This window comes from Bradyrhizobium sp. CCBAU 11430, from assembly GCF_028128855.1.
GTDB classification, from domain to species: Bacteria; Pseudomonadota; Alphaproteobacteria; order Rhizobiales; family Xanthobacteraceae; genus Bradyrhizobium; species Bradyrhizobium ottawaense.
In genome coordinates this window covers 486,451-543,867 of record NZ_LBJV01000007.1, presented here as the reverse complement: position 1 = coordinate 543,867, position 57,417 = coordinate 486,451, and the positions used below count along the sequence as shown (strand labels likewise).

Below are 57,417 nucleotides of genomic sequence, written 5' to 3'. Positions count from 1 at the left end.
CATCGGGGAACGGCGCGCCGAACACCGCGATCGAGGACGTGAACACCACGCGAGGCTTGTAGCCGCCGCCGACCAGCCTGACAGCATCGAGCAGCATCCGCGTGCCGTCGAGATTGATGCGGTAACCCTTGTCGAAGTCGAGCTCGGCTTCGCCGGAGACGATCGCGGCGAGATGGAAGATCACGTCCGGGCGGCCGGCGATGAGCTTCTCGGCCGCGCCTGGGACTGCGAAATCGCCCGACACGGTCTCGACCGGGAAACCGGCCTTTTCCGGCCTCTTCGGTTCGACCACGTCATGCATGGTCAGCTTGGTGATGTCGCTCTTGCCGAGCCGGCCGTCACGCAACAGCCGTTCGCACAATTTGCGGCCGACCATGCCGGCGGCGCCGAGAACCAGAATGTGCAAGAGCTTAACTCCTTCTTATTGGCCGGAGCGCGCAGCCTCCGGCGCGCTCCCGTGGCAGACCCCGCGATTATTCCTTCACGGCGCCGGTCATCGCGGACACATAATGCTCCACGAAGAAGGCGTAAAGGATGACGAGCGGCAGCGAGCCGGCCAGGGCTCCGGCCATCAGCGAACCCCAGCGGTAGATGTCACCGTCCACGAACTCGTTGACGATCGCGACCGGCACCGTCTTGTTGCTGGTCGACTGCAGGAAGGTCAACGCGTAGATGAACTCGTTCCAGCACAGCGTGAAGCAGAAGATGAAGGCCGAGATCAGCCCGGGGATTGCGAGCGGCAGAACGATCTTGATCAGGATCTGCCAGCGGCTCGCCCCGTCGATCAGCGCGCATTCCTCGAGCTCGAACGGGATGGTCTTGAAATAGCCCATCAAGAGCCAGGTCGAGAACGGGATCAGGATGGTCGGATAGGTCAGGATCAACGCCAGCGGCGAGTCGAACAGCCCGTACTGGAACACGACGGTGGCGAGCGGGATGAACAGGATCGATGGCGGCACCAGATAAGCGAGGAAGATCAGCCCGCCGACGAGATTGGCGCCCTTGTAGCGCAAGCGCACGATGGCGTAGGCAGCTAGCACCGACGCGATGATCGAAAGCACCGTCGCGCAGACGGCCACGTACATCGTGTTCCAGAGCCAGTACGGGTAGTAGCTCTCGAACAGCAGCTTGTGGAAATGCTTGAAGGTCGGATTCCAGGTCCAGAACGGGTTGTACCTGTCGAGATCGAGCAATTGCTCGTCCGGCTTCACCGAGGTCAGCGCCATCCAGTAGAACGGGAACAGCAGAACGATGACGATGATCGCGAGCGGCAGGTACAGCGTCACCATCCGGCGCGGCACCGACTGCAGATAGCTCATGCCCTCGCTGTGATCGTCCTTCGCCACCGTCGGAGAGGATCCCGATAGCACGGCCTTGAGATCAACGGACCTGGTGGGCAGATCAGTCATTGTTCTCTCCCTGCTGCCATTTCCTGCGCTGGAGGCCGAACCACGACACCATGATTGCGGCGAGCAGGAACGGGATCATGGCGCTCGAGATCGCGGCACCCTCGCCCAGCTGCCCGGCGATGATCGCGCGCTGGTAGGACAGCGTCGCCATCAAATGGGTGGCGTTGACCGGGCCTCCGCGCGTCATAGCCCAGATCAGCTGGAAGTCGGTGAAGGTGAACAGCACCGAGAAGGTCATCACGACGGCGATGATCGGCGTCAGCAGCGGATAGGTGATGAAGCGGAAATTCTGCCAGCGCGTGGCGCCGTCGAGCGTTGCGGCTTCATAGAGCGAGGGCGACACCGTCTGCAGGCCCGCCAGCAGCGTGATCGCCACGAACGGCACGCCGCGCCAGATATTGGCGAAGATCACGCAAATCCGCGCCCAGGTCGTGTCGCCGAGGAAGTTGATGTTTTGGTCGATCAGGCCGAGATGCCTCAGCGACCAGGAGATGATGGAGAATTGCGAATCGAAGATCCACCAGAACGCCAGTGCCGAGAGCACCGTCGGCACGATGAAGGGGATCAGGACCATCGCGCGCAACATCGCCTTGAACGGCATGTTCTCGTTCAGCAGCAGCGCGAGATAAAGCCCGATCGCGAATTTGAGGGCGCTGGCGACGAAGGTGTAGAGCAGCGTGTTGAACACCGACAGCCAGAAGATGGAGTCGTCCCACAACCACTCATAGTTCTCGGTAGCGACAAAGTGCCCGACCCTGCCGATGCGGGTGTCGGTGAAGGACAGCCAGATGCCGAGCCCCAGCGGGTAGGCCAGGAAGAAGATCAGGAAGGCCATGGCCGGCACCATGAACCAGAAGCCGAGCCAGTTGCGATTGTGTTTGAGCTGGGTCCAGGCGCCGTCCTCTCTCATCTGAGGCTTGGCCCGGGGAATTGCGACATCAGCCATGCCCGATATCCCTGATCGAAATGTTGACGGGCGGGCGGCCGAATGGCCGCCCGCCCCGTGACCCTCAGCGATAGATGCGCTTCAGCTGGCGCTCGGCTTCCGCCATCGCGCCCTTCGCATCCTTGGTGCCGGTGCAGTAATTGGCGAACATGTCGACGACGATGAAGTCGGCGATTGCGGTTGCCGCCTTTTCGCCGACGGTGCCGATACCGGCCGCCGGGAGAGTGCGCTTGGACGCCTGCGAGAACACGGCATTCTTGGGATCCGCCGTCCAGATCGGCGCCGATTCATAGCCGTTCAAGGTCTGCGTCAGATAGCCCTGCGCGCCGTCCAGCCACTTCTCGTAGTTCTCCTTCTCCAGCATGAAGGCGACGAAAGCCTTCGCCGCGTTCGGATATTTGGTGAAGTTGAAGGCGAGGATCGGCAGCGCAAGCTGCAGCTCGGTCGGCTTGCCGACCGGTCCGACCGGCCAGAGCGCGTGATAGGTGTCCTCGGCGAGCTCCTTCTTGCTCGCATCGGTCTTGGCGGCGACGTAGATCGAGATGCCGTTCGCCGTGCAATAGAGCTCGCCGGCGAGGAACGCCTTGTTGTTGGAGGAATCGTTCCAGGACGCGGTGCCCGGGATGAAGGCATCGTACAGCGACTTGCAATATTCAAGCGCCTTCGCGGTCTCCGGCGAATTGATGATGATCTTGTCGCTCTGGTCGACCGTGTAGGCGCCGTGGCCCCACAGCACCCAGTGCAGCCACGAATTGCCGTCGCCTGAGGCGTGCCCGAGCGCGAAGCCGGCCGGCGTGTTGTTCGCCTTCAGCGCCTTGCACATCTCAAGGAAGCTGGGGAAGTCCTTCGGGAATTCCTTGAACCCCGCCTTGTCGAGCGCCGACTTGCGGTACGTCATGTAACCGCCGTTGGTCGCGACGGGAATACCGAGCCAGTCGTTGCCTTGCTTGCAGGTCTTGGCGGCCGCATCGGTCCAGCCGCCGTACTTCTTGCCGAGATAATCGGCGACGTCGTTCATCTTCAGCACTTTGGTGGGGAACAGCTGCGGCAACGTGTGCAGGCCCCAGGCGAGATCGAGCCCGGAGCCGGTATTGGCCGCAACAGAGGCCTTCGGCTGCACGTCCTCGAAGGATTCGCTGAACACGTTCATCTCGGTGCCGGTGGCAGCCTTGAACGCCGCGACCATTGCGTTGAACGCGTCGTCCTCAGCCGGCACGAAGCGCTTCCATCGCATCACGGTCAGCTTGGCACCGGGCTCCGCCTTCCAGGGCGCGCTCTGCGCCCAGGCCTTGGCGAAATCGAACAGTGCCGGCCCGGTGAGCATGCCGGTCGCAGCCAGTGCCGTTCCGCCTTGAAGCAGAGTCCGGCGGGTAAAGTCTTGCATGTCGTCCTCCCTGTGATGCTTTTTTATTGTCTTAACTTGAACTTACGCTACGCGTTCAGGCGCTTTCCCGTCGCCTCGTCGAACAGATGCACCAGCGACGGATCGGGCTTCAGCCGGATCTTGTCGCCCGGGTTGAACTGATGGCGTTCGCGGAAGACCGCGACGACCTGCTCGCCGCCGATCTTGGCGAACACCTGCGTCTCCGAGCCGGTCGGCTCGACCACGATGATCTCGGCTTCGGCGCCGTCGTCGGCAATGGTGAAATGCTCGGGCCGCACGCCATAGACCGCGGGACGGCCGTCGGACGCCGCGGGAGCGGTCTTGAGCGGCAGCTTGACGCCGTTCGGTCCCTCGAAGGTCGCAACGCCGTTGACGCGCACATGCCCCTTCAGGAAGTTCATCGCGGGCGAGCCGATGAAGCCGGCGACGAACTGGTTATCGGGCTTGTCATAGAGCTCGAGCGGCGTGCCCATCTGCTCGACGATGCCGTCATGCATGACGACGATCTTGTCGGCCATGGTCATGGCTTCGATCTGGTCGTGGGTGACGTAGACGGTCGTCGTCTTCAGCCGCTGATGCAGCTCCTTGATCTCGGTGCGCATGGCGACGCGCAGCTTGGCGTCGAGGTTGGACAAGGGCTCGTCGAACAGGAAGACTTGCGGATCGCGCACGATGGCGCGGCCCATCGCGACGCGTTGGCGCTGGCCGCCGGAGAGCTGGCGCGGATAGCGATCGAGCAGCGGCGACAGCGCGAGGATCTCGGCGGCGCGCTTGACGCGCTTGTTGATCTCGTCGGCGCCCGCATTCCGCAGCTTCAGCGAGAAGCCCATGTTGTCGGCGACCGTCATGTGCGGATAGAGCGCGTAGTTCTGGAATACCATCGCAATGTCCCGCTCCTTGGGCTGGACATTGTTGACGACGCGGTCGCCGATCGAGATCGTGCCGGAGGTGATGTTCTCGAGACCGGCGAGCATGCGCAGAAGCGTCGACTTGCCGCAGCCGGAAGGGCCGACCAGAACGACGAACTGGCCGTCCTCGATCGGTACAGTCACGCCGTGCAGGACTTCAAAATTGCCGAACGATTTCCGCACGTCGCGGATTTGCACAGACGACATCTAGCTCCCTCCTCGAAAGTCCACGGCGCCTCTAGCGCCGCGACCGTCTTGTTTTTTCAGACTTCACCGAACTCGGCCCGATCTTAGCGGGCAACATTGTCGGCAGTTTGTGCGGTTTTGGCAATTTGTCTTTGGTTAGTCGTTGCTGGTAGCGCTGTCAACGTTCCTTTGTTTGCGGGACTGACTGTGTTAAGAGCAGCAAATGGGTCGAAAACGCACCAAGTCAGGCAAGATCCGGCTGGCGGAAGTCGCCGAGCTTGCCGGCGTCAGCCCGATTACGGCGTCCCGCTTCTTCCGCAATCCGGAGGCCCTGTCGATCGGCAAGCGGACGCGGGTCGAGAGCGCCGCCAAGGAGCTCGGCTATGTGCCGAACCTTGCGGCCCGCGCGCTGGCCTCGCAACGCACCGAGGTCATCGGTGTCTTGATCCCGTCCCTCACCAACAACGTGTTCTCGGACGTGCTGCGCGGCATCTACGACGCGTCCGAAGGTAGCCGTTACTCGATCCAGTTGTCCAACACGCGCTACAGCATTCTCCAGGAAGAAAAGCTGCTGCGACTGTTTCTCGCGCAGAAGCCGGCCGGGCTGATCGTCACCGGCATCGACCAGACCACGGAATCGCGTGCCATGCTGGAGGCCGCGGATTGCCCGATCGTGCAGATCATGGAGATCGGCCCCGATCCGGTCGACATGATGATCGGCTTTTCGCACTATGATGCAGCCCGCGCAGCGGTTGCGCACCTGTTCGAGCAGGGCCGCCGCAAGATCGGCTTCGTCGGTGCGCGCATGGACCCGCGGGTGCAGCGGCGGCTGGACGGATATGTCTCGGCGATGAAGGATGCCGCACTGTTCGAGCAGCGCCTCGTCGTCACCACGGCGACACCGACCTCGGTGACGCTGGGCGGCGCCCTGTTCACCGATCTCCTGGCGCGCGAGCCCAATCTCGATGCGGTGTTCTGCGCCAATGACGACCTTGCGCTCGGCGTACTGTTCGAATGCCGGCGCCGGGAGATCGCTGTCCCCGAGCAGATCGCGATCGTCGGCTTCAACGACCTCGAGTTCATGGCCTCCGCCGTCCCCACCCTTACCAGCGTGCGCACCAACCGCTACGAGATGGGCAAAACGGCCGCCACCATGCTGATCGAGGCGATCGACGGACGGCGCCCGGAGCAGCCGGTGCTCGATCTCGGCTTCAGGGTGATCGAGCGGCAAAGCTCATCGCCGCGCCATTCGGACGGCAGGCCGACCGTTTCAGTCGCAGGCGCGGCGAACAAAATGGTAGCGTTACCAAGTAGCCATGACTAGTATCGCATTTGTGAGGAAACGACCCGCCAGCGGGCCAGCGATCCGTCATTGGCGTCATTGGGCATCGCACAAGCCGACACCCCAAGACTGATGTAAATGGACGGACGCCAGTGCGTTTGCATTGCAGGAGAAACCAATGACAAAAAAGCCAACCAATGGGCATGCGCCCGCCGGCAACGGCTCCCGCCGCCACCTTCGCTCGCAGGAATGGTTCAACAACCCGCATAATCCGGGCATGACGGCGCTCTACATGGAGCGCTACCTCAATTACGGCCTCACCCGTGCGGAGCTGCAGTCCGGCAAGCCGATCATCGGCATCGCCCAGACCGGCAACGACCTCTCTCCCTGCAACCGCCACCATATCGAGCTTGCCCATCGCGTCCGCGAGGGCATCCGCGAGGCCGGCGGCATTGCGATGGAATTCCCGACCCATCCGATCCAGGAGACCGGCAAGCGCCCGACCGCCGCGCTCGACCGCAACCTCGCCTATCTCGGCCTGGTCGAGATCCTCTACGGCTATCCGCTCGACGGCGTCGTGCTCACCACCGGCTGCGACAAGACCACGCCGGCCTGCATGATGGCGGCGGCGACCGTCAATCTGCCCGCGATCGTGCTGTCGGGCGGCCCGATGCTGAACGGCTGGCATGCCGGCGAGCGCACCGGCTCCGGCACCATCGTCTGGAAGTCACGCGAGCGGCTCGCCGCGGGCGAGATCGACTATGAAGAGTTCATGGAGATCGTGGCTTCGTCGGCGCCCTCGGTCGGCCATTGCAACACCATGGGCACCGCCTCGACCATGAACGGTCTTGCCGAAGCGCTCGGCTTCTCGCTGCCGGGCTGCGCGGCGATCCCCGCGCCCTATCGCGAGCGCGGCCAGATCGCCTACGAGACCGGCAAGCGCGCCGTCGAGATGGTCTGGGAAGATCTCAAGCCCTCGGACATCCTGACCCGCAAGGCGTTCGAGAACTGCATCGTGATCAATTCGGCGATCGGCGGCTCGACCAACGCGCCGATCCACATCAACGCGCTGGCCCGCCACATCGGCGTCGAGCTCACCATCGAGGACTGGCAGAAGGTCGGGCACGACGTGCCGCTGCTGGTCAACATGCAGCCGGCCGGCTTCTATCTCGGCGAGGAATTCCACCGCGCCGGCGGCGTGCCTGCGGTGGTGCGCGAGTTGATGAAGCACAAGCGCATCCATGAGGATGCCGTCACCGTCAACGGCCGCGGCATCGGCGAGAACTGCAAGGACGCGCCTGTCCCCGACAACGACGTGATCTGGGCTTACGACAAGCCGCTGGTGAAGGACGCCGGCTTCCTGGTGCTGAAGGGCAATCTGTTCGATTCCGCGATCATGAAGACCTCGGTGATCTCCAAGGAATTCCGCGACCGCTATCTCAGCAATCCGAAAGATCCCAACGCATTCGAGGGCCGCGCCATCGTGTTCGAGGGTCCGGAGGACTATCACGAGCGGATCGACGATGCCTCGCTCGACATCGACGAGCGCTGCGTGCTGTTCATCCGCGGCACCGGACCGATCGGCTACCCTGGTGGAGCCGAGGTCGTGAACATGCAGCCGCCGGCAGCGCTGATCAAACGCGGCATCCTGTCCCTGCCCTGCATCGGCGACGGCCGCCAGTCCGGCACCTCGGGCTCGCCCTCGATCCTGAACGCTTCGCCGGAAGCTGCCGCCAATGGCGGGCTTGCGATCCTCAAGACTGGCGACAAGGTCCGGGTCGACCTCAACAAGGGCAGCGCCAACATCCTGATCTCGGACGAGGAGCTGAAGAAGCGTCACGCCGAGCTCAAGGCCAATGGCGGCTTCAAGCATCCCGAAAACCAGACGCCGTGGCAGGAGATCTATCGCAACACCGTCGGCCAGCAATCGACCGGCGCCTGCATGGAGCTCGCCACGCGCTATCAGAACGTCGCCGGCACGTTTGGCGTGGCGCGGGATAATCACTAACCAAGATTGTCATTCCGGGATGCGCCGCAAGGCGCAGGCCCGGAATCCATACTCCCGATCGTGGTTATGGATTCTCAGATGCGCAATTGCGCATCGTAGCTCGCGCCTTCGCCGCGCCCCGGAATGACGGCACCAATTCAAAGGAGAAAACAACATGGCAGACCGCCTCAAGGGCAAACGCGCCGTCGTCACGGCTGCGGCAGCAGGCATCGGGCGCGCTTGCGCCATCGCATTTGCGCGTGAAGGCGCAACCGTCATCGCCACCGACATCAACGAGACCGGTATCGCTGATCTGACCAAGGAAGGCATTGCCGAGGTCGCAAAGCTCGACGTGCGCAACACCGCCGACGTCAACGCCTTTGCCAAGCGTATCGGCAAGATCGACATCCTGCTCAACGCGGCCGGCTTCGTGCACCACGGCACCATCCTGGAGTGCTCGGAAGAGGATTTTGATTTCTCGTTCGACCTCAACGTCAAGTCGATGCACCGGACCATCAGGGCGTTCCTGCCCGACATGATCGCGGGCGGCGGGGGCAGCATCGTCAACATCTCCTCCTGCGCAGCGCTGCGGCCGCCGGCGAACCGCTACGTCTACAGCTCGTCGAAGGCGGCAGTGTCGCTGCTGTCGCGTGCGGTCGCGCTCGACTTCATCACCAAGGGCATCCGCTGCAACTCGATCTGCCCCGGCACCGTCGAGACGCCGTCGATGCTCGACCGCGCCGCCGCACAGGGACCGCAAGGCAAGGAGATGTTCATCTCCCGCCAGAAGATGGGCCGGCTCGGCACCGCCGAGGAGATTGCCAACATGGCGGTCTATCTCGGCAGCGACGAGAGCGCCTTCACCACCGGCGTCGACCTCGTCGTCGACGGCGGCTACATGCTCTGACCCCAGGGGCACCCGGCATGAACAAGATCGATCTCGACGGCCGCGTCGCCATCGTCACCGGTGGCGCGCAGGGCTTTGGCCGCGCCATCACCGAGCGCCTTGCCGCCTCCGGCGCCAAGGTCGCGATCTGGGATTTCGACGCCGCGCTCGCTGAGAAGACGGCGAAGGAGATCGGCGACAACGTCCGCGTCTTCAAGGTCGACGTCACCGACACCGCGGCCGTCGAGCAGGCGCGCGATGCGACGCTCGCCGCATTCGGCAAGATCGACATCCTCGTCAACAATGCCGGCATCGCCGGCGTGAACAAGCCGGTCTGGGAGACCGACCTCGAGGAATGGCGGAAGGTCCTACGCATCAACCTCGATGGTCCCTTCATCGTCTGCAAGGCCATCGTGCCCGCGATGCTCAAGCAGAAATACGGGCGGATCGTGAACATCGCCTCGATCGCCGGCAAGGAAGGCAACCCGAACGCCTCGCACTATTCGGCGTCCAAGGCCGGCCTGATCGCGCTGACGAAGTCGCTCGGCAAGGAGCTCGCCGCGCATGACATCCTCGTCAATGCGGTGACGCCGGCCGCGGCCAAGACCGCGATCTTCGACCAGATGACGCAGCAGCACATCGACTTCATGCTGTCGAAGATCCCGAAGGGGCGCTTCGTGCTGGTCGAAGAGCTCGCCGCGATGGTGGCCTGGCTCGCATCCGAGGACTGCGCGTTCTCGACCGGCGCGGTGTTCGACATCTCGGGCGGACGCGCAACCTATTGAGGACAGCATGATCCGGGAAGGTGGATGCCTGTGCGGCGCGGTGCGGTTCAAGGCGGAAGGCGAGCCGCTCAACGTTCGCGTCTGCCATTGCCGCCTCTGTCAGAAGGCGATGGGCTCGCCCTTCTTCGCCCGCGCGCAGTTCGACCAGCGCGCGCTGAGCGTCGAAGGCGAGACGGAGCGCTATGCGTCGTCCGAGGCGATCGACCGCGTGTTCTGCAAGCGCTGCGGCACGCGCCTGTTCGCCTGGCGCCGTAACGGCACGCTCGCGGGCGTGTCCCTCTCCGTTTTCGACGATCGCAATGCCTTCGCGCCGACCGAGCACATCTGGGTCTCGGAAAAGCCCGCCTGGCTGAAGCTCGACGACGGCCTGGTGCAATATCCGGGGACGATTCCGGCCTAATTGCACGATGGCACGGCGGCGTGCTGCCGGCGCCCCCTTTGCAGCGTGGCATTTCGGGACCGCCCCTCCTATGTTGAGCCGAAGCGTTGCTGTACCGCCGGTTGGCCGGGACGGCCGCAAGGCCGCAGGCAAACCGGGACGGACGAGCCGTGAACACTTCCCTTTATGATCTGTCGGTATGGGTGCTTCCCCTCGTGCTCGCCATCACCTTCCACGAGGCTGCGCACGCTTTCGTCGCGGACCGGCTCGGGGACGACACGGCCTCGCAGCTCGGCCGCGTCAGCTTCAACCCGCTGCGCCACATTGACCCGTTCGGCACCGTGATCCTGCCGGCGATGCTGCTGTTCGCGCACTCGCCGTTCCTGTTCGGCTACGCCAAGCCGGTACCGGTCAACTTCCGCAAGCTGAACAACCCCAAACTGGACATGGTCTGGGTGGCATTGGCCGGGCCTGTCACCAACATCCTGCTGGCGCTTGCAGTGGCCCTCGCCTTCCACGCCCTGCCCCTTGTCCCCGCAAGCTCGGCGAAATGGGTCGCCGACAACCTCAAGAATGCGCTCATCATCAACGCCATCCTCGCGGTCTTCAACATGATGCCGATCCCGCCGCTCGATGGCGGGCGCGTCGCGGTCGGGCTGTTGCCCCGCCCGCTCGCCATGCCGCTGGCCCGGCTCGAGCCGTTCGGGATGCTGATCCTGATCGGCCTGTTGATCCTGCTGCCCCTTGCAGGTTCCCAGTTCGGTCTAAATCTTGATGTTATTTCAGCAATACTGCGAACGTTGACCGGTTATGTGATTCAGGCTGTTCTCCTCCTGACCGGCAATGCGTAGTTGAACAGCCACCCGAACTTTAAGCCGAAGGGCCAGAGGCCGACTTGGTCAAAGCTGCCGATATGCTGATCGCGCGACGCGCGGACACCCGCGCCCGCGCCGATTTTGCCACCTGGAAGATGATGGCCAAGCTCAATGGGGCGTCCGCGCTCCCGCCGGAGGCCCAGGAGTTTCTGGCGAGCTACCAGAACCTGCTGGCGCAGATGAGCGAGGGCGAGGCCACCGAGGCGACCATCGGTGCGATCTACAAGGCCTATTATGCCGAGATGGGCGGCGCGGGAGCCGCACCCGACGTCCGCCCTCGCCCGCCTGAAGCAGCGGCGGACAATGTTACCGCTTTCCGCCGTCCGGCGCCGAAGCCAAAGACGACCAGCTTTTTCGGGGCTGGTGCGACAGCTGGAACCCAGAAACGGCCGCTCCCGGTGGCGCTGATCTTCGCCTGCCTGGTCGTCGTCTATGTCGGCATCCGGCTCTACTGGCGCTGAGCGGTCTTCTTCTTTTTCGCGTCGGCCGGCGTGAAGATGATATCGACGGTCCGCTCGAACCGGTCCTCGGTCAGCCCGGCAGGCGGCTGCGGGATCGGATCCGACTTGCGGACGATCGAGACCGCGGCCGCGTCGTAGGCTGAATCCCCGGATGACTCCACCACATCCACCGACAGCACGTTGCCCTTCCGGTTGATCGCGAAGCTCACCTTGACCTTCTGGTTATTGGGCTGCTTGCCTTCCGGATTGATCTTGTGCAGCGACAAATGCGCGCTGATCTTGCGGTTCCAGTCGGCGGTCAGCTTCAGGATGTCCTTGCCGATGCCGATGACGGGCGCCAGCGCCTTCTCGGCCTCGCGCGCGTCCTCCTCGAGCGTCTGCCGTGCCGTCGCAACCGATTTCGGCGAGGCTTCGGCGGCCGGCGTTTCGACCGCCTGAATTTTCGGATCGTCTTCGGTCGGCTTCTTCGCGTTGTTCTCGGTCACGACGCGGTCGGGATCCTCGACCTGCTGCGACTGGTCCTTTGGAAGCTCCGTCTCCTTGGTCTCGGCCTTTTGCTCGGGAAGCGCCTGCTGCTCCTGCATCGCTTCGCTGTCGGGCCCGGGCGGCAGATCGGTTTCGGGCGCCTTGGGCGATGCCATCTCCACGGCGAACTCCGCACCGTTCGCACCCAGGCCGTCGCCGTCGTCGTCAGCGCGCAAATGAGCCAGCGCGAGCGCAGCGCCACCCAAATGGAGCACGAGCGCGGCCACCGCCGCCAGGATCCAGAGCTTCCGGGATGGTCTGTGTTCGTCCGACATAGCGGGCCTCTAAGGCTGAGCGGCGCCTGCCGCAGGCGCTCCCGGCGCGCCTTCCAGCGCCACCAGCTTCACCCGCGTATAGCCGCCCGAACGCAGGAGCTCCATGACGCCCATCAACTCCCCGTACGGCACCGACTTGTCGGCACGCAGGAAGACGTACTTGTCCTTGCTCATGTCGGACAGTCCGTCGAGCGTCCCGATCAGCTCGGCCCGGTGGACCGGATTCTCCCCGAGGGCGAGCGTCAGATCGGGCTTGATGCTGAGATAGGTCGGCTTGTCCGGTTTCTTCTGCGGCGTCGCGCTCGACGTCGGCAGATCGATCGGCAGGTCGACCGTGGAGAGCGGAGCTGCGACCATGAAGATGATCAGCAGCACCAGGATGACGTCGATGAACGGCGTGACGTTGATGTCATGCGTTTCCGAGAAATCGTCGTCGTCATCGTTGTCTGCGAGCGAAACGCCCATGGCTCACTCCGCTGCGCGCGAATGCACGCTGCCGTGGCTGCGGTCGAGATCGCGCGAGAGCAGCCGCCCCGCGGCACCCGAGGCGCGGCTGACGAGCTCGAGATAGCCCTTCGTCACGCGTGAGAAGTGGTTGTAGATGATGACCGCCGGGATCGCGGCGACGAGGCCGATCGCAGTGGCGAGCAGCGCCTCGGCGATGCCGGGCGCGACGACCGCGAGGTTCGTGGTCTGCGACTTCGAGATGCCGATGAAGCTGTTCATGATGCCCCAGACCGTGCCAAACAGGCCGACGAAGGGCGAGGTCGAGCCGATGGTCGCGAGCACGCCCATGCCGATGCGGATCCGCCGCGCCTCGGCGCGCACGATCTCGGAAAAGCTGGAGGCTGCGCGCTCCTTGATGCCGGCGTCGCTGGACAGGCCGGCCGACATCCGCGCCTCGCGCAGCGCCGCCGCCAGGAACGACGGCAGGATGCCCTCCTTGGCTCCGAGCGCCATCTGCGCTTCGGCGAGGGAGCGCGTCTCCGCAACCTTCTTCAGCGCCGAACGAAGCTTGGAGGATGCGACCGACAGCTCGATCGACTTGGCGATGAAGACGGTCCAGGTCATCAGCGATGCGAAGGCGAGCCCGATCATCACCGCCTTCACGATGACGTCCGCCGACATGAACATCACCCAGGGTGACAATTCCTTCATCGCCGGCGCGATGCCAGCCGCCGCATCGGACTTGGCATCAGGCTTGGCGGTGGTCGAAACGGCGGCCGCGGAGGGCACCGTCGGAGCAACCGGGGTGGCTGCCGTCGAAGCCGAAGGCGCCGGGACCGCAGGCGTGGTGGCCGCGGGCGCCGCCGGAGCGACCGGGACCGGCTGAGCCGTCGACTGCGCCGGTGCCGAGGGGGGTTGTGTCTGGGCCGAAACGGGGGATGCGAGCCAGGCGGCCGCAAGCATCAAGGCTGCGGCAAGGCTTGCTCTAGAGGTCATGGTCTTCATACTTCGGCCCAGTAGCGAATGAGGTTGTGATAGATACCCGTCAATTTGACCGTTTCGGGATCGTCACGCCCGAGCCGGTCCACCAGCGCCTGAATCGCGGTATCGAGGTCGAAGATCATGCTCCGGGCTTGATCGTCCCGTATCATGCTCTGCAGCCAGAAGAAAGACGCAACCCGTGTTCCCCTGGTCACCGGCGTGACGAGGTGGAGGCTGGTCGAGGGATAGAGCACGCAGTCGCCGGCTGGCAACTTGACTTCGTGCGAGCCGTAACTGTCCTCGATCACAAGTTCGCCACCGTCGTACTCTTCCGGCTCGGCGAGAAACAGCGTCACCGACAGGTCCGTGCGGATGCGAAGGCCAGTCAGACGGTCGCCGCGGATCGCATTGTCGACATGCAGGCCGAAATGGTGGCCGCTATCCGCCGCATAGCGGTTGAACAGCGGCGGGAAGATCTGGAGCGGAATTGCCGCCGCGATGAAGCGCGGGTTCGACGTCAGCGCCGAGATGATGCGGTTGCCGAGTTTTCGCGCGACTTCGCTGTCCGGTGGCAATTGCTCGTTGCGCTTGACCATGGCCGACTGCGCGCCGGCGGTGGACCGGCCGTCCTCCCATGCGCTGGCGTCCATGATGCGGCGGAAATCCGCCACATCATCCTTGCTGAGAACGCCAGGCAGGCACGTCAACATGATCAGAACTTCGCCGTCGTCACGAGGTAGAACGCCCGGCCCGGCGCGACTGCGACGAACGGCACGGCGCTACGATAGAACGAGTCGTAATACAGCTTGTTGGTCAGGTTCTGGGCGTAGAACTTCATCGTCCAGTTCTTGTCGATCTTCTTCTCGACGAACGCATCGAAGCGCCAATAGCTCGGCAGCTCGTTGGTGTTGGCCGCGAACGTGCCGCCATAGACCTTCGAGCGATACACCGCCTGTCCGCCAAGCTCCCAGCCGTCGTCGAACTTGTATTTGGTCAGCATGCTGAACGACTGGTGGGCGATATTGGCAAGCTGCAGGCCGATGTTCGAGGCAACGCCGCTCTGCGTGACCTTGGACTGCATCAACACCAGGCCGCCGAAGATGCTCCAGCGATCCGTGATCTTACCCTCGGCTTCGATGTCGATGCCTTGGATCCTGTAGGCGGCGCCCGAGGTAAGCAGGCCGTTGACGGTTTCGCGCGCGTTGTCCTTGGTGGTCTGGAACAGCGCGCCGGTCACCAGCAGATGGCGATCGGCAAGCTCCCATTTGGTACCGACCTCGATCGCCTTGTTGCGCTCGGGTCCGAGCAGGATGGTCGAGTTGGCGGGAACGCCGCCGTAGTCGGTGCCGGTCGCGTCAAGCTCCGAGCCGAACGGATTGGCCGAGGTCGCGTAGGCTGCGTAGACGCTGCCGATCGACATCGGCTTGTAGACCGCGCCAACGTTGTAATTGACGAGATCGTTGTTCTGCTTGAGGTAGGCCGAGTTCGTCGACGCGCTCTGGCTGTAGCCGTCGTAGCGGATACCGCCGTTGACGATGATCGTGTCCTGCCAGTTCGCGGTGTCCATGACGTACACGCTGCTGGTGTTGACGCCATAGCGCGTCGGATTTCCGACGAGCCCCGGAATGCCGAAGGGAATGTTGGTGTATTGCGGGGAGTAGAGATTGACCCCCGTGACCGCACCGGTGCTCGTGAAGGGGCTTCCCGCCAGTTCCGAGGCGAGGCCGGCGTAGCGGTCGATCGAGATGTTCTCGTTCGAATATTCGACGCCGAACACCGCGGTGTGCTTGACCCCGCCGGTGTCGAGCTTGAACGTCGCCTCGTTCTGATTGGTCCACACGTCCACGTTCTGATAGCGGCTCTGCGCGCTCGCCGTCGTGGTCCAGAGCATCGGATTGGGGCTGGTCGTAATCGGGTTCTGCGGCAGCGTGCCGATATAGTTGAGCACCGAATGCTCGCCGCGCACCTTGCTGGTCAGCGTGATGGCCTCGTTGACCTTGTACTCGATCGTGCCGGTGCCGAAATCCTGCCGCGCCGTCTGGAAGTCGCGATTGAGGAAGCCGTACCAGTTGCCGCGCGGAATGCCGGCCGAGGTCACCGGCACATTGCCCTGCCTGTAATAGGGCACGCCGAAATCCGGCAGACCGCTGAGGTCGGTGTGGACGTAGTTCGTGGTGATCTTGATGTCGTTCGTCGGGGTGTACTTGGTCGAGATGAAGGAGCCCCAGCGATTGTCGGTCACATAATTGCGGCCGGCGACGTTGGCGTCCTGGAACAGGCCGCCCGTGCGTACCGAGAAGGTGGGATCGATGACCTGGTTGACGTCGAGCGTGACGCGCTTTGTGTAGTCGGTCCCGAACTCGGTATCCATGCGCTGGAAATTGCGATCGCCCGCCTGCTTGGTGACGATGTTGATGGCGCCGCCGGCGGTGCCGCGGCCGGCATAGGAGGATGCGGGACCGCGCAGAATCTCGATCTGCTCGGTGAAGAAGTTCTCGCGGATGGACACGGCGGGATCGCGGATGCCGTCGATGAACACGTCGTTGCGCGCATCGAAGCCGCGGATGAAGAAACGGTCGCCGAACGCGTTGCCGCCCTCGCCCGAGCCCAGCGTCACGCCCGCGGTCGAGCGCCCGATCTCCTTCAGCGTCGTCGCGTTCTTGTCCTCGAGCACTTCCTTGCTGAGCACCGTGATCGACTTGGGCGTGTTCAGCATCTTCTCGGGAAACTTGCCGCTGGCCTGGACGTGGTCGACCTTGTAGGGCGCGGCCGGATCCGCATAGGGATTGCCGTCGGGAGCGCCTGACGGCGTGGTCGGCGCCGTCTGCTGTGCCGCCTGCTCGCGCTGCGCGGCCCGACGAATCGCGTTGCGGGCGCGGACCTGCTCCGGCGAGGGCTTCGATGCGGTTGGACGCGGACGTTCGACGGGAGCATCGACCGTCACCGGCGGCAGGTTCGACTGCTGCGCCTGCGCGCCGCTCGACACCGACGCCACCGCGATCAAACTCGCAACTGCCGACGCCTTCTTGCCGGAAACGCTCGCGAACTTTTCATCCACCGGATCGAATGCTGCGACCGAACGCAACGATTTCGGTGCGACCACCTGCCCCATTACCAAACGCCCCATCTTCCTGTTCGCTCATTCACTTCGACGAACGATGCGTGTTGGTATCGGCCGCAAAATAGCGGGTCAATGCGAGCGGCTCGCAAGAACCCTTGAATCAATCCAGATCAAAACGATTCTAAACTAGAGTTTGAAATCGTTCTAAACTGAGATTGGACTCGTTCTAAGAAACAGCGCCGCATGCTGTGCAATCGGCGGTTTCGCTCACAGCATCAATCGCGGCTCGGTGGCTTCATCAGCGAAAACAATTCGTCGACGGTTTTCAGCGCGACGGCGCGCACGCGATCGGTGCTCTCCATGCCGACGATGTTGACTCCGTTCACGACGGCTTTGATCTCGTCCCGGAAGTCGGTGAGGAAGCGCAAGGGATCGCGCTGCTCATTGGCGACACGCGCGATCAATCCCGTGATCAGAATCTGACACGCGATCAGCTTGCCGTTCAGCTCGTCCATCCTGCGCTCCCTTTGTGGCGGCGCCGATATGGACGATGCCGAAATTCCTGACAACCAAAACGGCTTCCGCCCGACTTAGAACCATTCTTGTTACCGATACCGACTGGCGGCTCGGCCCGCACCATTCGGCCCGAGCACACCGTCTGGGAGTGCTGCTTGAGGTTTGCCCGCCGATCGCGTCTGCCGGGAAAATGCAGCACTGCACGCCGCCGTGCCAGACCACTGCCCAGACGGTGCAAAGCTTTCCAATTGTTTAGGATTCTCAACTGATAGTGCTGTTTACACTGGAACTTGGCGTGTATTATACAAACGCTTATGGAACCCTACGATTGCCCCATAATTCGTAGCTGAGGGCACAAGAGCCGACACGAGACGATATGAAAAAGTCCCGGCCGATCCTCTGGATTCTGATCATCGCGGCCGTGGCCTCCGCGGGTTACTATGGTTGGCAGAAATTCGGCGCCTCCCAGGCTGGAAAAACCCAGACCGCCCAGAAGGGTCCGCCCCGCCCGCCCGCCGTCCCCGTCAGCGTTGCCCCGGTTCAGAAGGTCGATTTCCCGGTCTATCTGACCGGTCTCGGCACGGTTCAGGGGTTCAACACCGTGCAAGTCCGCACCCGCGTGGATGGCCAGATCGACAAGCTCGCCTTCCGCGAAGGCCAGATCGTCCAGCAGGGCGAGCTTCTGGTCTCGATCGATCCCCGTCCCTATCAAGCCACGCTCGACCAGGCCAAGGCCAAGAAGGCGCAGGACGAGGCTAGTCTGGCCAACGCCAATCTCGAGCTTCAGCGCGCCATGAAGCTCGGCGAATTCGCCACCGCCCAGCGGGTCGACACCCAGCGCTCGACCGTCGCCCAGCTCACCGCCCAGATCGCCGCCGACGAAGCCGCGATCGCCAACGCCCAGACCCAGCTCGACTACACCCAGGTCAAGGCGCCGATCACCGGCGTCGCCGGCCTGCGCCAAGTCGACATCGGCAACATCGTCAACGCCTCGACGCAGACGGGCATCGTCACGATCTCGCAGGTCGAGCCGATCTCCGTGATCTTCACCGCGCCGGAAGACCAGCTGCCCTATATCACCGAAGGCCAGAAGAGCGGCGCGCTCAAGGTGATCGCCTTCACCACCGACGGCAAGAAGACGCTGGCCGAGGGCAAGCTTGCGGTCATCAACAACCAGGTCGACACCAGCAGCGGAACGATCCGGCTCAAGGCGGTGTTCGACAACAAGGACCACACGCTGTGGCCGGGCCAGTCGGTCTCGACGCGGCTTCTGGTGCGGACGCTGAAGGATGCGACCGTGGTTCCGGATGACGCGGTCCAGCATTCGACCAACGGCCTCTACGCCTATACCGTCAATCAGGACAACAAGGCCGAGGTGCACAAGGTCAAGGTCAGCTACGCCATCGACGGACATTCGGTCATCGAAGAAGGGCTGAGCGCCGGTCAGCAGGTGATCACCGGCGGCCAGTTCAAGGTGCAGCCCGGAAGCCTCGTCTCGACGACGGTGGCGAGTTCGAACCCGGCCCAGAACAAGGTACGACAGGAATGACCGAGGGCGGGATTTCGGCACCTTTCATCCGTTATCCCATCGGCACCTCGCTGCTGATGGCCGGCATCCTCTTCGTCGGTCTCGTCGCCTATCCCCTGCTCCCGGTCGCACCGCTGCCGCAGGTCGACTTCCCGACCATCCAGATCACCGCCAATTTGCCGGGCGGTAGCCCCGAGACGATGGCTTCGTCGGTGGCGCAACCGCTGGAGCGCCAGTTCGCCCAGATTCCCGGCATCGCCCAGATGACCTCGACGAGCTATCTCGGCACGGCGTCGATCACCATCCAGTTCGATCTCAACCGCAGCATCGACGGCGCCGCCAATGACGTGCAGGGCGCCATCAACGCCGCCAGCGGCCAGCTGCCGAAGAACCTGCCGTCGCCGCCGACGTACCGCAAGGTCAACCCGGCGGATGCGCCGATCCTGCTGCTGTCTGCGACATCGGAGACGTTGCCTCTGACCAGCGTCAGCGACGCGGTCGACGCCCAGCTCGCCCAGCAGATCAGCCAGCTCTCCGGCGTCGCCCAGGTCTTCATCGGCGGCCAGCAGAAACCCTCGATCCGCGTCCAGGTCGATCCGGCGAAGCTGGTCGCCAAGGGCCTGTCGATGGAGGACGTACGCAGCCAGATCGCGATCACCACGGTCGATAGCCCGAAGGGCAATATCGACGGCGAGAAGCGCGCCTACACGATCTACGCCAACGACCAGCTCACGCACGCGAAGGACTGGAACGACGTCATCATCGCCTATCGCAACGGCGCTCCATTGCGAATCCGCGACATCGGCCAGGCGGTCAGCGCCGCTGAAGACGCCAAGCAGGCGGCCTGGGCCAACGGCAAGCGTGGCGTGTTCCTGGTGATATTCAAGCAGCCGGGCGCCAACGTCATCGAGACCGTCGATCGGATCAAGGCCACCCTGCCTCGCCTCGTGGCCGCGATCCCACCCGCCATCAAGATCGAGCTCATCAGCGACCGCACAACGACCATCCGCGCCGCCGTCGAGGACGTCCAGTTCACGCTGCTGCTGACCATCGCCCTCGTGGTCATGGTCATCTTCATCTTCCTGCGCAGCTTCTGGGCCACCGTCATTCCGGCCATCACGGTTCCGCTGGCGCTGCTCGGCGCCTGCGCGCTGATGTGGGTCGTCGGCTATTCCCTCGACAATCTATCGCTGATGGCACTCACCATCGCGGTCGGATTCGTCGTCGACGATGCCATCGTGATGCTCGAGAACATCACGCGCTACATCGAGGAAGGCGAATCGCCGATGGCGGCGGCCTTCCGCGGCTCGAAGGAAATCGGTTTCACCATCGTGTCGATCAGCATCTCGCTGGTCGCAGTGCTGATTCCGCTGCTCTTGATGGGCGGCATCATCGGGCGCCTGTTCCGCGAATTCGCCGTCGTGCTGGCGATGACCATCTTCGTCTCGATGTTCGTGTCGCTGACCCTGACGCCGATGATGGCCTCGCGCTTCCTGCGCGCCCATGGCGAGGTGCGCCACGGCCGGTTCTATCAATGGAGCGAGCGCGCCTTCGACGCGATGCTGCGCGGCTACGAATACGTTCTCGACCATGCCCTCGCCTGGCGGCGCACCACGCTGGCGATCTTCTTCGCCACGCTCGGCCTGTCGATCTATTTGTTCGTCCTGATCCCGAAGGGTTTCTTCCCGCAGCAGGATGTCGGCCTGATCACGGCGACTTCGGAAGCCTCGCAGGACATTTCGTTCAAGGAGATGACCCGGCGTCAGGAACAGCTCGGCAAGATCATCCTCGCCGATCCCGATGTTGCCAGCGTCGCCATGTCGATCGGCGGCAGCGGCCGCGCCGGCAACAACGGCAACATATTCATCACGCTGAAGGCTCGCGACAAGCGCGATGCCTCGGCTCAGCAGATCATCGCGCGACTGCGTCCCCAGTTCGACAAGGTCGAGGGCGCCCGCGTCTACATGCAGGCAGCCCAGGACGTGCGCCTCGGCGGACGGCCGACGCGTACGCAGTTCGAATTCACGCTGCAGGACGCCAATCTGGACGAGCTCAACGAATGGGCGCCCAAAATCCTCGCCAAGATGCAGACGCTGCCGGAGCTGCGCGACGTCGCGACCGACCAGCAGACCCAGGGCACCACGGTCCAGCTCAAGATCAACCGCGACACCGCCGCGCGCTACGGCATCCAGCCGCAGCTGATCGACGACACGCTGTATGACGCCTTCGGACAACGGCAGATCACGCAGTATTTCACCCAGCTCAACACCTACAAGGTGATCCTGGAGATCCTGCCGGAGATGCAGGGCAATCTCGACAGCCTGAACAAGCTCTATCTGAAGTCGCCGCTGACGGGCGACCAGGTGCCGCTATCGACGTTCGCGACCTGGACCACCGATCCGGTCCGCCCGCTCTCGATCAGCCACCAGGGCCAGTTCCCGGCGATCACCATCAGCTTCAATCTCGGCCAGGGCGTCGCGCTCGGTCAGGCGACGGAAGCCGTGCAGAAGGCGATGGCAGATCTCGGCGCGCCGCCGACGCTGAACTCGAGCTTCCAGGGCACCGCGCAGGCGTTCCAGCAATCGCTCGGCACCGTGCCGCTGCTGATCCTTGCCGCGCTCGTCGTGGTCTACCTGATCCTCGGCATCCTCTACGAGAGCTACATCCATCCGATCACGATTCTGTCGACCCTGCCCTCGGCAGGCGTCGGCGCGCTTCTGATCCTGATGGCGGCCGGATTCGACTTCAGCCTCATTGCCTTGATCGGAATCATTCTCCTGATCGGCATCGTGAAGAAGAACGGCATCATGATGGTCGACTTCGCCATCGCCGCCGAACGCGACGAGCACAAGACGCCGGCGGAATCGATCCGCCAGGCCGCCCTGCTCCGCTTCCGCCCGATCATGATGACGACGATGGCCGCGCTGCTCGGCGGCGTGCCGCTGATGCTCGGCCACGGCACCGGCGCCGAGATCCGCCAGCCGCTCGGCTACGCCATGGTCGGCGGCCTGATCGTCAGCCAGGCGCTGACGCTGTTCACCACGCCGGTGGTCTATCTCTATCTCGACGAGCTCAACAACTGGTTCTCGGGCTGGGGCCGTTCGGGTGACGGCGAAGGCGGCGAGACGGTCGAGCACGGCACCGTTAAGGAAGCCGCCGAGTAGCGGCTTGCACGGCGCTTCCGGCGACGCTACAGCGAGGCCCCCGGTTCACGCCAACGCGGTTTCGCCATGCTCATGCAATCCAGACTTGTCGCCCTCGCCGCAGCTGTCCTGTTGCCCTTGGGCGCCGCGTATGCCCAACAGGCCAAGAAGAACGCCCCCGCTCCGGCGGCACAGCCCGCGCCGGCTCCGACGCAGCCACAGGCTGACGGCGCGCCGGCACAACAGCCCGGCTGGATCGTGCGTTGCACCAGCGTCAGCCGCGACGCGCCGCTCGAATGCGCGATGGAGCAGAACGCGGTGCTGACCAAGACCGGCCAGACCATCGTTTTGATCAACATCCGCATCGCGCCCGACACCCGCACGCCGGTGGCGCTGCTGCAATTGCCGCTCGGCCTCAACCTTCCCATCGGCGCCAAGCTCCAGGTCGACGAGGGCAAGACGGTCGATTTGCAGATCCAGACCTGCGAGAACCGCGGCTGCTACGCCTCGGCGCCGATCGCGCCGGACCTGCTTGCCGCCTTGCGGTCGGGCAAGCAGCTCAAGGTCTCCTTCCAGAACATGGCCAAGGAGACGATCGCGATCCCGATGCCGCTGGGCGATTTCGCGGCCGCCTACGACAAGATCAAGTAACGCAAGTCCCCGTTACTGCCGCGCCATCTGCGCGTCGCCGTCGAGCCGCTGGTCATTGTGCATGGTGACGGTGACGTGCAGCAGCCGTGTCGATCAGCAGCGTGTATTCGGTGATGGAGGCGCGGCTCGCCGGCTGCCCGCTGTTGCAGGCCGAAGTCGACCGCGCACCTCCGAGATAGGCTTTCTCCCCCGCCTCTCAGCTGACGACGTCGCTCGCCCTGAGCAATGTCGTGAAGCCGCCATAGATCATGCGCTTGCCGTCGAACGGCATGCCCTCCATCTTCAGCCGCGGGTCCTCCATCACCTTCTTGTTGACGGCATCGCGGGTCTCCCGGTCGCGATAGACGATCCAGGCGAACACCACGGCCTCATCCTCCTTCGCCATCACCGCGCGCGGAAACGAGGTGAGTTCGCCATAGGGGACATCGTCAGCGACGCATTCGACATAATCGAGCGCGCCGTGCTCCATCCAGAGCGCGCAGGCGGTCGTCGACAGCGTCTTGTAGGCCTCGATCTTGTCCTTCGGCACAGCCAGAACGAAACCATCGACATAGGGCATCAGGGATCTCCTTGAGTTGTGTGACCCAAGGACGATGCAGAGAACGGCGATCCGACCGGGGAAATGCGATTTCAGATGAGGCAAACGGTCGCGACCGGCGGCGCGGCCCGTGGACGGTCACCGTCACCGAGGGGCCTCGAGATCTTGACCTTTGGGCGTGCCTGGAACTGGCTGGGGAACCTGGATTCGAACCAAGACAAACAGAGTCAGAGTCTGTTGTGCTACCGTTACACCATTCCCCACCGAAGCGATTGAAATCACTAAGCTTTCTTCGGAAGTTCTGCGAGCGCGGCTGACAGTTTCGCAAATCAGCGGCTCGCAGGCCGCTCATATAGCCGCGCTGACCTTCGCGGTCCAGCCCCTCTGTGAACATCGTCGGCTTGTTCTCGCTGCGTTCGCACCGACAAGACCGACCGTCTCAACTCTTCCCGAAGGAATCCTGCGGCCCTCTGCGGTTGTAGAACAGCGACCGGCGCGCCCGATCGATCCATCGCTGCAGCGTGAACTCGAAGGCGAGCGCAACGACCGTGGATGCGAGCAGGATGCCCAGGGTTTGAAACAGAATTCGCCAATGGCTCACAATGTGCGGATTGGTCAGCGTGATCGGATCAAAGAACTGCAGATTGATCGCGATCTGGATGAAGAGAAAATGCGAGAGATAGACGCCATAGGAGGCGTCGCCCAACGCGGTCGACAGCGATCCGTTGATTCTTGAGAAAAGCGTCGGAATCACGATGCAGGTTGCGATAACCAGCGGTACGCCCTGAACGATGCCCCCGTGATAGTCGACGTCGGCATAGACGTCGCCGAGGAGATAGAGGCAGTACAGGGCCGCGAGCCAGTAGCCCGCACGCGTCGACCATGTCAGGCGATCTCGCAACGAGAAGAGCACAACGCCGGTGCCGAAATAGCCGATCTGGCTGTAAAACGGGAAGTAAGCCCATTTCCATTCGTAGACGTGCAGAATGGTCATCTTGATCGCGAAGGCAGCGACCACCAACCCGGCGAGCCATTTTCTATTCAGGAGAAGCAAGGCAGGCAGCAGCGCGTAGAAGACGATCTCCGCACTGATCGACCAGGCCTGCGGAACCAGGAGATACGTGGTGCTGTGCATGGCCGAATAGAGATCGAGACCCAGCAGCGACAGGTTGATCACATAGGGCCGCTCATCCGTTCTGAGGGAATTGAAGATGCCGCTCTCGTTCGCCGGATTCCACAGATGTAGCGCGAACGTAGCTGCAAGGACAGCGAGGTAGAACGGATAAAGCCTCGCGAAGCGGCTGGCGAAGAATGCAGCAGGCCGTCCGGGATAGTGCCGCTCATAGGCGGCGGCCATGTAAAAGCCGCTGATGATGTAGAAGACTTCTACAGCGGCCAAACCTCCGATCGTCTGGTGAATGACGCCAAATTGGCAATGAAATCCAACGACGATCGCCGCCAGCAGAAAACGAACAGTCCCCATCAGCCCCGCACCCGTTGGCTGAGGCGAACTTAGACCGGCGACCGGCGTTGAACAAGCGGCCGCCGTTCTCGGGCATGCGGCGGCCGGCTTCTCTCATCGCGTACCGCCCTACTCCAGCTTGATGTTGGCGGCCTCGATCACCTTCTTCCAGCGCGCCGTCTCAGCGTTGATGTAGGCCGCGAACGGTTCGGAATCCACGGCGACAGCGGTGGCACCGAGCTCGGCCATCTTCTGCACAGTCTCCGGTTGCTGCATGAAGGCGCGGATCTCGGCCGAGAGCTTTTCGACGATCGGCTTGGGCGTGCCCGCGGGCACAATGAAACCGTGCCAGGCCACCGCCTCGAAGCGGGGCAGGAATTCGGCAACGGCCGGAGCTTCGGGATCGAAGGCGGCGCGCTTCGGCGTTGCCGTCGCGAGCAGCGCGAGTTGGCCGGTCTTCACCTGCGGCAGCAGCAGCGGAACGTTGTCGAAGGCGAGATCGATCTGGCCGCTGAGCAGGTCCGTCAGCATCTGGCTGGAGCCCTTGTAGGGCACGTGCACCATCTTGGTGCCGGTCATCTGCTGGAACAGCTCGCTGGCAAGATGCTGCGAGGTGCCGACACCGGCCGAGCCGAACGAGACCTTGTCCGGATTCGCCTTCAGATAGGCAATCAGCTCCGGCACGGTACGCGCCTTGATCTTGTTGGGATTGACGACGAGAACGTTGGGCACGACGCTGATCTGGGCGACCGGCACCAGGTCCTTGTCCGGCTGGTAGCTGAGCTTCGGCCCGTAGAGCGACGGGTTGATCGCAAGCGCGGACGTGCTCGCAAGGCCGAGCGTGATGCCATCCGGCGCCGATTTCGCCACCCGCGTCACGCCGAGGATCGAGCCGGCACCGCCGACATTCTCGACCACGAAGGGCTTGCCGAACTTCGCCTGCAAATGGTTGGAGACCATCCGCGCGAAGATATCCGCGGTGCCGCCGGCGGCGAAGGGAACGACCACCGTCACCTGCTTGGACGGATAGCCGTCCTGCGCCTTTGCGGGTGAGGCCGCCAGCACCAAGGCTGAGGCAAGGACAAGCCAGATCGATCTCATAGACGTTTCCTCTGTTTTTCGTGTTGTTGATTGGCTGCCGCGCGCGAGCGGCGAAGACTGTTAGAACGCGACCTCGTACATGTTCAGGATCTCATCCCGGCCGAGGTCGCGCGGATTGTTGTCGAGCAGGCGGCGAATGGCGTGCGCCTCGTCGGCCATCACGCCGAGATCGTCCCGGGGCACGCCGAGCGCGGACAGCCGCATCTCGATGCCGAGATTCTTGCAGAACCCGTAGGTGGCGTCGAATGCGAGCTTTGGATCGCCCTTCTCCGGCAGTCCGAGCGCCTGGAGCACCGCGATCGTCTTCGCTTCCACCGCCGGCATGTTGAAGGCCAGCGTATGCGGGAAGATCACCGCGCAGGCGAGGCCATGCGCCACGTGGTGACGGGTGCCGAGCGGATACGCCACGGCGTGGCCGGCGGTCGTGTTCACCGGTCCCAGGCAATAGCCACCATAGAGCGAGGCGAGCGCCAGGCCCGCACGAGCCTCGCGGTCGCCGCCATCGGCCACCGCGCGCTCGAGATAGCGGCCGACCAGCCGCGCGCCGTCGAGCGCGTAGAGGTCGATCGTCGGATGCGCCTTGCGGCTGGTATAGGCCTCGACGCAATGCGCCAGCGCGTCGACCCCGGTTGCCGCGGTGACCTCTTTCGGCACGGTCATCGTCAGATCCGGATCGACGATGGCGATATCGGCCAGCATGAAGCGGCTCTGCACCGCCTGCTTGTTCTGGCTGACGGGATCGGTCACGAGCGCGCGGGTGCCGGCCTCGCTGCCGGTGCCCGACGTCGTCGGAATCTGCATCAGCGCGACGCTGCGGCCGGCCACCTTCTCCGGCCCGACGATATCGGCAAAGGGCACGTCGCTCGTGCACATCACCGCGACCAGCTTGGCGAGATCCATCGCGCTGCCGCCGCCAAAGCCGACCACGAGATCAGGCTTGACGTCCTTCGCCATCGCCACCGCCTTCTCGAGATTGGGCAGGTCGGGCTCGGGCTTGACCTCACCGAACACCTTCACCGCACCCGGCAGCGCCAGCATGTCGACGCGGCGTGCGTTGAACGGATCGGAGATCACCAGCGGCCGCCTGGCACCGATCCGCTCGGCGAAGCGCGCTGCCGCGCCGATCGTGCCGTTGCCGAACTCGAGGATGGTGGGACGCTGGATTTCAATGGGCGTGAAGGCGTTGGTCATCGTGCGTTCGAACTCATGATTTGGATGCAGAAACGCCAGCGGCGAGCCGCTCGGCATAGTCGATGGCTTCGATCAGGCTGTGTTCGTTGGCGATGCCCTTGCCGGCGATGTCGAAGGCGGTGCCGTGGTCGACGGAGGTGCGGATGATCGGCAGGCCCAGCGTGATGTTGACGCCGGACAGTTCCTGCCAGCGGCCGGTCGCGGGATCGACCTGGAAGCCGAGCAGCTTGACCGGAATGTGCCCCTGGTCGTGATACATCGCGACCGCCGCATCGTACTGGCCGGCGCGCAGCTTGACGAAGATGGTATCGCCGGGCACGGGGCCGACGACGTCGAGACCGTCGGCGACGGCTTTTGCAATCGTCGGCGCGGACACGTCGATGTCCTGCCGGCCGAACAAGCCGCCCTCGCCGGCGTGTGGATTGAGCGCGGCAACCGCGATCTTCGGCTTGGCAATGCCGAGCCGCAGCAGGGCATCGTTGGTGAGGTCGATGACCATGCGCAGCCGCTCCGGCGTCAGACGCTTCGGCACGTCCTCGAGCGCCACATGGGTCGAGACATGGCTGACGCGCATGTTGCCATGGGCGAGCAGCATCACCGAGCCGCGCACGCCGGTGAGATGCGCCAGCATCTCGGTATGACCCGGGAAGTGATAGCCGGCCCTGTTGAGCGCTTCCTTGTTGAGCGGCGCCGTGACGATCGCCGCGGTCCGGCCCGCCTGCGTCAGCCGCACACCCTGCTCGATCGCCTTGTAGGCAAAGCGGCCGCCATCAGCGCTGAGCACGCCCGGCTTGATCGGATCGCCCTCGATGTCGGCCTGGAGGAAGCAGAGGTTTGGCCAGTCGCGATCCTCGGCGCGCACTTCGGGAATCGCAATGCCGGCACCAAGTGCGGCTTTCGCGCCATCGAGCGCCGCGCCGCTGCCGATGATCAGCATCCGCAGATCGCCTTTCGCGATCCGGTCCTTCAGCCCGACGCAGGCCTTGACGATGATCTCCGGCCCGATCCCGGCGGGATCGCCCATGGTGATGGCTAGATGACGAGAGGTCATGTCGGACTCCCCTTGCTTAGCAAATGATTATCCCGAAGCAGGTCGCGCCACAGCTCGCTGGGGCCGAATGCACCGGACTTCGAGATGACATCGACGCCGGCCCAGCGGCCGCCTTGCAAGATCGAGCGCGGCAACCCCGGCACGATACGTCCTGTCACCTCGAGCGCATGCGCGCCAAGGGCAACGCATGCGGCCTTCAGGGTTTCCCCACCGGCAACAACCAGCGTGCCCGGCGGTTCGAGTGCCGCGATCAGCCCCGTCATCTCGTGCGCGATCCGCCGCGCCGCCTCGGCCCGCATCAAGCCGTCGGCGAGGGCGAATTTCACCAGCGCCACGCCCTCGTCGGCCAGCTTGCGCCGAACGCCCGCGTTGCCCTCCCCCTCGGCCAGCGCGATGGTGGCGTGACCACATGCAGCCAGCTGGGATGCGGTGGCAGCCTGGTCGGAGCCAAACAGCCCCAGCACCGGCCGCTTCAGTTGCGAGGACGCAGCGGCGCCTTGACCGCGGGCAAGCGCACCGGCCAAGCCGCCGCTCCCACACCACAACACGGGCCCCGGCATGCGCCGCGCCATCTCGACGACGCGATCGAGGTCGAGGTCGCTCTCGGCATCGAACACCTGAACGCCGCCTTGCGCGAGCGTGTCGGGCGTCCCCTGGCGTGCCTCGATGCCGTCCTGCCGCAATTGATCCAGCAAATTGTCGCCGACCCTGTGCCAATCGCCATGCACGGTGCGGGCGAATTGCTGGCCACCGACGGTGCGGCGTCCCTGATAATCGAACGCCGGCGCGACCACGCAGGAGGTCCAATGGCCGCTGCGCAGACAGGCGCCAAGCTCAGCCGCCCACGCGCCCCGAAGGAGGCTATCGACCTTCTTGTAGGCGATCGTCCCGCCCTGAAGGTGGGGCGCCAGTCGCCCAACGATTTCTACGCTCTCGGTTTTCGAGCGCTCACGGGTGCCGCTATCGATCGCCAGGCTTCCGGACTCCAGCAGCGTAAACGGATCCGACCAGAGGACGTCGAACGGTCCGCACAGGCCGACGAACTCTGCCGCGGTGTCGAGCGCACCGGTGAGATCGTCGGCAAGCAGGCGGACGCTCGTCATGGTCATGCCGCTCCCGCACCAAAGATCTTGCCGGGATTCATCAGGCCCTTCGGATCGAGCAATCTCTTGATATCGCGCATCAGCTCGATGTCGAGGGGATCGGCGATACGGGCGAGCCGGCCGCGATTGGTGACGCCGATGCCGTGCTCGGCACTGATCGCACCGCCCTGCGCTGCGGTCTCGTCGTCGACGATCTCGTTGATTTCAGCCACCAGCGCAGCCGTCGCCGCCTGGTCCTGGCAACGCGCGCGGTCGATCAGGGCGATCACGTGGATGTTGCCGTCGCCGATATGGCCGTGCATCACGATCCGCGCGTGCGGTACCGCGGCGTTGATCCGGGCCTCGACATTGGTGACGAAAGCGGCCTGACGCTCCAGCGGAACGACACTGTCGTGCGAGACGACATAGCCGCTACGCTTGTTGCCTTCGGACACGCTGTGCCGGACAGCCCAGATCGCCTTCGCCTGCGCGAGGTTGACGGCCAGGATCACGTCCTCGGCAAGGCCGGCGTCCATCGCCTCCGCCAGCACCGTGGCGAGCGGCTCGTCGAGGTCGACGCCGGCGAGCGTGTCGGTCAGTTCGACGATCAGATACCACGGCGTCGTCAGCTCGAAGGGGATCGTGACATGTGGCACGGACTCTGCGATCGCCTCGATCTGCGCGCGCGACATGATCTCGAGGCTGCCGAGCCGGTCGCCGACCGCGCCGCGCAGGTGCTGCATGATCTCGAGCGCCTGCTCGACGCCCTGCAGTTTCAGCAGCGCCAGCGCCGAGCTGCGCGGCGGCGCGAACAGCTTCAACACCGCCGCGGTGATGATGCCGAGCGTGCCCTCTGCCCCGATGAACAGCTGCTTGAGCGCGTAGCCGGTATTGTCCTTGCGCAGTGCGCGCAGGCCGTTGAAGATGCGCCCGTCGGGCAGCACGACCTCCAGCCCGAGCACGAGATCGCGCGTCGGACCGTAACGCAGCACCGCCGTGCCGCCGGCATTCGTCGAGATGTTGCCGCCGATCTGGCAGGAGCCTTCGGCACCCAAGCTCAAGGGAAAATAGCGATCGACGTCGCGCGCCGCGTTCTGCACCTCAGCGAGGATGCAGCCGGCTTCCACTGTGATCGTGTTCGCGAGTGGGCTGACGTCGCGGACGGCGCGCATCCGGTCGAGCCGGATCACCACATTGCCGGCCCGATCGTCCGGCGTCGCCGCCCCGCACATGCCGGTGTTGCCTCCCTGCGGCACGATCGCGAGCTGCCTTGCCGCACAGAATTTGACGACGGCGGCGACCTCGGCGGTGGAGCCGGGCTTCACCACCGCGACCGCGCGGCCGTGATAACGCCCGCGCCAGTCTACGACGTAGGCTTCCTGGTCAGCTCCGGACGCAATGACGTGCTTGTCGCCGACGATCGCGGCAAGCCCGGAGAGCGCGTCCTGGAAGGAGTCTGACATCGGATCGCCTCGTCGTCGCGCCGCCTACAAAGCGACTGCGAATGCCGCAGCATTCGCGAGCAGCTCTTTCACCTGCTCCGGCGGCAAGCACTCCAGCGGCGGTCGCAGGCTCTGCCATCCCGCATGACCGGTGCGCTCTGCCACCAGTGTCTTCAGCGAGGCCATCTGCGGGAAGCGCGAGACCAGCTCGCGCGCTTTCACGATGCGCGCCTGCGCCGTCTTGAGCGCCGCGTCGTCGTCGCTATCGCGAAAATGCTTGTAGACATAAGCAAGGTCCCGCGCGACCAGATTGGAGGTCGCCGTGATGCAGCCGGCGCCGCCCTTGCGCAGCAGCGGCAGCAGCAGTGGATCGGCTCCGACCAGGACCGAAAAGCCGGGGAAGCGCTCGACCATCGCGGTCATGTTCGCGAAGTCGCCGGAGGAATCCTTGATACCCACGAACGTTGCCGGATAAGCCGTTCGCAGCCGCTCGATTAGCGCATGCGAGATCGGCTGCGCCGACATCTGCGGGATGTGATAGAGCACGACCTTGAGCCTGGCATCGCCAATGCGCTGCACGATTTCGCTATAGGACGCGTAAACGCCGTCGTCCGTGACACCCTTATAATAAAACGGCGGCAGCATCACGACGGTGTCGACGCCGACTGAAAGCGCGTGGCGCGTCAGGGCGATGGTCTCGCTGAACGCGGCAACGCCGGTGCCCGGCAAAAGTCGTTGCGGCGCGATGCCGGCGGCCACCACCGCCTCGAGCAGCGCCATGCGCTCGGCCGCGGAGAAGGAGTTCGCCTCGCCTGTCGTGCCGAGCAGCGCGATACCGTCGCAGCCCTCATCGAGGAGATAGCGGCAATGCGCGATGAAGCGCGCATGATCGGGGGCGAGCTGGGCGTCGAGCGGAGTCAGCGCGGCCGAGAACACGCCATGAGGGTGCAGTGATGGTGTCGACAAACTTCCTCCAATCGTCAAATCTGTTGTTCGGAATGCGAACATTTGTTATTGGCTTGCACCAGTCGTAAAATCAGCTTGCCGCCGCGTCAAGGGCGGTGGCTGTCATGGCAAGGCATTCGAGCATGGCCAAGGTCGAAAAGAAGGCCACGAAGCGCAAATCGGAATCGTCCCCGAAAAATCCCAAAAATCATGTCGCGTCCGTCGGCAAGGCCTTTGCCGTGCTCAAGAGCTTCAGCAGCGAAGCCTTCGAGCTCACCCTGAGTGAGATTGCCGCACGGGCAGATCTCGATCGCGGAACGGCGTTCCGGCTGATCCAGACCCTGACCGAGCTCGGCTATCTCCAGGCCGTGCCGCAGAGCCGCCGGTTCCGCCTCGGCGTTGCCTGCCTCGACCTCGGCTACACCGTGCTGTCGCACGGATCGCTAAGGCCGATGGTCGAGCCGTTGCTGCGCGATCTCGTGCCCGATGTCGGCGACGCGGCTTCGCTCGGCATCCTCGACGGCGGTGACGTGGTCTATCTCGCGCGCGTCGGCGCCGGCCTCGACCGCCACAAGATGGATCGCCGGCCCGGCACGCGCATTCCCGCCTATAGCGCCGCGCTTGGTCATGTCATGCTGGCACATCTGGCGCGTGACGAGCAGATCGAGCGACTGGAATCGCGCCCTCGCGTCAAACTGTCGGAGCGGACGCTGACCGATCTCTATGCCCTGCTCGCCCGGCTCGATCAGGTGAAGAAGAAAGGCCACGCCGTCTCCGACGGGGAGAACGCCTACGGCCTGCGCACGCTGGCAACGCCGATCTTCGACGCCCAGGGCCTCGTGATCGGGGGATTGAGCATCACGGTCGATGCCATGCGCATGGACATGCCGACGTTCCGTGACCAGGCGCTGCCGCGGCTGATGGAGCTGACCGGCCAGGTGCAGGATCTCGCGATCAAGTCGGGATTGACGAGCTGAGCGATCTCTTCGCGGATGTCCCGTGCGACCTCACAGCTGACGATCTGCATTCGAAGATCATTGTGAAAAAGCTTTCGCGACCTATATCCTCGAGACTTCCTTCCGAAACCCGATCTCGCCTTGCGAAGAGCCGTGCTCATTTTCTTCCTGCTCCTGTTCGTGCCGATCGGCCTATCGGCCGCGCGGTACTATTGGCTTGGAGATGGCCGCGGCAATTGGCAGACGGCTGACCGTTCCAGCGCAGGCCTGCTGCCGCCGGCTTCTTCCCATCCCGACGCCCTGATCCGGGTTTATGCGGCGCGAACGGTCCGGTGGCGAAGCATCTTCGCCGTCCACACCTGGATCGTCGTCAAGGAAAAGGATGCGACCAGCTACAGCCGATACGACTACACCGCGTGGGGCGAACCGATCCGGAGCAATGGCTTCGCCCCCGATGGAAGGTGGTTCGGCGCCCTGCCGGAAACCGTCGTCGCCGTAGATGGGTCGCGGGCCGAGCTCCTCATCCCCAGGATTCGGACCGTGATCGAGACCTACAAGTTTCGAACCTACGGCGACTACAGCGCCTGGCCGGGACCGAATTCAAACACCTTCGTTCAAGCCGCGCTCGATGCCGTGCCGGAACTTCGCGCGGTTCTGCCGCCGACCGCGATCGGCAAGGATTATCCCTATTCCGGGGAATGGATTGGGCTGACCGCCTCGCGCACCGGCTTCTATGCCTCGCTCTTCGGCTATCTCGGCCTGACCCTCGGATGGGTTGAAGGCCTCGAGGTCAACTTCTTCGGCGCCGTGCTCGGCCTCGACATCCGCCGGCCCGCCGTCAAGCTGCCGGGCATCGGCCGCCTCGGTGTTGCCGCCGGTCTGTAGAGCCGGCCGAGACGGCGATTGGCGATGTCTCGTCGCGATGGCTAGATCACGATGTGATCGAAGTCGGCGGCGATCCGGCTGTTCGGAAAGATCCGCGCCGCCTCCGCGAAAATCTCTTCGTCCTCATAGCGTCCCGACATATGGGTCAGCACGAGCTGCTTCACATTGCTCGCCGCCGCAAACGACGCCGCTTCTGCCGCGGTGAGATGGCCGTAATCCCGCGCGGTTGGCGCGTCACGATCGAGGAACGTTGCCTCGATCACCAGCATGTCGGCATCAACGACGTGTTGCGCCAGCCCCTCGGTGGTTTCGGTGTCGCCGATCACGACGAGTTTCCTGCCGCCGCTCGGCGGCCCCAGGACGTCTTCCGGATCGATCGTTTGATCGCCCTCGATTACGACTGCCCGGCCTGCGGCCAGCTCGCCGCGCAAGGGACCGTCGGGAACGCCAAGCGCCGCCAGCCGATCCGGCTGAAGGTGGCGGCGAGCGGGGCTTTGGAAGACGAATCCAAAACTGTCGGTGTCGCGATGGCGGACCGGAAAGCAGTCGATGGTGAAATCACCGGCGTCGACGAACCGTCCTGCGGCCAACGAGGCGAACTCCACTGGGAGCGGCGCCCTGCCCGCGCCCCACAAGCCGGCCAGCATCTGGATGACCGTATCAAGCGTCGATGGGCCACCATGAACCATCATCACCTCGGCGCTCTGCCGCAAACGTAGCGTCGAGAACAGGCCGGGGATGCCGAGCACATGATCGAGATGGGCATGCGTCAGCAGAATGCGGTCGAGCCGTCGAAAACCTGCGCCACTGCGCAGCAACTGGCGCTGCGTGCCCTCGCCGCAATCGACCAGCATGCGCTGTCCGGCAGCCTCGATCAGCAGGGCCGGATGGTTGCGTTCCGCGGAGGGAACGCTCGCCGAGGTGCCGAGGAATGTCAGGGCAAACATGGTCGTCGATGTCCAGCGACCGCCCCTCTCCGCGACGGTACGGTGGACGGTCTCACCGTCCCCAATGCCACGCAAGCAACAGCGCGTACAGCCCCATCGAAGCGGCGTAGAGCGCGGCAAGAAGTGCATAGCCCGCGATCTGGCGACTGATCGCCGCCTTCGGCGCGACCCACCAGTCGAGTGCCTTGAAGGCCGCGGGCACGAGCCACCAGCCGAGCAGCTGGGTGCTGACGAGATTGCCGACGAACAGCGACAGCCAGATCGGTACGCCATGGCTGTCGATCAGGGGCCGGCTGACGAAAGTGCCCCAGAGATAGACCACGGGGTAGAGCACCAGGAGGACGATGAGGTTGCTCTTCCAGATCATGGCCGGGCCCTGCTCGGGAGCCCCAGTCTTGCCGGCCGGAAACCAGAAATTGAAGCCGTAGCTCGCGCGCTTCACGTTCATGCCGGCGTTGAAGCGCTCGCCCTCTTTCAGCAGGGTCTGACGGACGGGCGAGCCAAGCCATGCATTGAGGTTGGCATCGCTGTCGAACGACAGGATGACGATCCATTCGTCGCGCAAGCCTGGAATCGGCCGCTCGATCTTGTGACGCAAAAATCCCTTGAACTCGGCCTCCGCGGCCTGGATGCGCTGCTGCCATTTCAGAAACGCGTCCTCGAGTCCATCCGGCACCTTGAAGGAGATGACGGCCGACACCGCGCTGTCACGCTGAACGCCGGTGTCGGGCAGGATGTGGACATCCTCCGACCCGACGAAGAAGCGCTGCACCTCTGCGATCAGCTTCGCCCGCACCTCGCTCTGGAGCCAGGCGCGCGCCGCGGCCGGACTGGCAAAACGCAAAATCGTCACCCAGTCGACATGCGCCGGCGGTTGCGGCGGCACCACCTCCTGCCCCAGGAAGCCGGGCCAGGCCTTCAGCGCCTCGCCCACCTCGCCGTTCCACCGCGCGAACGCGGCAAAGCCCTCGTCAGCGATGCGGCGCTGGATGACGAGGGCGACCGGCTGGCCGGCCGTGTCAGGAGATGTGCTCATCGCGGCGGCTTCAGCTTTTTTTGTAGAGACGCTTGCCCATCACCCAGGTCTCGTCGACGCAGCGATCGTCGCCGACCATCATCACGGCGAACAGCATGCTGGCGGCCTCGTCCATCGTGCGCGGGCCGGCGCCCTCGGCGATCAGCGATTGGTGCCACGCTTGGGCGATCTGCCCGCCGTTCGGATCGAGCGCAACGAAATCGGCTTCTTTGCCGGGCTCGAAATTACCAAGCTTGTCGTCGATGTAGAGGCCCTCGGCACCGCCAAGCGTGATCGACCAGAAGCCGCGATAGGGCGAGAGCTTGTTGCGCTCGGCTTCCGCAAGGTCCTTCCGCGTGGGATCGATGCTGCCGTCGAGCAGCGTGTTGTTGCACATGCCGACCTTGTAGGCGTCGTCGAGCACGGAGATCATCGAGAAGCGGTTGCCGCCGCCGACATCGGTGCCAAACGACATCTTCACGCGATGCTCCGGATCGGTGGCGCGGCCGAGGCGGAACAGGCCGCTGCCGAGGAACAGGTTCGAGCACGGACAGAACACCACCGCCGCGCCCTTCTTCGACATGCGCCGGAATTCGTTGTTCGAGAGATAGACGCCATGGCCGCCGGAGAACTTCGGCCCGACGAGGTCGAACTTCTCGTAGACGCCGAGATAGTCCTCGCAGTCCGGGTGCTCGACCAGCACGCCACTGCATTCAGCCGGGTTCTCGGAGATGTGGGTGTTGACCCAGCAGTCCGGATGCTCGTGCTTGAGGCGCTGGCACGCCTTGAGCAATTCCGGCGAGGCACCGAAGGCGAAGCGCGGCGTGATGGCGTAGAGGTTGCGGCCCTTGTTGTGATACTCTGCGATCAGCCGCTTGCTGTCGCGATAGAAATTCTCCGGAGTATCGATGAAGTCCGCCGGCGCGTTGCGATCGATGCCGGTGAGGCCCGCGATGACGCGCATGTTGCGGCGGGCCGCTTCCTCGAACAGTTCCTCGGTTGAAACGGGCGAGGAGCTCGTGAAGGCCTGGCAGGTGGTGGTGCCGGACGCGAGCAACGCGTCGAGGAAACGCTTGACGCCCTCGCGCGCGTAGTTGCGATCCCGGTACTTCAGCTCTTCCGGATAGACCCATTTCTGGAGCCACGGCAGGAGCTGCTCGCCATAGGCCCCGAGCACGCGGGTCTGCGGCAGATGGATGTGGCCGTCGATGAAGCCCGGGACGATAATGCGGTCCTTGATGTGGGTGATCTCGACGCCGGGATGCGCGGCGGCGATCGTCTCGTAGGGTCCGAACGCCTTGATGACGCCATCGGTGACGATCATGAGACCGTCCTGGTGAAAGCGCGCGGCGGCCTGCTCGTTGCCGACATGCTTCCAGGGATCGTCGACGAAGTCGAAGAACGTGCCGCGAATACCGACCGTGGTCATGATTGGGTCCCTTTCTTAAGACTGTGTGGCTTGGCGCACTGACGGCAGCGACATCGCGAGCAACGTGCCCGCGATGGCGCAGAGGCCGAGATAGAGCCATCCGATCGGCGCCTGCGTTGCCTCAGGCAACACTGCCGCGATCGCCATGGCGCCGCTCACGGCGAGATAGCAGAGCGCGCTGATCAGACCGCCGATCAGGCCGTGGTCGCGTTCGAACAGGCCGAGCGCCATGCCGTACATCATCGGGCACAGCACGCCGCAGCCGCCGAGCACCAGCGCACCGCCGATCGTGATCGACGCGAAATCGAGACCGACGACCATGCCTGTTACGGTCAGCACGGCGGAGCCGGCGAGAAACAGCGCGAAGGCACCGAAGCCCAGCAGGCGCGCCGGCATGAAGCGCGCAAAATGCGCGCAGCCGAGCTCGCCGGCGAGATTGACCCCGCCGAGGCCGAGCGCGACGAGGCCGTAGATCGCCGCCGAGTAACCGAGGCCGGTCTGGTAGAAGAACGGCGCGACGACGCCGAACGCCAGCTGCGCGCTCGCCGCCGCGGCGAAGACCAGCACGAAAGCCAAAAAGCCTGGACGGACCAGCGCCTCGCGCAAGATACCCGCCGTGCGCCGCGGATCGAACGGCGCGCGCCGCTCCGACGGCAATGTCTCGGGCAGAAGAAACACGACGATCGCAGCGACGATGGCCGCGGCAATCGCAATGATGACGAAGACACCGCGCCAGGACGTCAGCTCGACGATGAAGCCGCCGGCCGCGGGCGCGAGCACCGGCGCCAGCCCCCAGGCCGCGCCAAGCAGGCCGGAGATCGCGGTGAGCTCACGGCCGCGATAGCAATCGGCCGCAACCGCATAGGCCACGACGAGGCAGGTGCAGCCGCCGATCCCTTGCAGGAAGCGCAAGCCCAGCAGCAGCGAGGCGCTGGTGGCGAGCGCGCAGGCGATGCTCATCGCGATCAGCACCGACAGGCCTGCGAGCAGGACGTTGCGGCGGCCCAGCGTGTCGGAGGCGATGCCGACCGGCACCAGCGCCAGACTCATGCCGAGCATGTAGGCGGTGACGGTGTTCTGCATCGAGGCGGGATCGGCGGCGAGATCCACCACCATCTGCGGCAGGCCGGGCGTATAGGCATCGAGCGGAATCTGGCTGAACGGCACGACGCACAGCAGGATCGGCACGATCCCGCGCTTCGCGCAACCGGCGTCCGAAGCAAGTGCGGTCATGAGCAACGCCCCCTTGATCTCCGCGAGCCCCGTCTTTTCGTGCGCGCAGTGAGACGCGACGATGCAGGTTGCGGGAACTTTGACGCGCGGGAGCGTGCCAGAACTGTGTGTAAGAATTCTTAGGAGCACCCGTATCGATACGGCCTTTGATGATGCCCTGGCCGGGGGACGCCCAAACAAAAAACGCGAAAACAACCCCATGCAAAGTACAAATCATTGAAGAATTTCGCGCCGCACTCCGCCAGGGCCTGCCCGCGCGGACGTTTGACACGTCGGGCAAAGCAGGCGCTGACTCGCCTGATGGCCGATTGTGGATCCCGCCAACGCGCCGGTCCGTTAACGGGGCGGAAGGCATAGCTGCTTCGAAGCCCGGGCCTCCGCACCGGTGCCCCCGGCAAGCAGATCTGGTGCCCGTTGCGCCGCCTCCTCATCCCCCTTTCAAAATCGCATGTTCGGTGCCCCGAGCGATCTGCAGCGGGGATAGTGTAGATGCCGCGATGAGAGACATCGGAGTTCGTGATGACCGCAGATGCTGCTGACCTGAACTACGGCTCGATCAGAGCACTGGCGAGCGCCCTGCACGCGCGCAAGATATCTGCCTCGGAATTGCTCGAACACACGATCGCGCGCATCGAGGCACTGGACGGGCGGATCAACGCGGTCATCGTGCGCGATTTCGACCGCGCGAGAGCGGCCGCGCGCGCCGCCGATGCCGCGCTTGGACGCGGCGAGCAACGGCCATTGCTCGGCATCCCCGTGACCTTGAAAGAACCCTTCAACGTCGCGGGCCTGCCGACGAATTGGGGCTTTCCGCATTTCAGGGATTTCCAGCCGGCGGAGGATGCCCTCGTCGTCTCGCGATTGAAGGCGGCCGGCGCCGTCGTCATCGGCAAGACCAACATCCCGATCGGGCTCAGGGATTTCCAGAGCTACAACGAGATCTATGGGACGACCAACAACCCCTGGGACCTCGGCCGGTCGCCCGGCGGTTCCTCTGGCGGATCAGGCGCGGCACTGGCTGCCGGCTTCGGTCCATTCTCCATCGGCTCGGATATCGGCGGCTCGATCCGGGTCCCCTCGCATTTCTGCGGCGTGTTCGGACACAAGCCGAGCCTCGGCCTGGTCCCGCTGCGCGGATACAGCCTGCCGCCGGCACCGCCCGTCCCCGGCCAGGGCGATCTCGCGGTCGTTGGGCCGATGGCGCGCACAGCTTCGGACCTTGCGCTGGCGCTCGACGTGATCGCCGGCCCGGACGAGACGCGCGACGGCGTCGGCTACCGCCTCGCGCTGCCGGCCCCGCGCCACGACCGGCTCCGGGATTTCAGGATCCTCGTGGTCGACACGCATCCACTGATGCCGACGGGCGACGCGGTGCGCTCAGCCATTGGACGATTGGCCGAGCGGCTCGAGCGTTCCGGGGCGCGTGTCGCGCGCTCAAGCACGGCGCTGCCCGATCTCGCGGACTCCGCGCGGCTCTACATGAGGCTGCTGAACGCCGCGCGAAGTCCGCGCCTCACAACGGTCGCCCTCGCCGAGGCGCAAGGAGCTGCCGCCGCACTCTCCCCCGACGACCGCAGCCTGCAGGCCGAGCGCGCCCGCGGCTGGGGCATGATCCATCGCGAATGGCTCGCGACCGATGCGGCGCGTCTGCAGCTGCAGCAACGGTGGCAAGAGCTATTTCGTGACTTCGATGCCGTGATCTACCCGGCCGCCGCCGTGCCGGCCTTTCCGCATGATCATTCCGAGCCGTTCGACGCCCGGCAGCTCGACATCGATGGACGGCTCTACAACTACTCCGATGCGTGCTTCATCTGGGCCGACCCCGCTTCCACCTGCGGGTTACCTGCGACCGCCGTTCCGATCGAACGTACGTCGTCGGGCCTGCCGGTCGGCGTCCAGATCATCGGGCCCTATCTGGAGGATCGTACGACGATGGCGCTCGCCGGACTGATCGAGCGCGAGTTCGGCGGCTTCGTGCCGCCGCCGGCGCTGTCTGCATGATCCGCGGGATGACAGCCGACGGCACTTACAGCCATCACGTTCGGTCGGCCGACTGCGCCTCGACCGCCTGCACGGCGACATGAGCCACCTGTCGCAGCGCTTCGCGGTCCGCGCCCGAGGATGCCATCACCCCCATGCCGACCGCGACCGCCGAGACGTAGCGCGCGAGCGCGGCGGGGTCGGCGCTCTCCTTGAGATCGCCATCGGCCTTGGCACGAACAAAACGGTCGCGGAGCTGGTCCTCGTTCTGGGCGCGGCGGGCGGCGAGCTCGAACGGGACGTTTTCGGAGCCGGTACCGCAGGCGATGCCGCCCTGCACGAGCAGGCAGCCGGGCGGATTGGCGGGATCGGTCTGCTTCTCGGCGATGCCCATCAGCATCCGTTCGGCGACGTCACGGGCGGTGGATGCGGCCACCACCTCGTCCATCCAGACGCCGCGCAGCTTGGTGTAGCGATCGAGCGCAGCCTTCAGCAGACCTTCCTTATTGCCGAAACAGGCATAGAGGCTGGGCGGATTAATGCCCATGGCCTCGGTCAGTTGCGCGATGGTGGCACCCTCATAGCCATGGCGCCAAAACACTTCCATCGCCTGGTCCAACGCCGTTTCGGCGTTGAATTCGCGGGGGCGTCCCATGCGCATGTGCCTGTCTCCTCGGAACCGGCGGCTGGTATCAGCTTAACGCCGGTCCTATCTAGTTGTTCTGGCTTTCTTTTTCTTGTGTCTTCCAATCGTCGCGGTATCGGCGTACATTTTTCTTAGTGAATGGTACATAAGTATCTTGCACTGCGAGATCCAGCTCCACATCTGTAGTGAACACTACATATCTGGAGCGCGCAAATGCCCCCCTCCCAACATACCTCCCACACCGGCCGTCTCCGCCGCCTTCTTGGTGGCGTCGCCATCGTGGGCGCCCTCGCCGTAGCCGGTACGATTGCGACCGGCCACTATCTTCGTTCCGCCCAGGCAACCGCAACGGCCGCCGCGGCTGAACAGGCGGTGCCCGTCACCGTCGCCATGATAGAGCCGCGGCAGACCGCGCTGTGGGACGACTTCTCCGGCCGGTTGGAAGCCATCAACCGCGTCGAGCTCCGCCCGCGTGTCGCCGGTGCGATCCTTGCGACCAACTTCACCGAAGGCGCGCTGGTGAAGGCTGGCGACGTGCTGTTCAAGATCGATCCGGCGCCTTACGCCGCCGAGGTCGACAAGGCCAACGCCCAGCTCGAGGCCGCAAAGGCGCGCGTGGTGTTCACCACCAGCGAGGTCGAACGCGGCGCGCAGCTGGTCGGCAACGCCGTCGTGACGCGCCGCGATTTCGACCAGCGCGAGAACGCCAACCGCGAAGCGATCGCCAACGTGAAGGCGGCCGAGGCAACGCTCCAGACTGCAAAGCTCAATCTCGACTACACCGAGGTGCGCGCGCCCGTGGACGGCCGCGTCGGCAAGATCGAGATCACCGTCGGCAATCTCGTCGCTGCCGGCACCGCCTCCCCGGTGCTGACCTCGCTGGTCTCGGTCAATCCGATCTATGCGTCGTTCGATGCGGACGAAGAGGTCGTGCTGCGTGCGCTGAACTCGATCGCGGACGCCAAGGGCGGACGCGGCAAGCTCGACCAGATCCCTGTGGAGATGGCGACCTCCGGCGGCCTCTCGGCGAAGGGCCACATCCAGCTCATCGACAACCAGGTCAACGGCCAGAGCGGCACCATTCGGGTGCGCGCGGTGTTCCGGAACGAGGACGGGCGTCTGATCCCCGGCCAGTTCGCCCGCGTGCGCATGGGCCAGCCGAAGCAGCAGACGCTGGTGATGATCGATGAGCGCGCGATCGGCACCGATCAGGACAAGAAGTTCGTGATGGCGGTCGGCGACGACAGCCGCGCGGTCTACCGTCCGATCACGCTCGGCAGCGCCGTCGACGGGCTTCGCATCGTCACCTCGGGCCTGAAGTCCGGCGATCGTATCGTCGTCAACGGTCTGCAGCGCGTGCGTCCGGGCGCCCTCCTCAAGACGGAGGTCGCAGCGATGGGCGCGCGTGGGCAGCAAGCAGCTTCCAACCACAGCAACCAGGACGTGGTGCAACGCTAATGTTCTCTGTCATCCCGGGGCGCGCATAGCGCGAACCCGGGATCTCGAAGTTACGAAACTCCGACCACCTCACCTCTGGATTCCGGGCTCGCGGGCTTCGCCCACGCCCCGGAATGACGGCGGAGCTGTCGGAGACGCACAAGATATTGCCCAGGGGCAAAGCCATGAATCTCTCGAAATTCTTCATCGATCGTCCGATTTTTGCCGGCGTGCTGTCGGTCCTGATTTTCCTTGCCGGCCTGATCTCGCTGTTCGCGATGCCGATCTCGGAATATCCGGACGTGGTGCCGCCGTCGGTCCTGGTGCGCGCCACCTATCCCGGCGCCAATCCCAAGGTGATCGCGGAGACGGTAGCGACCCCGATCGAGGAGCAGATCAACGGCGTCGAGAACATGCTCTACATGTCGAGCCAGGCGACCACCGACGGCGCGATGACGCTGACGGTGACGTTCCGGCTCGGCACCGATCCCGACAAGGCGACGCAGCTGGTGCAGAACCGCGTGCAGCAGGCCGAGCCGCGCCTGCCGGCCGTGGTGCGCCAGCTCGGCATCGTCACCAAGAAGTCCTCGCCCGACCTCACCATGGTCGTGCATCTGTTGTCGCCGAACGGCCGCTACGACATGACCTATTTGCGCAACTACGCGGTGCTCAACGTCAAGGACCGCCTGGCGCGGATCGACGGCGTCGGCGACGTCCAGCTCTACGGCGCCGGTGACTATTCGATGCGGGTCTGGGTCGATCCGCAGAAGGCGGCCGAGCACGGCCTGACCGCGAGCGACATCGTCAAATCGATCCAGGCGCAGAACGTCGAGGCCGCCGCCGGCGTCGTCGGCTCCTCCCCGAACGTGCAGGGCATCGACCTGCAACTGTCCGTCAATGCGGAAGGCCGGCTCTCCAGCGAAGAGCAATTCGGCGACATCGTGGTCAAGACCGGCACGCGCGGCGAGGTCGTGCGGCTGCGCGACGTCGCGCGGATCGAGCTCGGCGCCTCGCAATATGGCCTGCGCTCGCTGCTCGACAACAAGCAGGCGGTGGCGATCCCGATCTTCCAGGCGCCGGGCTCCAACGCGCTGCAGATCTCAGACAACGTCCGCGCCACCATGGCCGAGATCAAGAAGAACATGCCGGAAGGCGTGTCTTATCAGATCGTCTACGACCCCACCCAGTTCGTGCGCTCCTCGATCGAGGCCGTCATCCACACGCTGCTGGAAGCGATCGCGCTGGTGGTGCTGGTGGTGATCCTGTTCCTCCAGACCTGGCGGGCCTCGATCATTCCGCTGCTGGCCGTGCCGGTGTCGATCGTCGGCACGTTCGCGGTGATGCACGTGTTCGGCTTCTCCATCAACGCGCTCAGCCTGTTCGGCCTCGTGCTCGCGATCGGCATCGTCGTCGACGACGCCATCGTCGTGGTCGAGAATGTCGAGCGCAACATCGAGGCCGGGCTGTCGCCGCGCGACGCCACCTATCAGGCCATGCGCGAGGTGTCGGGCCCGATCATCGCCATCGCCATGGTGCTGATCGCGGTGTTCGTGCCCCTGGCCTTCATCTCCGGCCTCACCGGACAGTTCTACAAGCAGTTCGCACTCACGATCGCGATCTCGACCGTGATCTCGGCGGTCAACTCGCTGACGCTGTCGCCGGCGCTGTCGGCGCTGCTGCTCAGGGGACACAACGAGCCGAAGGACCGGCTGACGCTCATCATGGAAAAGAGCCTTGGCTGGTTCTTCCGCGGCTTCAACAAGGCCTTCACGCGCTCCTCGGATAATTACAGCGGAACCGTCACCAAGGTGATCTCGGGCAAGGCCGCAGTGATGGGGCTCTACGTGGTCCTGGTCGGCCTCACCGCCCTCTTGTTCCAGCAGGTGCCGAGCGGCTTCGTGCCGGGCCAGGACAAGCAATATCTGGTCGGCTTTGCGCGCCTGCCCGATGGCGCAACGCTCGACCGCACCGAAGAGGTCATCCGCAAGATGAGCGACGTCGCGCTGACCCAGCCTGGTGTGGAGAGCTCCGTGGCTTTCCCCGGTCTGTCGATCTCCGGCTTCACCAACTCGTCCAATGCCGGCATCGTGTTCTCGACGCTCAAGCCATTCGACGAGCGCAAGGGCCCGGCCCTGAGCGGGAATGCCATCGCGGCCGACCTGAACAAGAAGTACGCCGGCATCCAGGAGGCCTTCATCGCCATGTTCCCGCCGCCGCCGGTCAATGGTCTCGGCACCATCGGCGGCTTCAAGCTCCAGATCGAGGACCGCGCCGGCCTCGGCTATGAGGCCTTGAACGAAGCGACGAAATCGTTCATGGCGGCGATGCAGAAGGCGCCGGAGATCGCGGGCGTGTTCTCGAGCTTCCAGGTCAACGTACCCCAGCTCTTCGCCGACATCGACCGCACCAAGGCGCTGCAGCTTGGCGTGCCCGTGACTGAAGTCTTCAACACGCTGCAGATCTACCTCGGGTCCTACTACGTCAACGACTTCAACAAGTTCGGCCGCACCTACTCGGTCTATGTGCAGGCCGACGCGCCGTTCCGCGCACGCGCCGACGACATCAGGCAGTTGAAGGTGCGCTCGTCCTCGGGCGACATGGTGCCGTTGTCGGCGCTGCTCAATATCCGCCAGAGCGCGGGACCGGAGCGTGCGATCCGCTACAACGGATTCCTGTCGTCCGATATCAACGCCGCCGCCGCCCCCGGCTTCTCGTCGGGCCAGGCGCAGGAGGCGGCAACCCGGATCGCGGCGGAGACGTTGCCACCCGGCTTTGCCTTCGAATGGACCGACCTGACCTATCAGGAGTTCATCGCCGGCAATTCCGGCCTCTGGGTGTTTCCGCTGGCGATCCTGCTGGTGTTCCTGGTGCTGGCCGCACTCTACGAGAGCCTGACCCTGCCGCTCTCGATCATCATGATCGTGCCGATGGGCCTGCTCGCCGCCATGTTCGGCGTCTGGATCTCCAAGGGCGACAACAACGTCTTCACCCAGATCGGCCTGATCGTTCTCGTGGGGCTCTCGGCCAAGAACGCGATCCTGATCGTCGAGTTCGCGCGTGAGCTCGAATTCGCCGGGCGCACGCCGATCCGCGCCGCGATCGAGGCGAGCCGCTTGAGGCTTCGCCCGATCCTGATGACGTCGATGGCCTTCATCATGGGCGTGCTGCCGCTGGTGCTCTCGACCGGCGCGGGCTCGGAGATGCGGCGAGCCATGGGCGTGGCCGTGTTCTCCGGCATGATCGGCGTCACCGTGTTCGGCCTGTTCCTGACGCCGGTGTTCTATGTGCTGCTGCGGACCGTGACCGGTAACAAGCCGCTGGTGCATCACGGCAGCGACATCGGCGCGGCGCCGGTCCAGGGACTTCACGAAGTCCAAGGACACTAGATCAGGGATATCCCCGACACGAGCAACAGAACGAGCACGGTCTTGCGAAAGACCGTCTCGTTGACCCGGTGGAAAGCGATCACGCCAAGCGCCGAGCCGGCGAACAACGCCGGCAGGCTGACAGCAAGGTCGACGAAGACCTTTGACGACAGGTCCTGATGCCCGACCAGCAGCGCGATGGCAAACAGCTGCATTGCCGCGATGAACGGCTGCACCAGGCCGCGCTGCTCGCTCTTGGGCATACCGCGCATGTCGCACCAGATCGTCGGGATTGCGCCCGGCATCGCCGTCAGCCCGCCGACGAGCCCTCCTCCAAATCCGATCAGCGCCACCCAGTGCCGGCCGACGGCCTCTCCGGCCGTGACCAGCGTCGGCCGCAGCAGCATATACGCGGCATAGAGCGCGACGATGATGCCGAAGCCGCGCCTGAGCAGATGCGTATCCGCGCTCTGCAACAGCGACACCGCGATGGGAACGCCGATCAATCCGCCGACGATCAGCAGCAGACTGCCCTCCCAACGGATGCTGCGCCGGAGCGCCCACAGATTGGTCGCCTGCACGCCGATGCTGCAAGCCATCATCAACGGCACGGCTTCGAGCGGCTGAAACATCCGCAGCAGGATCGTGCCCGCGACCGCCGAAAACGCGAAACCCGAGAGCCCCGAAACGAAGGCGCCGGCGAAGACGGCAACGCTAAGCAGAATCAGAGTCGTGACATCAGGCACGGACCGTCCTCCGGTCAATCGTAGGGGATCTGCGGAACGGCGACATCCGGGGTGTCCGTGCAGGCCGCCGGTTCGCGTGGAAACGACATTTGCATCGCGTGGGCGTGGGATCGTTCCAGAAGCGCCAGCCCGACCAGCTGAAGAGCGACGAGCGCCCCGGTCAGCGCAATCGCGACGATGTTGAAATTACGCGCGCTCGTAGGCGGGCTCGCCGGCGGCGCGCTCGCGCGCATCAGATCCGTGGGCATTTCCTGAAACATCCTCTTGCTTGCTGACCGGAATGATTTCGTTCAAAGGCAATGTGTCGCCGGGCTGCGCCAGCAAATGGTGATAGCGTTGCAATGCGCGCTGCGCGTCGATCTTACGCTGCTCGCGGAACACGGCGCCGATGCGAGCGACGATGTCGCGGAACTTGTCGGCCATGGCAAGTGACGTCCTTCGCATGACGACCTCCTCTCAACCTGTGCGAGAGAATGATGAGATTCACCCCAGCGTGATGTGAGTTGCTTCACAAAGAAGTCTGATAGGTCGAACAAGAAATCGTGTGACGCGTCTGTAGAAGGATACGCAAAAAATCGCGTCATTCGATCGAATGACGCGCGATAACTTTCTAATGATGTCTCTCTTTGAACCTGTCGGCGTGCTGCAGCGAAGAGCCCGCGACGCGCCTGCGTGTCAGTGCAGAAGCGGATTGGAGAATCCCGCTGCAAGCTTGACGAGATCGGCCTGACGGGACACGCCGGTCTTGGCGAAGACGCGATGAAGATGCGTCTTCACCGTCGTCTCGGCGATCCCCAATGCGAGCGCGGTCTCCGGCACACCGCCGACCTCGACGATCGATTGCAGAACCCTGAGTTCCGCTGGCGTCAGCTCGAACGTGCGGTCGATCAGGCCGGCACATGAGCGGCTGTCGAGTTCCGCCTTCCAGACAAGCAAGGCCCCGACGGCCGATGTGCGCTCGGTCGCGCCATCGCGCAGCAGCGAGGGCAACGCAATCACGTGCGCGACGTAGTGCGAACCGTCGTGCGACGTCAGAGGGATCTTTCGACCTTCAGCGGCCGCCAAGGCCACCTCTCCGGGATCGTGGAAGATATTGCGCAGGGCCAGATTGGCCTCGGAGGATCTCGTCACCAGCCTGCCCGAGATCGAGCGCAGGACATCGTCCGCGGCCAGGATCGTCTCGGCCGCCGGATTGCTGTGGACGATCCGGCAGGCTGCATCGAGCAGGACGACGCCGGCATTCAGGCGGTCCACGACGTCGGCCAGCGCGGTCGCGCGCTGCTGCTTCCGCTCGATCGCGCGGTTGATCATGAGCGCGCGGCTCGCATGCGGGACCAGGAACTGCATTCGCGCGCGCTGCTCGGCGCCCAGCATCTCCCTGCCCGGGATGACGGTCAGCAACATCGGGCACGGCGACTTCGACTGCTCCAGCACCACATTGGCGACGTCGATGCAGCCCTGCGGGCGCAGCCATTCCTGATAGAAACGCCCGCGGCGGTACTCGTCGAAATTCACGAGGTCCGGAATGTTGCGCACCTCGCCATACCCAGGAAGTTGGGCGAGCGGATCGTACCGGGAGTAGGTTTTGGAATAGAGCTGGATGTAGTGGGGATCGACTCCGCAATAATAGTGGGTCGCCCCGGACTTGCTGACCGTATCCTTCGAAATCAGGCCGCAGGCCTGGCTGCCGATGAACGCATTGAGCTTGACCACGACGTCGCTCCACAACTCAGGGTGGAGTCCTGCATCATAGATGCTCTCGATCAGCTCGGAATGTCGTGGAGGTCGGAGCATCGGAAGAGCCAATGGTCAAATTCGGAGATTTGCGGAATGATCTTCGTGCCCGGCGGCTCCTGTGAGTCTGTCGCGGGAGAAAAAGGTTCAACGCCGACGGCGGTTTGTCAGTGGACGAGCGGATTGGCAAATCCCGCCGCGAGCTTGACCAGATCGGCCTGCCGGGACACGCCAGTCTTGGCGAAGACGCGATGCAGATGCGTTTTCGCGGTCGTCTCCGCGATACCGAGCGCGGCCGCCGTCTCCGGGATGCCGCCGATCTCGACGATCGACAGGAACACGCGGAGCTCCGCCGGCGTCAGCTCGAAAGTTCGCGCGATCAATTCGCCGCAGGATTGTCCACCGAGCGACACCTTGCGCACAAGCAGCGCACCGGCGGCATCGACCATGCGCTCGCTGCCGTTGCGCAGCAAGGACGACAACGGCAGCATGTGAGCGACGTAGCGCTCGCCGGTGGCGGACAATAGCGGAATCGCATGGCCCCCTGCGGCAAGCGATGTGCCGTCGCGGCGGCCTGCAAACGCTTTGCGCAGCGCCTGATTGGCCTCAGTGCTGCTGGTCACGAGTTGCCCGGCAACGGACCGCACCAAATCATCGGCCGCGAGCAGGTCCTGACCGGCCGAATTCGCATGCACCAGGCGGCAGAAGCCGTCGAGCAGGAAGATCCCGACCGTCAAATTGTCGAGGACATCAGCCAGTGCCGTCGCCAGCGTCAGTTGCGCGGTCATGGCGCGGTTGATCAGCAGCGCGCGGCTGGCGTGCGGCACCAGCAGCGAGAGGCGCTGCTTCATGCGCCGATCGACCATGCGGCGGCCCGACAGCACGGTCATCATCACCGGGCAGTTCGCATTCGACATCTCGAGCACGACATTGGCCGCGTCGCTGCATCCCTGCGGCTGCATCCATTCCTGGTAGAAGCGCCCGCGCCGGTACTCTTCGAAATTGACGAGATCGGGAATGCTTACAATCCTGCCGTGTGGCGGCAGGACCGTCAGCGGATCGAACTTCGAATGGGTCTCGGCATAGAGCTGGATGTAGTGCGGGTCCGCCCCGCAATAGTAATGCGTGACACCGGATTTGCTGATCGAATCCTTCGAGAACAGCCCGCAGGCCTGGCCGCCGACGAAATCCCGGATGCCGGCCACCGCGCTATTCCACAGCGAAGGATCGAGCCCGGCATCGTAGATGGACTCGACGAGATCTGGCAGCTTTTGCGATCCGTGCATGGCTCAAATTGGCACTGAATGATCAATGCCGGGGAGCATAACACAACCGTAGCATGCGACATCCTCCGATCGGAGGAGGCGCCGGCCGGGCGGATGGCGCCCGGCCGGCGGCATCGCGTTCGAGCCGCCAGGGCTGATGCCGGCTCAGAACGCGACGCGAACGCCACCCTTGGCCGTGCCGGTGCGGCTCTGGTCGGACATCATCATGCCCTCGACCGCGCCAAACACGGACACGTTGGGCCCGGTGCGGTAGTCGAAGCCGAGGCCGGCGACGGCACCGACCGGGCTGCGACTGCCCGGGGTGACGAACGACAGATTCTGGCCGAGCAGCACCGTGTTGACGGTGGTGTCGCCGACGCGCTGGAGCGCGATGACACCGCCATGGATGTTGGCCTTGAGCTCGCCGCCGGCAATGCTCGTCACCCGCGAGAGATCGACCTCGCCGCGCTCCGCGAAGTCCTGCAGCGTGCGGCCACCGACCGACAGCCCTTGCGCCGAACCGGTCTCGCTGTAGCCGTCGAACCGGCCCGCGACATAACGCAGCCGCGCGGTCGGCGTCAGCACGTAGCCGTTGCCGATGTTGAGTCTGTAGCCGTAGGCGACTTCTGGACTCACGTACCATCCGCTGTAGTTCGCGGCTGCCGTCTCCATGCCGCCGACGACCGCGTTGTTCAGCACCAGTCGGCGCGACCTGTTGTCGGCGTTACCGCCCTGGATCGTGAGGTCGAAGAACTGCGAAGCCCATTCGAACCGGCTGTAAGCGCCAGCAAACACGTAATTGGTGTCCACCGACTGCGAGTTGAGATCGACCGAGAGGCCGCCCTGCCCGCCACCGAGGAAGGCGCCGACCAGCCAGTCCGGCCGCACCTTGCGATCGATGCCGATCGCCCCGCCCCACGCCGTCGAGGTCGCGCGCAGCGTGGAGGTGGTCTCGTCCTGAATGCGCTGGCCGCCGAAGCTGTTGGCCCAGACCGTGATCGGCGCGGGATCCGTCCAGAGGCTGCGAGGCGCCTTGGTGAAGGGTCCGGCCTGCGCCGTCTCGGGGGCATAGGCCATCGCCATCATGTTGCTGCCGGCGGGCCCCGCGCCGCCGCTCAGGCGGCCCTGCACCAGCGAGGAGACGCCGCCGGTGAAGTCCATCAGCGTGCGGTCGGTCTGTGCCAGCGCGGTCGGATCGAGCGTTGCGAGTGTGCCGCCGGCAAAGACCTTCGGGCCATCGAAGCCCCCGCTGTTGGTGTTGATGGTGCCGTTGAAGTTGACGAAGGTCGGAAGCTCGATGCTCGTCAGCGACGCCACCCGGCTGCTCAAAGGGACGAAGTTGACGTTGACGACGTCGGCACCGAAGCCGAAATCGACCACACCGTTGATCTTCGAGCCCGGCAGCAGCGTCACCGTGTCGGCCTTGCTCGACAATTTGATTGCCGTCCCGCTGGTGCCAGTGATCGTACCGGAATTCGTGATGTTCGCCCCGTCGCTGGAAGAGATGCCCGTACTGGCGATAATGGTGCCGGAATTGATGACGTTGGCCTGGATCGCGGAGATTCCGGTGCCGCCGAGGTTGGAGGCCTGAAGAAGGCCGGTGTTCGTCACATTGGCGACGTTGGCGCTGACGGCTGCGCTATCCCCAATGATGGATCCGGAATTGTTCACGTTGCCGACGAGTGCATTGACGCCGCGATCTGCCGTGACTCTTCCGATATTGTCCAGGTTCACCGTGCCGGCGCTCATGCCGGAGCCGAGTATCGACGCAATCAGCCCTGTGTTGGTCACAGTGACGCTCGTACCAAAGATCGCGCTCGATACGCTAGTTATCGTGCCGCTGTTCGTCACGCTTGCCGCGAGGTCGGCGCGAATGGCGTTGCTCGCGCCGCCGTCGGCACCAATGGTGCCGGAGGCGAAATTGGACACGTTGACGTTCTTGCCGGACACGCCGAACACGTGACCGGCGATGTTGCCTGCGTTTGCCATCGTCACCACACCGGAGGCCTCGATCGCGCCGCCGGTCGCTGCAATCTGCGAAATGATACCGGAGGCATCATTGGTGATGTTGAGGGTCGTACCCTTGATGCCGCGGGCATCTCCCGAGATCGTTCCGGTGTTCGAGACCACGTTGACCGTGGTACCGTTGATCCCGATCGTATCGGGCCCGACGCCGGCGATCGTGCCGGAATTTCGCACAGTGGACGTCGTGGCTTCGACCCCGCTCCCCCTTCCCCCGGCTTCGCTCGCAATCATGCCCGCATTGTCGAGCGTGAGTGTCGACGCCAGAATCGCATGAAAGCCGGTGATCGTGGCGCCGCTGAGATTCGACACCGTCAAACCGAGGCCGCTGAGACCCGACGCCAACGCGCCGTCGATGATGCCGGCATTGATGATGACATTGCCATCGCCGCTCTGGATGCCGAAGGCGCTTCCGTGCACCTTGGCCCCGGCCTCGATCCGATAGATGTTGTTGTCGTCCAGGCTTGTCCCATATCCGTTGTTGGGGGCCTGCTGAGCGTCGACATCACCCGAGCAAACGATGGTCGCATTGCTGACCGGTGCCGCCGGCGTGCACGCAGCCTCGACCCGATCGACGGCCAGCAGCGGCGCAGCGAACACCAGAAAGCGCATCGATCGCCGCACCAAATGCCGCTGCACCAAGTCGCCAAGAGCCGTCACATTCATCGCCTTCGTTCCCCAGAAAACCTCGCGCTTGATGGCAGCGCAGGCATGGTGATGCCGGACTCCTCCATTGGAAGGCGCTCGGCAGCGAACCCTGGATTCGCTAAACGCTAAGGTAGAAGCACGCCAATGGCCCGACTTGGACGGAAACGACCGCGCTTCAGCCGAGAACGAACCGAAGGCGCTTCGTTCCGCACTGGTGCAGAGTTGCTACACCGAAGCGGCACTCACGCCTGGTCCCAACCCTGTTTCTCGGCGCACTCCGCCCAGACCGGCGCGCGATAGATTTCGCGGCCGCTGTTGTCCCTGACGCGAATCCAGGCGTCGCGATCGCGCAGATCGTCGCGCCAGACGAAGAGATGTTTTGCCATCTCGTTGGCCACCACGAATGTCGCTTCCGCACATTCGAACACCATGCCGCCCGGGTCGATCTTCACGATGTTGCCTACCAGGAGGTCGAAAAAGAAACGGCGCATTCAATACTCCGGCTGCGGATGCCGCACGCAACGCTTGGGTCATGGCTTCGCGATCAAGGATCACGTCGGACCCCTGTCTGCTGGCTGAAATCGGCAGTTGGCTGAAATCCAGTGGCGCGCCGTCACGGCATCTCGCCGCTCCTGATGTCACTCGGCGTCGCGTTATAGGTGCGCCGGAAGCAGCGGTTGAAATAAGAGAGATCGCCGAAGCCGACATCGTAGGCGATCGAGCTCACCGTTCGCCCGGCATATCCCGGTTCCCGCAGCATGCGGTGCGCGCGCTTGACGCGCTGCTCGATCAAGAAGGAAGAGAACGTCTTGCCGTCGGCCTCGAACAGGCGCTGGAGATAGCGCGGCGTCACGCCGAGCTCCTGGGCAACCGAGGCCACTGACAGATCCTGCCGCCAGCAATTGTTGGCGATGGAGACTTTCGCCTTCTGGAGCCGCGCCGCCTTGACGCCGCGCCGTCCGGCCAGCTCCCGCGCTTCTCCGGTGGCACCGAGGACGAGCGCCAGCAGATCGTGCAGATGCCCGACCCCGAGCTGCCGCAGCACGGGCGTCGCGAACGCCTTCTCCCGCACCAGCGTCACCGCGTAGTCGACCAGCAGCCTCAGTCCGGCGGAGCTTTCAGGCATGATGCGCATCACGGCATCGTCGACGTCCACGATCATCGGCGCCAGCACGCGCCTCGGCACGCGCAGCGAGAAGCAGCTTCCCAGCAACAGCCGCTCGAACGTCGTGACGTCCTCCGCGCTCGTCAGCACCGCCTCTCCCGCATGAAGCCTCAGATCGTGTCCCCGCTCGGATATGCCGAGAACGCCGGACCTGTTCACGATCAGGGCGAGGCTGTCGTCGCCATCGGCCACCAGCTGCTTGGTGCGAATGACCCGCGCTCCGCACAGCCCCCCGATCAACAACTGGGCTTCCGGCAGGACATGAGAGGTGAAGCTCGCCGCGGCCGGCTTTCCATCCCTTGCCTCGACCTCCGCCTTCAGCACCCCGCGGCAATAGAAATCGCGAAGCAACGGGATGCGCTCGTTTTCGGGAATTTCGTTCGTTGAAACATTGAGAACGGAAAAATCAACCATGCTGCTCACTGCAATCTCTCCAGCCGACGAGCAGACCCGGCCACGCGCTGTCGTTTCCTCCACACGCGCGTTCGATGCCGTTGTGGCAAGCTTCGCGGCGCTCGCTGCTCTTCAATTATCAGAAGCGCGATATACGAAAGTCTCGAATGACTCGCGTCCTGCATTCGGATGACCCGCGAGCGCGGATCATCACAATGGATTGAGAACGCGGCACGTAACATCGAGGCATCGCAATGAATCACGCAACGCTGTCATCGCCGTTCGTTCGCAGCGCGAACGGCACGGCAAAGCCGGCGGCGATCTTCACCAGATCAGCCTGCCTGCCGGCGCCCGTCTTCTCGAACAGGCGACCGAGATGCGTCTTCACCGTCGTCTCGGCGACGCCGAGTTTTGCGGCGATGTCGGGAACACCGCCGGTCTCGATGATCGCCATCAGCACGCGCAATTCAGACGGCGTCAGCCTGAAGGCTGCTGCGATCGCGTCGGCTGCGAGCAGCGGCAGCATGGAAGCTCTTTGAACGAAGAGCATCGTGGCTGCAATGTCCCGCGGCAGGCTGCGATCCCGCTTCAGCGGAAAAGCATGGAGCAGATAATGCTGCCCATCGGCCGACGTCGCAAGTTCGATCTGACGACGAGCGGCAGAATGTGTGCCTTCATCGAATTCGCACAGGCTGCGGAATATTTTATCGGTCTGGGTGTTGCGGGCCACGATCCGGTCACCGACGATCGCAAGCAGATTGGCATCGGCGAACAACTGGCGGCATGCCGCGTTGGCATGAACGACGCGGCCGTCCGCATCGAGCAGGCAGATCGCCGTGTTCAATCCGTCGAGGACGTCGGCAAGGTCGTCCACCGTATGCGAGCGCGCCCTGATCTGCCGGCCCATGATCTGCGACCGATGGATGTGCGGAGCGAGCAGCCGCATGCGCTCGCGCATCGCATCGTCGACGGTTCCACGGGAGCGGTGGCGCAACACCTGCAGGATCGTGGTGCGCGCGGCCGTCTTCTCGAGCGCGACGGTCGCGAGGTCTATCGCCCCCTGCGGTTCCACCCACTCGCGATGGAAGCTCGTCTCGAGAAAATCAGCATGGGACATGATGTCGGTCACGCCGATCGTCTGTTCGGACGCGAGGGTGAGGTGACGGTCGAGCAGAGGATCGAGCTCCACATACCGGTCGCGATAAAGCTGGCGGAAGCGGGCGTCGGTTCCAAAATGCTGCTGAATCTCGATCGTAAGCCGTGCTGAATCCCTGGACAGGATCATCGCGGCGCAACCACCGACGAACTGCGAAACCTGTTCCAGCGCGCCGCTGCGCAAGGCGGGGTCAACCGCCGCGTCGTAAATCTCGCCGATGAGAGACGAGAACCGGTTTGCCTGATGGGTCGTCATCGGACGGACGACGCGATCTGCGTGCGGCCCGTCCGAGACGGAGAGCTCGCGATCCGGGAACTGACGGAGAAGACGGGCCGGTCAATTGCCGCCTTCGACGAGGAAAAAACGTTGCAGCCAGATGCTGGAATATCGAACATCGTCCTTGCGTAACGTCAACCGCAGGGTGCGGCTTGGACTGTTTCGCCAAAGACTAGGATAAATGCGAACAGCGCGCGGACTGTGTGCGATGAGTCACGCGCCCGTTCGCTGCCGCCCGCTTCGTTGCCACGTCCTGCCCGCTTCACGGCCGGCAGCGGCAACCTATTTCCGATTCTCCTCGCAGAACTTCAACGCGGCCAGCGCTTCGCCGGCACGCGGTACCTGCATCTCGATACTGTCGTCGTCATCGTCCTCGAAATCGAGCGTCAGGCGTCTCGCCTTCGACAGGCGGTCCATCATCGACTGGTCGTACTCGAAGATGCCGCGCACGGTGGTCTTGTCCATGACCTCCCACTTCGCCTTCTTCATGATGTCCGCATCGTCAGTGCCGACATCGGCCCGAAGGATCTCTCCGACCTTCTCCCATTCCCAGCCATCATAGATCATCACGATCACGATCGCCTTCTCGGAATAGGTGATCACGATGACGTAGTCGCGGTTCTCGTCCTCCTTGTCCTTGTAGCCACGGCTCGCATTGCAATGCGTGTCCTGCGTGCGCTTTTCGATGGTCCAGTCGCCGACCTTGGATTGTTGCGCAAGCGCCGGTCCGGCGCTTAAGGCGCCCGTCGCGATCAGCAAAGCGGCAAGAAGGAATCGTTTCATGTCAGCCTCCAGCGCGTTCCCCGGGCCGAGATGACCACCTCCGCGGGAGGGCCGCAAGGGCTTACCCCGGCAGAACGGCGGCGCCCGTGCCTATCCCCGCCGCGGCACGATCGCGATGGGAGTGAAGGTGTAAACCTCCTCGCCGCTCTGGTTGAACATGGTCCATTTCACCAGCGCGATACCCTGCGGCTTCGACTTCGAGGGCGTCAGGCTCATCACCTCCCCAACCAGATGCAGGCGATCATTGGGCCGTACCGGCATCGTCCAGCGCAGGCCGTCGACGCCGGCGCCGATCAGCGGATGCGGGCCGAACGGGCGTGTCTGGATCGCGAGATTCATGGCTATCGCCGCGGTGTGCCATCCCGATGCCGCCAGGCCCTTGAACAGGGTCGCCTTGGCCGCCTCGTGGTCGAGATGCATCGGCTGCGGATCGAACTCGGCCGCGAAGCGCTTGATGTCGGCCTCGGTGACCTCGACCTCGGGGGACCTGAACCGCATTCCGATCGCCAGATCGTCGAACCATTCGACCTGCGCCATGATTTTGCCTCGCAATGTCGTGCGCCGCCTTCGAAGAGACGGCCAAAGGGCTCCAGCAATGGCGGGACCGCAGCGCACAAAACCAGCCCCGAGGTTCCCCGCGAAACCCCTTTCCCGAGGCGACGAAACACCGCTGAAACAGATGGCCGCTTAAGTCGTTGTCAAAATAAATACAGGGACGGCTACCATGCAATTCCTTCTCGACCTGATCTACGACTATTCCTGCTGCCGCAACCTCGTTGCCCATTCAATACGGGAGGACGAGCTATGATCGAGCTGATCTCGGGCCTGCTCGCCCTTTGCAGCGCCGGTGTCTTTGCGGCGCACGCGCTGGACGCCTACCGCACCACACATCACTGACCGCTTCGCCGTTTCGGCCGCTAGAAAGGCCGCCGGTAGAAGTGCTCCGAATGCGTTGCCGGCGGAAACCGGTTGGCGAGAGAGAGCGCGCCTGTCTCGTCGGTCTCGAGCGCGATCTTCTGCGCCAGCATCACGTCGCCCGGCACCAGGAAGCCTGACGGGACGAAGCACCATCCCATCGTGGCGCGGCCCTCGCCGTCGATTTCGTGGACATTGGCGGCGGTGCCGTAGTGAATGCGATAGGTCTTGCCGGTGTCGCATCCAATGACGTCGAAATACCGGTGCTCTTCGAATTGGGCGCGCTGTGCGGGCGAGAGCCAATCGAAGAGCAGCCGGCGACCACGGGCATCCGGCGTGTTCTCGCCGAAGAAGCGCCGATACAGTTCACGCAGCGCATGCAGACGCGCACGCGCCGGCGCGCGGAGCCAAACCGCCGTAATCATGAGCAGCTCAGATCAACCGCCGACCAGGCGGGGATAGAACAGCGTTTCCTGCGCGGTCGGGTCGAACGATCTGATACGAGTGACTTCGCCGGGTCCGTTGCGAAGGGCCGCGGTGAAGCCGGCTCCAGTCAGCTCCCGAAAGCGCCGTTCGGCTCGCGCCAGCGCTTCGGCATTGCCAGGATCAAACTCGTGGCGCGTATCGCCAGTCTGGTCCATCACGATCTGGGTTGCCATGTTGAGTCTCCTCATGCCCAGCCCTGAATCTGATCAAAGCAAACCTCGTGCCCTCGGTTCCTGATGGCAACAACTTTCTCATGTCGGCGCATCACGCCTTGCTGAGCAGGAGCGTTTTTCGAGCGAAGTGGACGGGTTTTCGTCAGCGCGAGGCCGCCGCTCCGCCGCCCTCGTCGATCTGCCGGCCCATCAGTGCGATCGCCTTCTGATAAACGCCGGCCGCATTCCAGGCCTCGATGGCGACGAAATTCGGCTCGCCCGGCTGGTAACCGGCTCCTGCTTTCCAGCCATGACCTTTAAGGAAATTCGCGGTCGAGTTCAGCGCGTTGGCGGCC

Annotated in this window: 53 protein-coding genes and 1 tRNA gene (2 of these 54 cut by a window edge); 15 read left to right on the top strand and 39 right to left on the bottom strand. The window is 64.2% G+C overall.

The window, feature by feature from the left end; all coding sequences use genetic code 11:
• From denD to XI04_RS07255, 5 genes are all read right to left on the bottom strand, one after another.
• Positions 1–406 carry the 5' end (the start) of a D-erythronate dehydrogenase gene (gene denD, locus XI04_RS07275; protein WP_028145158.1) on the bottom strand. 581 nt of this gene lie to the left of the window's left edge, so 406 of the gene's 987 nt are visible here — the first part of the coding sequence; its start codon is at positions 404–406; its stop codon lies off the left edge, out of view.
• Between the two features lie 67 nt (positions 407–473).
• The gene (locus XI04_RS07270; protein ID WP_028145159.1) at positions 474–1,409 is read right to left on the bottom strand and encodes a carbohydrate ABC transporter permease; all 936 of its coding nucleotides are present in this window, start codon (positions 1,407–1,409) and stop codon (positions 474–476) included.
• Positions 1,402–2,319, bottom strand: a complete 918-nt coding sequence (locus XI04_RS07265) for a carbohydrate ABC transporter permease (protein ID WP_080670311.1) — start codon at positions 2,317–2,319, stop codon at positions 1,402–1,404. The genes XI04_RS07270 and XI04_RS07265 overlap by 8 nt, the downstream gene beginning before the upstream one ends.
• A 100-nt stretch (positions 2,320–2,419) precedes the next feature.
• Positions 2,420–3,739: an ABC transporter substrate-binding protein gene (locus tag XI04_RS07260; protein ID WP_028145161.1), complete on the bottom strand. Its 1,320-nt coding sequence runs from the start codon at positions 3,737–3,739 to the stop codon at positions 2,420–2,422.
• 47 nt (positions 3,740–3,786) lie between these two features.
• A complete protein-coding gene (locus XI04_RS07255; protein WP_028145162.1) occupies positions 3,787–4,854 on the bottom strand; it encodes an ABC transporter ATP-binding protein in 1,068 nt (355 codons plus the stop codon).
• Between the two features lie 202 nt (positions 4,855–5,056).
• Here XI04_RS07255 and XI04_RS07250 point away from each other — a divergent pair, with 202 nt between their 5' ends.
• The 7 genes from XI04_RS07250 (at position 5,057) to XI04_RS07220 (ending at position 11,488) form a co-directional block, all read left to right on the top strand.
• Positions 5,057–6,157 carry a LacI family DNA-binding transcriptional regulator gene (locus XI04_RS07250; protein ID WP_038946412.1) on the top strand — a complete coding sequence of 367 codons (1,101 nt, stop codon included), beginning with the start codon at positions 5,057–5,059 and terminating at the stop codon, positions 6,155–6,157.
• 136 nt (positions 6,158–6,293) lie between these two features.
• The gene (locus XI04_RS07245; RefSeq protein ID WP_095425905.1) at positions 6,294–8,123 is read left to right on the top strand and encodes an IlvD/Edd family dehydratase; all 1,830 of its coding nucleotides are present in this window, start codon (positions 6,294–6,296) and stop codon (positions 8,121–8,123) included.
• Between the two features lie 154 nt (positions 8,124–8,277).
• Positions 8,278–9,009: an SDR family oxidoreductase gene (locus tag XI04_RS07240; RefSeq protein WP_038946408.1), complete on the top strand. Its 732-nt coding sequence runs from the start codon at positions 8,278–8,280 to the stop codon at positions 9,007–9,009.
• A 17-nt stretch (positions 9,010–9,026) separates the two neighbouring features.
• Positions 9,027–9,773, top strand: coding sequence for an SDR family NAD(P)-dependent oxidoreductase (locus XI04_RS07235; protein WP_028145166.1), 747 nt, complete (start codon positions 9,027–9,029; stop codon positions 9,771–9,773).
• A 7-nt stretch (positions 9,774–9,780) separates the two neighbouring features.
• A complete protein-coding gene (locus tag XI04_RS07230; RefSeq protein ID WP_028145167.1) occupies positions 9,781–10,173 on the top strand; it encodes a GFA family protein in 393 nt (130 codons plus the stop codon).
• 149 nt (positions 10,174–10,322) lie between these two features.
• Entirely contained in the window at positions 10,323–11,003 is a 681-nt protein-coding gene (locus XI04_RS07225) for a site-2 protease family protein (RefSeq protein ID WP_038946406.1), read from the top strand.
• A gap of 62 nt (positions 11,004–11,065) precedes the next feature.
• A complete protein-coding gene (locus tag XI04_RS07220; RefSeq protein WP_028145169.1) occupies positions 11,066–11,488 on the top strand; it encodes a hypothetical protein in 423 nt (140 codons plus the stop codon).
• Here the strand turns inward: XI04_RS07220 and XI04_RS07215 are convergent.
• The 6 genes from XI04_RS07215 to XI04_RS07190 form a co-directional block, all read right to left on the bottom strand.
• Positions 11,476–12,288 carry an energy transducer TonB family protein gene (locus XI04_RS07215; RefSeq protein ID WP_028145170.1) on the bottom strand — a complete coding sequence of 271 codons (813 nt, stop codon included), beginning with the start codon at positions 12,286–12,288 and terminating at the stop codon, positions 11,476–11,478. The genes XI04_RS07220 and XI04_RS07215 overlap by 13 nt on opposite strands.
• A gap of 9 nt (positions 12,289–12,297) precedes the next feature.
• Positions 12,298–12,753: a TonB system transport protein ExbD gene (gene exbD / locus XI04_RS07210; RefSeq protein ID WP_038970925.1), complete on the bottom strand. Its 456-nt coding sequence runs from the start codon at positions 12,751–12,753 to the stop codon at positions 12,298–12,300.
• A 3-nt stretch (positions 12,754–12,756) separates the two neighbouring features.
• Entirely contained in the window at positions 12,757–13,740 is a 984-nt protein-coding gene (exbB, locus tag XI04_RS07205; RefSeq protein WP_271608210.1) for a tonB-system energizer ExbB, read from the bottom strand.
• Positions 13,737–14,426, bottom strand: a complete 690-nt coding sequence (locus tag XI04_RS07200) for a Fe2+-dependent dioxygenase (protein ID WP_271608211.1) — start codon at positions 14,424–14,426, stop codon at positions 13,737–13,739. The genes exbB and XI04_RS07200 overlap by 4 nt, the downstream gene beginning before the upstream one ends.
• Positions 14,427–14,428: 2 nt before the next feature.
• A complete protein-coding gene (locus tag XI04_RS07195; protein ID WP_271608296.1) occupies positions 14,429–16,828 on the bottom strand; it encodes a TonB-dependent receptor in 2,400 nt (799 codons plus the stop codon).
• Between the two features lie 224 nt (positions 16,829–17,052).
• On the bottom strand, positions 17,053–17,292 hold the full coding sequence (locus XI04_RS07190; protein WP_271608212.1) for a hypothetical protein: 240 nt from the start codon (positions 17,290–17,292) through the stop codon (positions 17,053–17,055).
• 377 nt (positions 17,293–17,669) lie between these two features.
• On the opposite strand from XI04_RS07190, the gene XI04_RS07185 reads away from it, so the two are divergent.
• From XI04_RS07185 to XI04_RS07175, 3 genes are all read left to right on the top strand, one after another.
• Complete coding sequence (locus XI04_RS07185; protein WP_028145175.1) at positions 17,670–18,842, top strand: efflux RND transporter periplasmic adaptor subunit; 1,173 nt, start codon at positions 17,670–17,672, stop codon at positions 18,840–18,842.
• Entirely contained in the window at positions 18,839–21,985 is a 3,147-nt protein-coding gene (locus tag XI04_RS07180) for a multidrug efflux RND transporter permease subunit (protein WP_028145176.1), read from the top strand. Before XI04_RS07185 ends, XI04_RS07180 begins: the two co-directional genes overlap by 4 nt.
• Before the next feature lie 66 nt (positions 21,986–22,051).
• Complete coding sequence (locus XI04_RS07175) at positions 22,052–22,615, top strand: invasion associated locus B family protein (RefSeq protein ID WP_028145177.1); 564 nt, start codon at positions 22,052–22,054, stop codon at positions 22,613–22,615.
• Between the two features lie 196 nt (positions 22,616–22,811).
• Here the strand turns inward: XI04_RS07175 and XI04_RS07170 are convergent, their stop codons facing one another.
• From XI04_RS07170 to XI04_RS07130, 9 genes are all read right to left on the bottom strand, one after another.
• Positions 22,812–23,174, bottom strand: coding sequence for a DUF1428 domain-containing protein (locus XI04_RS07170; RefSeq protein WP_271608213.1), 363 nt, complete (start codon positions 23,172–23,174; stop codon positions 22,812–22,814).
• A gap of 168 nt (positions 23,175–23,342) precedes the next feature.
• A tRNA-Gln gene (locus tag XI04_RS07165) sits at positions 23,343–23,416 on the bottom strand.
• A gap of 176 nt (positions 23,417–23,592) precedes the next feature.
• Complete coding sequence (locus XI04_RS07160) at positions 23,593–24,636, bottom strand: acyltransferase family protein (RefSeq protein WP_271608237.1); 1,044 nt, start codon at positions 24,634–24,636, stop codon at positions 23,593–23,595.
• A 108-nt stretch (positions 24,637–24,744) separates the two neighbouring features.
• On the bottom strand, positions 24,745–25,716 hold the full coding sequence (locus tag XI04_RS07155; RefSeq protein ID WP_271608238.1) for a Bug family tripartite tricarboxylate transporter substrate binding protein: 972 nt from the start codon (positions 25,714–25,716) through the stop codon (positions 24,745–24,747).
• A 60-nt stretch (positions 25,717–25,776) separates the two neighbouring features.
• Positions 25,777–26,907 carry an iron-containing alcohol dehydrogenase gene (locus tag XI04_RS07150; protein ID WP_271608239.1) on the bottom strand — a complete coding sequence of 377 codons (1,131 nt, stop codon included), beginning with the start codon at positions 26,905–26,907 and terminating at the stop codon, positions 25,777–25,779.
• 13 nt (positions 26,908–26,920) lie between these two features.
• Positions 26,921–27,958, bottom strand: a complete 1,038-nt coding sequence (pdxA, locus tag XI04_RS07145) for a 4-hydroxythreonine-4-phosphate dehydrogenase PdxA (protein ID WP_038946376.1) — start codon at positions 27,956–27,958, stop codon at positions 26,921–26,923.
• Positions 27,955–29,061, bottom strand: a complete 1,107-nt coding sequence (locus tag XI04_RS07140) for a four-carbon acid sugar kinase family protein (protein ID WP_095425954.1) — start codon at positions 29,059–29,061, stop codon at positions 27,955–27,957. The genes pdxA and XI04_RS07140 overlap by 4 nt, the downstream gene beginning before the upstream one ends.
• A gap of 2 nt (positions 29,062–29,063) precedes the next feature.
• Positions 29,064–30,503 (bottom strand): FAD-binding oxidoreductase, encoded by a 1,440-nt coding sequence (locus XI04_RS07135; protein WP_271608240.1) that lies wholly within the window; start codon positions 30,501–30,503, stop codon positions 29,064–29,066.
• A 24-nt stretch (positions 30,504–30,527) separates the two neighbouring features.
• Entirely contained in the window at positions 30,528–31,448 is a 921-nt protein-coding gene (locus XI04_RS07130) for a dihydrodipicolinate synthase family protein (protein WP_271593414.1), read from the bottom strand.
• Between the two features lie 104 nt (positions 31,449–31,552).
• Between XI04_RS07130 and XI04_RS07125 the strand changes: the two genes are divergently transcribed.
• Together XI04_RS07125 and XI04_RS07120 are read left to right on the top strand one after the other, a co-directional pair.
• Complete coding sequence (locus XI04_RS07125; RefSeq protein WP_271611543.1) at positions 31,553–32,404, top strand: IclR family transcriptional regulator; 852 nt, start codon at positions 31,553–31,555, stop codon at positions 32,402–32,404.
• Positions 32,405–32,536: 132 nt separating this feature from the next.
• Complete coding sequence (locus XI04_RS07120; RefSeq protein WP_038970937.1) at positions 32,537–33,268, top strand: DUF3750 domain-containing protein; 732 nt, start codon at positions 32,537–32,539, stop codon at positions 33,266–33,268.
• 41 nt (positions 33,269–33,309) lie between these two features.
• Here XI04_RS07120 and rnz read toward each other — a convergent pair whose 3' ends face one another.
• The 4 genes from rnz to XI04_RS07100 are packed head-to-tail and all read right to left on the bottom strand — an operon-like array spanning position 33,310 to position 37,892.
• A complete protein-coding gene (gene rnz, locus XI04_RS07115) occupies positions 33,310–34,215 on the bottom strand; it encodes a ribonuclease Z (protein ID WP_038970938.1) in 906 nt (301 codons plus the stop codon).
• A gap of 52 nt (positions 34,216–34,267) precedes the next feature.
• Positions 34,268–35,251, bottom strand: coding sequence for an antibiotic biosynthesis monooxygenase (locus XI04_RS07110; protein WP_212428884.1), 984 nt, complete (start codon positions 35,249–35,251; stop codon positions 34,268–34,270).
• 10 nt (positions 35,252–35,261) lie between these two features.
• On the bottom strand, positions 35,262–36,659 hold the full coding sequence (gene guaD, locus XI04_RS07105) for a guanine deaminase (protein ID WP_271608243.1): 1,398 nt from the start codon (positions 36,657–36,659) through the stop codon (positions 35,262–35,264).
• Between the two features lie 15 nt (positions 36,660–36,674).
• Positions 36,675–37,892: a multidrug effflux MFS transporter gene (locus tag XI04_RS07100; RefSeq protein ID WP_038946367.1), complete on the bottom strand. Its 1,218-nt coding sequence runs from the start codon at positions 37,890–37,892 to the stop codon at positions 36,675–36,677.
• Between the two features lie 519 nt (positions 37,893–38,411).
• On the opposite strand from XI04_RS07100, the gene XI04_RS07095 reads away from it, so the two are divergent.
• Positions 38,412–39,893 (top strand): amidase, encoded by a 1,482-nt coding sequence (locus XI04_RS07095; protein ID WP_271611542.1) that lies wholly within the window; start codon positions 38,412–38,414, stop codon positions 39,891–39,893.
• 34 nt (positions 39,894–39,927) lie between these two features.
• Here the strand turns inward: XI04_RS07095 and XI04_RS07090 are convergent, their stop codons facing one another.
• The gene (locus XI04_RS07090; protein ID WP_038946365.1) at positions 39,928–40,533 is read right to left on the bottom strand and encodes a TetR/AcrR family transcriptional regulator; all 606 of its coding nucleotides are present in this window, start codon (positions 40,531–40,533) and stop codon (positions 39,928–39,930) included.
• Positions 40,534–40,731: 198 nt separating this feature from the next.
• On the opposite strand from XI04_RS07090, the gene XI04_RS07085 reads away from it, so the two are divergent.
• Together XI04_RS07085 and XI04_RS07080 are read left to right on the top strand one after the other, a co-directional pair.
• Positions 40,732–41,976, top strand: a complete 1,245-nt coding sequence (locus XI04_RS07085; protein WP_271608246.1) for an efflux RND transporter periplasmic adaptor subunit — start codon at positions 40,732–40,734, stop codon at positions 41,974–41,976.
• Positions 41,977–42,140: 164 nt separating this feature from the next.
• Complete coding sequence (locus tag XI04_RS07080; RefSeq protein ID WP_038946363.1) at positions 42,141–45,341, top strand: efflux RND transporter permease subunit; 3,201 nt, start codon at positions 42,141–42,143, stop codon at positions 45,339–45,341.
• On the opposite strand, the gene XI04_RS07075 is transcribed toward XI04_RS07080, so the two are convergent.
• From XI04_RS07075 to XI04_RS07010, 14 genes are all read right to left on the bottom strand, one after another.
• Positions 45,338–46,066 carry a sulfite exporter TauE/SafE family protein gene (locus XI04_RS07075; RefSeq protein ID WP_028145196.1) on the bottom strand — a complete coding sequence of 243 codons (729 nt, stop codon included), beginning with the start codon at positions 46,064–46,066 and terminating at the stop codon, positions 45,338–45,340. The genes XI04_RS07080 and XI04_RS07075 overlap by 4 nt on opposite strands.
• Positions 46,067–46,080: 14 nt before the next feature.
• Positions 46,081–46,326: a hypothetical protein gene (locus XI04_RS07070; RefSeq protein WP_240536293.1), complete on the bottom strand. Its 246-nt coding sequence runs from the start codon at positions 46,324–46,326 to the stop codon at positions 46,081–46,083.
• Complete coding sequence (locus XI04_RS07065; protein ID WP_244429067.1) at positions 46,253–46,489, bottom strand: hypothetical protein; 237 nt, start codon at positions 46,487–46,489, stop codon at positions 46,253–46,255. The genes XI04_RS07070 and XI04_RS07065 overlap by 74 nt, the downstream gene beginning before the upstream one ends.
• Positions 46,490–46,741: 252 nt before the next feature.
• The gene (locus tag XI04_RS07060) at positions 46,742–47,860 is read right to left on the bottom strand and encodes a helix-turn-helix transcriptional regulator (RefSeq protein ID WP_271608247.1); all 1,119 of its coding nucleotides are present in this window, start codon (positions 47,858–47,860) and stop codon (positions 46,742–46,744) included.
• Positions 47,861–47,967: 107 nt separating this feature from the next.
• Positions 47,968–49,086 (bottom strand): helix-turn-helix transcriptional regulator, encoded by a 1,119-nt coding sequence (locus XI04_RS07055; protein ID WP_038970943.1) that lies wholly within the window; start codon positions 49,084–49,086, stop codon positions 47,968–47,970.
• A 144-nt stretch (positions 49,087–49,230) separates the two neighbouring features.
• Positions 49,231–51,753, bottom strand: a complete 2,523-nt coding sequence (locus XI04_RS07050) for an autotransporter family protein (RefSeq protein WP_271608248.1) — start codon at positions 51,751–51,753, stop codon at positions 49,231–49,233.
• Between the two features lie 224 nt (positions 51,754–51,977).
• A complete protein-coding gene (locus tag XI04_RS07045) occupies positions 51,978–52,226 on the bottom strand; it encodes a DUF6894 family protein (RefSeq protein WP_028145202.1) in 249 nt (82 codons plus the stop codon).
• Between the two features lie 122 nt (positions 52,227–52,348).
• Positions 52,349–53,314, bottom strand: a complete 966-nt coding sequence (locus XI04_RS07040) for a helix-turn-helix transcriptional regulator (RefSeq protein ID WP_038974169.1) — start codon at positions 53,312–53,314, stop codon at positions 52,349–52,351.
• Between the two features lie 238 nt (positions 53,315–53,552).
• Positions 53,553–54,704, bottom strand: a complete 1,152-nt coding sequence (locus XI04_RS07035; RefSeq protein WP_038946357.1) for a helix-turn-helix transcriptional regulator — start codon at positions 54,702–54,704, stop codon at positions 53,553–53,555.
• Between the two features lie 303 nt (positions 54,705–55,007).
• On the bottom strand, positions 55,008–55,508 hold the full coding sequence (locus tag XI04_RS07030; protein WP_028145205.1) for a hypothetical protein: 501 nt from the start codon (positions 55,506–55,508) through the stop codon (positions 55,008–55,010).
• A 90-nt stretch (positions 55,509–55,598) separates the two neighbouring features.
• Positions 55,599–56,045, bottom strand: a complete 447-nt coding sequence (locus tag XI04_RS07025; protein ID WP_028145206.1) for a MaoC family dehydratase — start codon at positions 56,043–56,045, stop codon at positions 55,599–55,601.
• A 380-nt stretch (positions 56,046–56,425) separates the two neighbouring features.
• The gene (locus XI04_RS07020; protein WP_018319784.1) at positions 56,426–56,848 is read right to left on the bottom strand and encodes a hypothetical protein; all 423 of its coding nucleotides are present in this window, start codon (positions 56,846–56,848) and stop codon (positions 56,426–56,428) included.
• A 12-nt stretch (positions 56,849–56,860) separates the two neighbouring features.
• Positions 56,861–57,082 (bottom strand): hypothetical protein, encoded by a 222-nt coding sequence (locus XI04_RS07015; protein ID WP_018319783.1) that lies wholly within the window; start codon positions 57,080–57,082, stop codon positions 56,861–56,863.
• 142 nt (positions 57,083–57,224) lie between these two features.
• Positions 57,225–57,417: the 3' portion of a lytic murein transglycosylase gene (locus XI04_RS07010; protein ID WP_271608249.1), read on the bottom strand. It continues 626 nt past the right edge of the window; the window shows 193 of its 819 coding nt (coding positions 627–819); its start codon lies off the right edge, out of view — the gene reads right to left on this strand; the stop codon is at positions 57,225–57,227.

Bases quoted from the DNA above. Each gene is read 5' to 3' on its own strand.
- XI04_RS07270 (WP_028145159.1), bottom strand. From the start codon at position 1,409: ATGACTGATCTGCCCACCAGGTCCGTTGATCTCAAGGCCGTGCTATCG.
- XI04_RS07265 (WP_080670311.1), bottom strand. From the start codon at position 2,319: ATGAGAGAGGACGGCGCCTGGACCCAGCTCAAACACAATCGCAACTGG.
- XI04_RS07260 (WP_028145161.1), bottom strand. From the start codon at position 3,739: ATGCAAGACTTTACCCGCCGGACTCTGCTTCAAGGCGGAACGGCACTG.
- XI04_RS07255 (WP_028145162.1), bottom strand. From the start codon at position 4,854: ATGTCGTCTGTGCAAATCCGCGACGTGCGGAAATCGTTCGGCAATTTT.
- XI04_RS07250 (WP_038946412.1), top strand. From the start codon at position 5,057: ATGGGTCGAAAACGCACCAAGTCAGGCAAGATCCGGCTGGCGGAAGTC.
- XI04_RS07245 (WP_095425905.1), top strand. From the start codon at position 6,294: ATGACAAAAAAGCCAACCAATGGGCATGCGCCCGCCGGCAACGGCTCC.
- XI04_RS07240 (WP_038946408.1), top strand. From the start codon at position 8,278: ATGGCAGACCGCCTCAAGGGCAAACGCGCCGTCGTCACGGCTGCGGCA.
- XI04_RS07235 (WP_028145166.1), top strand. From the start codon at position 9,027: ATGAACAAGATCGATCTCGACGGCCGCGTCGCCATCGTCACCGGTGGC.
- XI04_RS07230 (WP_028145167.1), top strand. From the start codon at position 9,781: ATGATCCGGGAAGGTGGATGCCTGTGCGGCGCGGTGCGGTTCAAGGCG.
- XI04_RS07220 (WP_028145169.1), top strand. From the start codon at position 11,066: ATGCTGATCGCGCGACGCGCGGACACCCGCGCCCGCGCCGATTTTGCC.
- XI04_RS07215 (WP_028145170.1), bottom strand. From the start codon at position 12,288: ATGTCGGACGAACACAGACCATCCCGGAAGCTCTGGATCCTGGCGGCG.
- exbD (WP_038970925.1), bottom strand. From the start codon at position 12,753: ATGGGCGTTTCGCTCGCAGACAACGATGACGACGACGATTTCTCGGAA.
- exbB (WP_271608210.1), bottom strand. From the start codon at position 13,740: ATGAAGACCATGACCTCTAGAGCAAGCCTTGCCGCAGCCTTGATGCTT.
- XI04_RS07200 (WP_271608211.1), bottom strand. From the start codon at position 14,426: ATGTTGACGTGCCTGCCTGGCGTTCTCAGCAAGGATGATGTGGCGGAT.
- XI04_RS07195 (WP_271608296.1), bottom strand. From the start codon at position 16,828: ATGGGGCAGGTGGTCGCACCGAAATCGTTGCGTTCGGTCGCAGCATTC.
- XI04_RS07190 (WP_271608212.1), bottom strand. From the start codon at position 17,292: ATGGACGAGCTGAACGGCAAGCTGATCGCGTGTCAGATTCTGATCACG.
- XI04_RS07185 (WP_028145175.1), top strand. From the start codon at position 17,670: ATGAAAAAGTCCCGGCCGATCCTCTGGATTCTGATCATCGCGGCCGTG.
- XI04_RS07180 (WP_028145176.1), top strand. From the start codon at position 18,839: ATGACCGAGGGCGGGATTTCGGCACCTTTCATCCGTTATCCCATCGGC.
- XI04_RS07175 (WP_028145177.1), top strand. From the start codon at position 22,052: ATGCTCATGCAATCCAGACTTGTCGCCCTCGCCGCAGCTGTCCTGTTG.
- XI04_RS07170 (WP_271608213.1), bottom strand. From the start codon at position 23,174: ATGCCCTATGTCGATGGTTTCGTTCTGGCTGTGCCGAAGGACAAGATC.
- XI04_RS07160 (WP_271608237.1), bottom strand. From the start codon at position 24,636: ATGGGGACTGTTCGTTTTCTGCTGGCGGCGATCGTCGTTGGATTTCAT.
- XI04_RS07155 (WP_271608238.1), bottom strand. From the start codon at position 25,716: ATGAGATCGATCTGGCTTGTCCTTGCCTCAGCCTTGGTGCTGGCGGCC.
- XI04_RS07150 (WP_271608239.1), bottom strand. From the start codon at position 26,907: ATGACCAACGCCTTCACGCCCATTGAAATCCAGCGTCCCACCATCCTC.
- pdxA (WP_038946376.1), bottom strand. From the start codon at position 27,958: ATGACCTCTCGTCATCTAGCCATCACCATGGGCGATCCCGCCGGGATC.
- XI04_RS07140 (WP_095425954.1), bottom strand. From the start codon at position 29,061: ATGACGAGCGTCCGCCTGCTTGCCGACGATCTCACCGGTGCGCTCGAC.
- XI04_RS07135 (WP_271608240.1), bottom strand. From the start codon at position 30,503: ATGTCAGACTCCTTCCAGGACGCGCTCTCCGGGCTTGCCGCGATCGTC.
- XI04_RS07125 (WP_271611543.1), top strand. From the start codon at position 31,553: ATGGCAAGGCATTCGAGCATGGCCAAGGTCGAAAAGAAGGCCACGAAG.
- rnz (WP_038970938.1), bottom strand. From the start codon at position 34,215: ATGTTTGCCCTGACATTCCTCGGCACCTCGGCGAGCGTTCCCTCCGCG.
- XI04_RS07110 (WP_212428884.1), bottom strand. From the start codon at position 35,251: ATGAGCACATCTCCTGACACGGCCGGCCAGCCGGTCGCCCTCGTCATC.
- guaD (WP_271608243.1), bottom strand. From the start codon at position 36,659: ATGACCACGGTCGGTATTCGCGGCACGTTCTTCGACTTCGTCGACGAT.
- XI04_RS07100 (WP_038946367.1), bottom strand. From the start codon at position 37,892: ATGACCGCACTTGCTTCGGACGCCGGTTGCGCGAAGCGCGGGATCGTG.
- XI04_RS07095 (WP_271611542.1), top strand. From the start codon at position 38,412: ATGACCGCAGATGCTGCTGACCTGAACTACGGCTCGATCAGAGCACTG.
- XI04_RS07090 (WP_038946365.1), bottom strand. From the start codon at position 40,533: ATGCGCATGGGACGCCCCCGCGAATTCAACGCCGAAACGGCGTTGGAC.
- XI04_RS07085 (WP_271608246.1), top strand. From the start codon at position 40,732: ATGCCCCCCTCCCAACATACCTCCCACACCGGCCGTCTCCGCCGCCTT.
- XI04_RS07080 (WP_038946363.1), top strand. From the start codon at position 42,141: ATGAATCTCTCGAAATTCTTCATCGATCGTCCGATTTTTGCCGGCGTG.
- XI04_RS07070 (WP_240536293.1), bottom strand. From the start codon at position 46,326: ATGTTTCAGGAAATGCCCACGGATCTGATGCGCGCGAGCGCGCCGCCG.
- XI04_RS07065 (WP_244429067.1), bottom strand. From the start codon at position 46,489: ATGGCCGACAAGTTCCGCGACATCGTCGCTCGCATCGGCGCCGTGTTC.
- XI04_RS07060 (WP_271608247.1), bottom strand. From the start codon at position 47,860: ATGCTCCGACCTCCACGACATTCCGAGCTGATCGAGAGCATCTATGAT.
- XI04_RS07055 (WP_038970943.1), bottom strand. From the start codon at position 49,086: ATGCACGGATCGCAAAAGCTGCCAGATCTCGTCGAGTCCATCTACGAT.
- XI04_RS07050 (WP_271608248.1), bottom strand. From the start codon at position 51,753: ATGAATGTGACGGCTCTTGGCGACTTGGTGCAGCGGCATTTGGTGCGG.
- XI04_RS07045 (WP_028145202.1), bottom strand. From the start codon at position 52,226: ATGCGCCGTTTCTTTTTCGACCTCCTGGTAGGCAACATCGTGAAGATC.
- XI04_RS07040 (WP_038974169.1), bottom strand. From the start codon at position 53,314: ATGGTTGATTTTTCCGTTCTCAATGTTTCAACGAACGAAATTCCCGAA.
- XI04_RS07035 (WP_038946357.1), bottom strand. From the start codon at position 54,704: ATGACGACCCATCAGGCAAACCGGTTCTCGTCTCTCATCGGCGAGATT.
- XI04_RS07030 (WP_028145205.1), bottom strand. From the start codon at position 55,508: ATGAAACGATTCCTTCTTGCCGCTTTGCTGATCGCGACGGGCGCCTTA.
- XI04_RS07025 (WP_028145206.1), bottom strand. From the start codon at position 56,045: ATGGCGCAGGTCGAATGGTTCGACGATCTGGCGATCGGAATGCGGTTC.
- XI04_RS07020 (WP_018319784.1), bottom strand. From the start codon at position 56,848: ATGATTACGGCGGTTTGGCTCCGCGCGCCGGCGCGTGCGCGTCTGCAT.
- XI04_RS07015 (WP_018319783.1), bottom strand. From the start codon at position 57,082: ATGGCAACCCAGATCGTGATGGACCAGACTGGCGATACGCGCCACGAG.